Here is a 56,166-nt window from a genome sequence, read left to right as displayed (position 1 = left end):
GAGTTCACGCTGGATATGTTCTGGTGGGATTTCTGCCAGCTTACGGCTGCCACCCAACGCGTGGTTGAGCAGACGACGCCCAAGGCTGACGGAGTCATCACGCTTGAGGTTCTTCAGCAGCTGGCGGATTTTGGCGCGGGCTTTGGAGCTCACAACAAAGTTCAGCCAGGCCGCGTTTGGACGTGCGCCCGGAGCGGTGATGATTTCGACTGTCTGACCGCTGGCGAGCGGTTGAGACAGCGGATAAGGTTGTCTGTCTACGCGCGCGCCTACGCAGGCGTGGCCGATATCGGTATGCACGGCATACGCGAAGTCGACCGGGGTCGCGCCCGCAGGCAGTTCGACAATACGCCCTTCAGGCGTGAAAACGTAAATCTCATCCGGGAAGAGATCGGATTTTACGCTCTCGATAAATTCAAACGAGCTACCCGCACTCTGCTGCAGCTCCAGCAGGCTCTGCATCCAGCGCTGGGCGCGGATTTGTGCCGTGGTGCTGCTTTCACCACCGTGTTCTTTATAGGCCCAGTGTGCGGCGACACCCATCTCCGCCATCTGGTCCATGTCTTCGGTGCGGATCTGCACTTCAACAGGGACGCCGTGCGGGCCGATCATCGAGGTATGCAAAGATTGATAGCCGTTCGCTTTTGGAATGGCGATGTAATCTTTCATGCGTCCTGGACGCGGCTTATAGAGGCTGTGCATCTGCCCCAACACGCGATAGCAGGTGTCGGCGTCGTGGACGATCACGCGAAACGCGTAGATATCCATGATTGAGTGAAAACGCTGCTCTTTGAGCACCATTTTGCAGTAGATGGAGTACAGGTGTTTTTCGCGACCGCTTACGCGGCAGGGAATGCCTGCTTCCTGTAAACGCCCTTCAATTTCCGAGAGGATCTTTTGAATCATCTCTTTACGGTTACCGCGGGCGGCTTTCACCACCTCTTTAATGACGCGATAGCGGTTCGGGTACAACGCTTCAAAACCCAGCTCTTCCAGCTCGGTTTTAATGTGATGGATACCTAAACGGTGCGCCAGCGGACTGTAGATTTCGAGGGTTTCACGGGCAATGCGGCGACGTTTGTCCGGGCGGAGTGAGCCCAGCGTGCGCATGTTGTGGGTACGGTCAGCGAGTTTGATGAGAATGACGCGGATATCCTGCACCATTGCCATAATCATCTTGCGAAAGTTTTCGGCTTGCGCCTCTTTCTTGTCGCGGAAATTCAGCTTATCAAGCTTGGACACCCCTTCCACCAGTTCGGCAACGCTTTTGCCAAACAGCTGTTCCATATCCTGGTAAGTGGCAGGGGTATCTTCGATCACGTCGTGCAGCAGAGCAGCCATCAGCGTTTCATAGTCGAGTTTCATCTCGGCCAGAATACAGGCCACCGCTACCGGGTGCGTGATATAGGGTTCACCGCTTGAACGTGTCTGGCCCTCGTGAGCGTCACGTGCAACGAGATAAGCCTGCTGAAGACGCTTAATCTGGTCTTCAGGCAGGTAGGTTTGAATCAGTTGATTCAGGCTTTCAAACAGATACAAGGGCGACCCGCAGGTTTAATTAACGACGACCTTCAGCAATGGCGGTAACGGCCTGCAGTTCTGCGGCTTCCTGCTCTTGCTGCTCCTGGCGCTCACGTACGTCGAGGATCTGGTTGTTGATCAGACCTTCTTCGATTTCGCGAAGTGCAATTACGGTGGTTTTATCGTTTTCTTCCGGTACCAGCGGATCTTTACCGCCTACCTGCATCTGACGAGCGCGACGCGCGGCGACCAGCACCAGGTCAAAACGGTTACCAATTTTCTCTACAGCGTCCTGAACAGTTACGCGTGCCATACTTAAAATGCTCCACAGGTGAAGAAATGACTGGGCATAATACTGAAAGTGGGTTCAGTCTGCCAACAGTTTGGTGATTAATGCGTCATGTCGCTGCTTCTGGCGGCTCATACGCAGACGTTCTGCGCGAAGGATGGTTTTGAGATCGCTCAGTGCGGCATCAAAATCATCATTCACAATAAGGTAATCATATTCGGCGTAATGGCTCATTTCTGCAACTGCCTGCTCCATACGCTTTGCAATGACCTCTTCGCTGTCCTGACCGCGGCCACGCAGGCGGCGATCCAGCTCATCTTTCGACGGCGGTAAAATAAAGATACTGCGCGAATCAGGCATTTTCTTGCGAATTTGCTGTGCGCCCTGCCAGTCGATATCCAGGAACACATTCACGCCGGTTGCCAGAACCTGCTCAATGGTTTCACGCGAGGTGCCGTAGTAGTTACCGAAAACTTCTGCGTGTTCAAGAAACGCATCTCTGCCGATCATCGCTTTAAATTCGTCGTGATCGACAAAGAAATAGTGTTCGCCGTGCACTTCACCAGGACGCGGTTTACGCGTGGTGTGTGAAACTGAAACCTGTGTGTCGTACAACGGTTGGGTTTTTAACAGTGCCTGAATAAGGCTGGATTTACCCGCGCCACTAGGGGCAGAAACAATATAAAGCGTGCCTTGAGCCATGAGAGTCTTTTGTATGTGTTAACGAAGAAGTCCTACATACGGGCTTATTATACACGTCGCCGCTGTGTGACGTAGCCTTTGTCACACTTTTTCCCCTGGATTATTACATTTTGCGTGTCGTTTTCAGGTTTTATCTGTGTTTTGCAGCAACATAAACAAACCCTGGATGGCGCCTCGCAAAGCGCAATGTTGCTGTTAGCGTTGTTTTAGACGTCGGGTTATACCTCCTGCAACGCAAAGGAGGGGTAGCAATGTGGCGATGGATAAGCGGATTCATGCTGTTGTGGAGCGGTTATGGTACGGCGGTGTGTCCGGTGTGGTCTCAGGCAAAAGCGGAAACAGAGATTGCGACGCTAAGCGCGCAAATCAAACGCTGGGATGACGCCTACTGGCAGCAGGGTATCAGCGAAGTGAACGATGAGGTATATGACCAGCTCAACGGGCGGTTAAAGCAGTGGCAGCACTGTTTTGGACATGAATCATCAGACGCAGCGATCCCCGCCCTTACTGGAACTATCAAACACCCTGTCGCCCATACGGGGGTTCATAAAGTAGCCAGTAAAGAGGAGCTTCGCCAGTGGATGCATACCCGGCGTAATCTCTGGATGCAGCCCAAAGTTGACGGCGTTGCGGTAACGCTGGTGTATCGGGGTGGAACGTTGGCTCAGGCCATTAGCCGTGGCGATGGGTTAAAAGGTGAAGACTGGACATCGCAGGTGCGTTCAATACCGTCGGTACCACAACACCTTTCCGGCGCGTTGGCGAACAGCGTGTTACAGGGGGAGCTTTTTTGGCAGCGTGAAAACCACATTCAGCAGCTGATGGGCGGAATGAATGCACGCGCAAAAGTCTCAGGTGCGATGATGCGCCAGCAGGATAACGCGTTTTTGAGAGAGGTTGGGGTATTCATCTGGGCCTGGCCAGACGGGCCAAAAGAGATGAAAACCGCACTGGCGGAACTCTCTGACGCGGGTTTTACCCTGACGGCGCGCTATACCTTGCCCGTAGAGCATATTGAGGCCGTCGAAAAGCAGCGCTCAGCGTGGCACACCGCAGCATTACCCTTTGCCACGGACGGCATTGTGGTTCGCTCGGCGGATGAACTGGCGGGTGAAAACTGGCTGCCTGGAGATGGCAGTTGGGTAGTGGCATGGAAATATCTTCCTGTCGCGCAGGTTGTTGAAGTGCGGGATATTCAGTTCAGTGTGGGCCGAACGGGGAAAATTGCCGTTGTGGCGGCGCTGGAGCCAGTACGGCTGGATGATAAACAGGTGCAGCGGGTTAGCCTGGGATCCGTTGGCCGCTGGCAAAGGCTGGATATCGCGCCGGGCGATCAGATCCAGTTAAGCCTGGCCGGGCAGGGGATCCCCCGATTCGACAAAGTCGTCTGGCGAGGGACTGACCGGCAAAAACCAGAACCTCCAGTCCCGCAGTACCATTTTCTCAGCTGTTTTTACGCTTCACCGGAATGTATGGAGCAGTTCTTTGCCCGGTTGACGTGGCTCAGTTCGAAGCAGGGGCTGGATATTGCCGGTTTAGGCGAGTCAGGCTGGCGAACGCTCTGGCAGGCGCATCGCTTTGAACATATTTTCTCATGGCTGTTGTTAACCCAGTCGCAGCTGCAAACCACGCCGGGGTTTTCGGCTGGACGAGGACTGGCACTCTGGCATCAGTTTAATCTGGTGCGCGAGCGGCCTTTTATTCGTTGGATCATGGCGATGGGTGTTCCGATGGCTCAGGCGACCCTGAAAGCCGCCGGCGAGCTATCATGGCAGACCATGCGCCAGCGTAGTGCTCTGGACTGGCAGACCTTGCCGGGAACGGGAGAAGAGAAAGCGCGGCAAATCGTTAACTGGCTGCATGCGCCGGAGGTTGATGTGCTGGCAAAGTGGCTTGCTGAACAGCACATCAAGGGATTCTGAAATTAGTGAGCGCTGTGTTTGTAGTGAAACACCGGCAATCCGAGCTTCAGTCGCAACGCCAGCATGCGGGCCGTAAAGCCAAACAGCAGCGTGGAGATGACCACCACATCATGGTTCGAAACATAATGCTGCAGGGCGACATAGAGCACCGCTGCCGCGAAGGAGATGCCGGCATACAGCTCCTTTTGAAAGACCAGGGGAATGCGTTTGCAGAACATATCCCGCAGGACGCCCCCAAATACCCCGGTCACCACGGCAGCAATGGTGGCGATAACCGGTCCTTCTCCCATATCGAGCGCGATTTGTGCGCCGATGATTGAAAAGACGATCAGGCCCAGCGCATCAAGCACCAGGAACAGGCGGCGCAGATGGGGCATAACGGGTGCCACGATGGTGGTTAATACGGCAGCCGTAGCTACGATAATCACATACTCAGGGTGTTTAACCCAGCCGAGCGGGTAGTGGCCAAGCAGAATATCGCGCACGGAACCGCCGCCCAGCGCGGTCGCTGTGGCAATAATGATCACGCCGAAGGTATCCATTCGGCGACGACCGGCTGCAAGCGCGCCAGTCATGGCTTCTGCAGTGATGCCAATGAGATAAAGAATATGAAGCAGCATATAACCTCCGGTGTGAAGCCGGGAAGGTTAACGTTTTGTGCGCACGATCACGATTGAGATTTTCTAAGGTGATCCGGTTTGCCATATAAATATTTATCAACTCATGTTGGACAAGGTTGATCAATGGCGGTAAGGGAAGAAAGGGGATACAAAAATGGATTAGAAATAGTAATGGGTGGCGTCAACCGACGTCACCCGAAAGGCATTACTCGATATTCTGGATCTGTTTGTTGAGTGATGCGCTTGAATGCCTGATAAAAGAGTTTTTTTAGTTAATAGACTTTATTTTGTGTACACCCTTGGGTACACAAAAAAGAGAAGTGCTAATTTTTACGTGTAAGAAAATCATGGCTTGCAAGAGATGTAACCCTGCCGCTTATGTCTTCGTGCATGTGGGAAAGCTAAGCGAATGCGGCCCGATTTAACCAAAGGAACAAGTTGCTTCTCACGTAGGTTTTGAGGAGTTCTGGCCATTAGTTTTGAAATGACACTAAGTGGCATGTAGTGACCTTCGCATAACGTGAGGATCATCTCGTCCATCACCTCATTTGAAAGCCTTTTTTTCTCCCTCGCTAACGCTGAAGCTTCTTCCAGCTGCTGCCTCAATAGAGGGGAAAGATAATCAAGGTTATCAATATAAGGATGTGGGAGTTTTGCAGTAATAAACCTGCCATACGCATCTCTGCTGTGATCATCACTGGAGTGCAATTCGTTATCCGTTATCATTTCATCGTTATCCGTGATCAAATGAGTGCTATCCGTGATGATTTGCTCTCCAGACAGGGTAGGTATGTTTGTTGATAACGGATTCACTCCAAAGACTTCTTCTGGAGATGGTAAGTCTTGTCCCGGCAATGTGTAAGATTTATTCCTTCTTTCACCATGAGCAACTAAAAAACCGCTGCTAACCAAGCGGGGAAGGGCTAGAGTTACTTCACGTGAATGTAGGCTAGTCAGTTGGCAGGCGCGTTCATGATCAACCCATTTTTCAACTGCTGCAGTTATCACAATGCTGCGCTCTAGCTCGCTTAAATGGTCTACCCTGTCTCCAAACGTGGTATGGAGGAGATTAGCTATCTCTTCAGAAACAAGGTTTCCGATAGACAATTCCAAGAGAGTTTGTTCTGGTTCTGTCTTCTCGTACAGGCGCGGCATGCGCCAATTTGCCCATTTCCATCCACTAAAAATCTTTGGTATTCCTGATCCTGATCGCTCTCCGGCACCGATAATCAAAAACATTTGGTGCATAAGTCTGTTGCGGCAGTCACTTTCGTAGCCTTTTATCGCTTGTTCAGGCGGTACTCGCATAAGCCCAGGGTTACGAAAACCAAACAAGTCAGGCCTTTTCACAACCATGATCGAGAGTCGACCTGTGTAATCGGCATGCACTAGGGTATTTACTAACGCTTCACGTAAAGCTGTGTGAATTTGAGTATCGTCTTGCCGAATACCTTCCTTGAGTTCGAAAGGCACCTTTAGATCCGCGATAAGTTTCCGGTAGGTTCGTCTGTAGAAGTCAAAGATGTTTCCTGACCACGTACCATCTGGGCATAATCTGTCGACCCAACGCCGTTCCGTCCGTGCCTCTGGCCGTTCTTGGTAGTCTACAAAGTAGTTAGGGGCAACGTCTTGTATCGCTTCCCAAGTCCCAAACATTAAAATACCTGCCAGCGTCATACCCTCCAGCCCTGTTTGACGGTCTTTTCTATACCCCCCAATGCTTCGAAGAAAGGCAAAATTATCAAGCTCCAGGGCAGGATGGGTTGGGTTAGATGCGGAAAGGATATTCCTATAGGCAAGTAAGCTCTCTAAATTAATATCGTTCATGTCGAAATTTTGAACGATACGGTTATCCCTACTTTCTTCAACTTGTTCAGCCATCATTCTGCGAACTTGTTCTTCTGTGCAACGATGATCACCATCATGTACTCGGAACCAAGTCTCTGACATTGGCTGATTATTAAGATAAACAGGTTTTTGTTCACGCCTCGCTATTGGTATTTCAATCACGAGTACCTCTTTACCTTCAAGGGCAACTGTCTGTACAGATTGATCAGTGAGGAGATTTACGTTTACTTTCCTGTTGTTACCAGCCAGATCAAAAAGTTGTTTTTTTACGGTGTTGATATCATTGATTCCAGCAACGAAAAACTCGCCTCGTTTTTCCCTTATCCCCAGAACAACATAACCGCCGCGACAGTTTGCCATGGCGCTGTAAGTCGGCCAGAAATCATCAGGCAATTTGCCTTGCCCATCCTTGCCCTGAGCTAACTTGAACTCAAGTTCTGCAGATTCGGAGAGTGATCGTAAGTCGGTAAGATCAGAAATCAGGAACACCGTTCCTCCATGGAAAACCTATGGGTATATTGTTCATATCTTACCCTGGTTTAAGTGATAAGAAAGGGCATGAAAGTTCAACAGCTAACAAATTATCAAATTAACTGTATGTTTAATCAGTGTTTTCTATATGAAAGGGCGTTATCCGTGATGTAATCCATTATCCGTGATCATAAATGGATAACCGTTATGTTCAGAGTCTAACGTAGGGGGTAGTCAACAATGGGAAGCAGAGCATAAGGCCTACAGGTCGGTTTAAACTTTCCATTTTTTGGGCCAAAAACCTTAACAAAGCTTAACATGCCAGCTTTACACTTTTGACCTTATCCTTTCTGTACATTTTGAGCAGCCTAAAGCCCCATGAAATCAGTAATGGCGGTGCTTTAGCTGGGGTTTACACTTTCCATTTTTTTGCGCAAAAACCCTGGCATTTCTAAGCATCGCAGGTTGACACTTTTTGCCCAAAATTACGGAATTTTTGATAAAAATCGAAGCTCTTCATAGCGATAACCCAGTAACCACAAGGCCTGTGGGCTGGTTTACACTTTTCATTTTTTTTGCCCTAAAACCTTAGCATTTCTTAGCATACCAACTTGACACTTTTCTCCTGAAAGCCGTCCTTGACCTTAATAATTCTGTATATTTTCGGCTCGTATTTTGTCTGGAGGCCGCGATAGCAAGAGTCAGAGGGCAGGTTTACACTTTGGGTGGGCTTTTTGATTGAGGCGGTTCAAAGTTAAAACCTTTCCCCCTGGGCAATGGCTTACAGCGTACATTTCAACACTAACTTTCATCCTCCCCCATGTGTTCGCGGGAGCGCTTTAAACGAGCCTCATCTGTTTCAGTCGGCGTACACAATGCCTTAAGCCCCTTCACTGACCAACGGTCCCACTCCGGATCTATATGGTCTCCTTTCCCGCGTAATTTCATCCTCAGGCAATCTGCCAGGATAAAATCTTGTATGAAGGCTGTAGCATTGCCCAGCTGGTGGAAGCCGTGGAAATAGTGCTCGCAATCGTCGGGTTCGTGATAAAGCCTGACAACCTCTTCTCCGTCTTCATCACTAAGGTACTCAATATCGTATGTAATTAACTGGGCAGCAGCTTCTAGCAGCTGTTTCGCTTCTTCCTGGCTTTGCGCCGCTGGGAACTTATCCTGACTGGTATGAATCCATTCAATCACCTGTGAGGCCGACAGGACCAGGTAGTCCTTGCCCTCAGAATCCTCGTTGCCATGCTGCATTTGTTCAGTAGCTTCAACGTCAATCTTGTTACCGGACATCACTACTTCACCCTTAGCTACCCAGTCATAAACTGTCTGGCGGCTAACCCCACAATGACGGGCATAAGCTGTTTTTGTTAAAAGCATTTCATAATCTCCCTTCTTTGAGATAAGTTAATAAAAAACGTAATGATGAGTGATTAGTTATGGATCCGTTATTATCTCAAATATTAGTTAGTGGTGCTGGAGAAGCTGTTAAAGTAATGACTGAAAAACTCCTTTCTTCCAACTGGTTGAGAGGAACTGAGGAGAGTATAGGAATCGTAGAACAGCTTGACCATCCTGAAATACGATCAAAGTATATTGAGAAACACGTTTCTAATGCTCTCCGCATGCGAACACTTCACCAGCGTGAGCATGATATTTTGCTCGATGAAATATACTTCCCCCTGACAATAACAAACATTGCAAATGATGATAATATAACTATAAACGATGACTGTATTATATCGCATTCCCGCATAGTAAACATCATTGGTATTGCAGGACAAGGTAAAAGTACCATATTAAGAAAGCTATTCCAAAATGAAATAAACTCTGGCAACAGAATACCCTTCTTCCTCGAACTTAGAAGGATAGAAAAGGGAACAATTTTAGAGTTCTTCAAGCTTACTATTGAATCACTTGGGATTGACATTAATCGTAAAGAAAATCATGTAGAGCTTTTGCTTCAGTCGGGTAAAATTGTTTTGATGCTTGATGGCTTTGACGAGGTTAAAGCCAGTTCAAGACTTGAAGTTTTATCTCAAATAAAAGAATTAAACGTCAGGTATAACTGTCCAGTTATAGTTACCAGTCGGCCTGAAACTGAAATATGCAGAGAAACATCTATTAGCAACCTTATGGTGAAAGAATTAGATGAAGCAAGCCAACTCGGCATATTAAAAGTTCTTTCCAATGAAACAGAATATAATGAAATATCTAGTGTAATTAGCGACAACGCTCAACTTAAAGAAACTCTTAAAACTCCAATCCTTATCAACCTTTTATATGTATGCTACCCGTACTGGGATGAATTACCAAGTAACGTTGTAGAGTTTTATAATAAGCTTTATATAACACTATACTTGAAGCATGACAGAATGAAGTCATGGGCCAGAGAACGAAAATCATCCTTAAATACCGATGATTCTCTTTGGTGTTTTTCTGCTCTATGTTACTTTTCCATGAAAGATGAAGTATTTGAGTTCGATACGAAAACATTAACTAAATATGCGAGAAAAGCACTGAACGCGGCAAGCATTGATACAAGAGAGTGTGAGTGTTTTGTCGATGACATAATTAACATTACTTGTTTAATACAGCAAGATGGTCTTGACCGCTTTGTTTACTTACACAAGTCAGTGCAGGAGTACCATGCTGCCTATACTATCAGCAACCTTCCAAAAGAAATAAAACTCAAGTTTTATGAATCAATTTCAGAAAGCTTAACATCAAATGACAAATTTGATAATGTGCTGAACTTCCTACATTACATTGATAAAGATACGTTCCAGGAACAAATTTCAATAAAATTATTTGAAAAGCTAGGTTTGGCAGACATAGCAAACTCTGACCTTGAAACTGTATGTGAACTTATATTACAGAAAGCGAGGAACATGAATATATATGCCGAACCTACTAAAAATAACCAATTAGCCTGGCAAGAGGTGGATGTAATATCTCACGAGTTTGGGCTCGATGTGTTATACATTATGACTGGTGGCCCTCGATTCTACAGTGAGTCTGTTGATGACCCAATACTTGAAGCAGCGAATATTGATTTCGACAAAGCAAAAATTGAAAGATATCAATATTCAATTGTTACCACCCCGATTGCTAAAAAATTAAACTTGAAAAGATACAAGGTAAATCTTGCAAGTTTTATTTTAGAGCATGATTTACTTGATGAAGTTGCATGCAGATTAAAAAGAAGGGCAGAAGACTATTACCATTCGGTATATACACCATTAATCAAGGCCACGCAAAAAAAGAAGAAGGCACTGTATAAAGAATTTGAAATAAAGCGCGAATTCTAAATTATTGCCTTTATTATTTTGAAAGGTAGGCTAAAACAAGCGTTCTATTTAGCCTATCTTTTTTTAAATTAACGTTCAATGAGTTGCAAAAAACATTGTTATTTTACATGGAATAGATAATTTTTTTTGATTCAATTATTTAAATGCATATAAATTCATAGCAAGAGAATCATCATATTTATAACCTAAATTTTGTCAGTCTTGTTCATATTCAATGCCTGATTAATGTCCTCAGACTGTTCCTGCTTGATGCGCCTCACCAGGCCGTCGGCATCCACGCCACCAGCGGTTATAGTGTAGTGGTTTGTCTGATTGATGGTTCCCTCTGTATGGCTGCTGGTGGATGTGACAACAGCAGCACCGTAGCTAAGCTACCGTTCAGGAGAACTGTTGCTTTTCAGGTACTATTTGCTAATTTCTTTAAAAACTTTGGGAGTCTATAGAATGAGCTCAGAAAGACGCATATCGCCTCTCAATCCCCGCCTTAACCGTTTTATTCAAGAAACACAGAGCGAACTCTTCCAACTAATCGACAAATGGCGTTTTCTTAAGTCGGGTTATAGGCTGGTAATTCCTCGCCCGAACAAAACAGATATCTGCTACGAAGGAGTGGCATTTTCCGGCTCAGTTAGAGATGCTTTCTGGAATGACTTTATTGATCCCTACATCAAGTTACGAAGCCTGGCGCTTATCGAGAAAACACGAGAACTCGCAGTAGAATGCAATTTACCCACAGATGATGCCCTTAATGATATTGGCGATATGCTCTGCGGGATGGTTATCAGGATTTATGACAGAATGGCGGAGACAGACCGCATACTGCGGGGGGATGGGATGACTTTCCCTCCCAAAATCGACGTATCCCGTCACATTCAATTTATGCAGGAAGTGATCATTAGCGAGGTGAGTGTAGAAAAAATGAAAACTGATAAGCCAGGTTCAAAATACGAGTTCAACTTCCACGGTGCTAACAGCCCTGTGCAGATTGGTGATGGCAATACACAGTCCCAGACCATCAATATGACTATCCACCAGCTTGTGGAAGAGATTGCTAAAAGTGGTGATACAGAAGCTAAATCAAAACTCATTGCACTCTTGCAGAACCCTGTAGTGAAAACACTTTTGGGGGCTGCAGCAGAAATACTGTTGTCCCAACTACTGAAATAAAAAAACACGTATAGATATACAAAAAACAGTTGCCTCAGTTGCCTCATTGCCTCAAAAAACACAACGCATTGAATTTAAATAACTTAATTTTTGAAGTTGAGGCAACTCAGGGTCTATTTGAGGCAACTCACGCTGAAATCCGGTTGCCTCAGCCCGCCAGTTGCCTCAAACCACCTAACATTTGCCTCAAATCGGGTAATAATTGCCTCAGAGTCGCCTCAAAAACCTAACTAAAAATGCATACATATTAATTAGATAGAAAAAATAAAAAGCATTGAGGCAACTGAGGCAACCAAAAATCACCTCGTTACTGAGTTTTTTCTTCACCCAGCTCAGGGGCAAACAACAGAACGTAGGTCCACGGTTGTGCATTATTGAGATGCTTTAACCGCGGCGTTTTAACCTGCCACCCTTTCCCGTGGGCAGGCTTTTTCAGCATCCCTGACTCACTGAGAATTCTCGCGACTGTGTCCTTATTAAAGCCCTTGGCCACTTCATTCTTGAATGGCGCTGGCAGGACATAAAACAGAACCGGTTCGTCAAAGTCAGCCCCTTTATCCCTGTAGCCATACAGTTCGTGAATCGGCAGATCACGCGGATCATAATCCAGCGGAGCAAAACGGCTCATACCGTACGCGTTGAGAAAGGCTTCGCACTGTTCAATGACCTGCTGGTATTCCTTGTTTCCGGTACCGAACTCGCGCACCCAGGCATTAAAGCTGTGCTGTATGGCATCACGGCTGGTCTGTGTGTCCCATCCGGTTATCACTCTCCCTAGCACCAGCGCCGCCTCAAGAATCGCAAACCGCGCCCCTACACGGTGAACCTGTTCCCCATAGTCGGCAGGAATAAGACTGCGCCAGCGAGCCTCTGCCGCCCGCACAGCGTCTTTCGCTTCCTGCTGGTGGTTAGCCAACCATTTCACCCATTCACGCCCTGCAGCGCCGTGCTGGTGCTGCCAGGCATCCTTCAGCGCGTCGGCGTGCTGCTTCCCGTTCTGGTATTCCTGAAAATGAATGGCCTTGCTGAGAGGAATGTTCAGAAGGCGAACCAGCTGGCCCGCTTTGGCTTTGCGCCCAGCTCCGGCTATGAAGGTTTCTAAATCCACCTCCCCCGTACTGACAGCGACCGTTCGCCAGCGCTTCAATTCACGGTTTCCCCCTTCCTTTGCGCCCTGCAGCTTGCCCGTGCCGTTAAACAGGGCGTAGGCCGACTTATAGACCTCCACAGGGTCAGCACCCTGCCCGATTTCATCCAGAGGCATTAGAGCGTCATTGTGGGCCGTTGCTTCGTTTGCCAGCCCCAGCGCCGTCCCGTACCACGTCAGGCGCAACAGGTCAGGATTTCCGTACAGGCTGGCGGCAACGTTGGCGGTCGTGGTTTTACCTGCACTCGACTGCTCGTAGAAATGCAGCCCGAACCCGTCAGCCTCCACCAGCCCGATTAGCGGCGCAGCAAGCGCTGCAGCGATACCCGTCATCATTGAGTAATTCCCCGCAGCTAAACGCCCCACGCTTTCACGCCAGCCTTCTGCAGAGCCTTTTACCATGTAGCCGGCTGCAGCAGAACTGCGGCCGTTGAACAGGACTGGGGCTGCAGGTGTACCGATGATTTCCCCGTCAGGCATGATGTATGCGCCATGCTGCCAGCCTGTGGCGTGTGATACCTGCCAGACCTTACCGTTACCGGAACGCTGCAGCCAGTCGGCCAGGGTGGCGCGGAGGCCTGTTTTGGTGGTCACGTTAACCCCGCCCGCTTTCAGCTTGCGCCAGCCCTCCCGCTCACCGATATCAGCCAGGGGAATGGCCTGTGTGGTTTCAGTTGATGCGCCCTGCGCCAGCCAGCGCAATATCAGGAAACGCTCGGTACCATCCGTACCAATGCCGATCACATCAAGCGGGGAGCACAGCCAGCTCTCGCGGTTGATCACCTCGCCTGAGTCACGGTCCTGTTTTGGCTCTACCCAGAAAACACCATCGGCACGGCTTTCCACGTGCGGCCTGAGTGCATCATCCCCATAGTCCTGACTTTTGCGGGTGGTCTTTATCGCGGGAACCGCTGATTTTTTTTCTTCGGCAGCTGCCTTCAGTTGGGGAAGCTGCGCCGTCCAGCTTTCCAGCAGTTCGTAGCTCTCAGAATAAAAACGGGCTTCCTGCACACCAGCGATCGCAAGCTGGGTGGCAATTGCGGTGATCGTTGACTGCTTCAGTTCCCCCGCCCTATAAACTCGGGCGAAACGCCGCCCCTGATCGACAATGCGAAGGTTATCCAGCTCGTCTAATTGCGAGGTACCCAGCGTGACGGGGGGAACGGTGTCATGAGCAGGGTTATTTTCCTGCCAGGCCTTTGCATGCACCCAGGCATCTGCGCCAGCAAAAATAATCGCCTCCGTGAATTTATCTTTTGGCAGATTTTTTAAATTCGGTGCGTTTTTCATTTTCGCTTCCCCCTTTCCTGAATAATTTCCCGTACAACCCTGATCCTTTCTGCGCCCGTAACGCTCATGACTCTGCTTAAATCACTGCTTTGCGCTGGTGGGGCTTTGGCAACCAGCCGAAAGTCACGCCTCAGCCTTTCCGGGGAGCAGATACACGGGGAGGAGTAACCCTCCCGGTAATAAATCACCCTGTTCCGGGCATATTCAGAAACGGTAACGACAGAGCCATGTTTGTCTTTCCATTTATCGCCAGGTCTGATCTCAGGCTGAGTTTTGCCCCCGGAACTGAATCCGGATTTAATTTTCTTCATGGTGTTACTCGCTTACGGCTGCAGGGGGAATAACGGTAAAACCAGCCAGGCGCGCGGTTTCAATAAATCCCTCAAGGGTTGCCAGGTGTTCTTCTGGACGGGCTACCTGCTCACGGATAATTTCGCCGTTCTCGAACGTCACCAGCACACGACCACTGAATTTCTCAGCCTGAACATATTTAGTTGCGAGCATAATGCACCTCCACCAGCTTGGTACGGGCCATGAAAATGATCACGCAGCCTGAAGGAGTTAGCTCCCGAGCTTCTCGCTCAGTGGAAGCATCCACAGACAGGATTTCACGGGTAGAGAGGCCAAGCGCCAGAAAGCGCCATGTAAATTTAGGGTGAGTTTGGGTACACTGCGGCACAGCCATAGCGTTATCTCCGTTAACGTTGTGGTCAGAGGCCCGGTTAGTGTTCCTAGCACTGCCGGGCTTCGTACTTGCAAGGTGAATCGCACCTTCGCTTTTTAAACTACCCTTAAGTGAATCGCACCTCAAGACTTTTATTGTTATTTTTTTTGCGTATACTGAATCGCACCTATCCCGTGGAGATCCAGTAATGGCAACAGGTTCAGTTAACAACAAATCACAACAACTTAATGCGAGATTCCCGCATGATGTTGTCACTGAATTAGAAAACAGCCTTGAGTCTGGTGAAACAAAAGCACAATTCATTGTTACCGCAGTGAAGGGTGAAATTAAGCGCAGACAGCGCCGCAAGAAAGCAGATACGTCAGAAGATTGATCCGCTTGGTACCCAAGGGCGAGGCCGCGAACCTCGCCCTTTTTATTTGGCTGGTGGGCCTCATCCACCATAGAGAACGTGACCACTCTTTGCCCTTGATACTCCACCAGCGGCATACGGCTATTTTGTACAGTGATGAAATTACGCATCGCTCGCCCCCTCCAGAAAATCAGGCTGATACTTGCGCCATAACTCTGCTTCTTCGCTTTCCAGAGCCTGTTTTACCTCCTTGCAACGTTGCAACTTGTACCCGCGTTTACTGGCCTCCTGCTGGTACGCCGCCATACGCTTGCTAAAATCGTTCAGGAACGCAAACGGCACACCATAGGAGCCAGTTTTACGGATCGAAGGTATTACCTCACCGAATACCCACTCGCTGAATCGGAAAGCCGCCGAGCCCTCTGTCGAGGCCTTTCGGCTTCGGGCAATCAATTTGTAGAAACCAGATTCAGAAACGGCAATCATCCGCTGAATGCCTCCAAGGGTAGGTATTGAATACTCCCCCTTTTCATGTACGCCCAGACGGCGCAAAGGTACCAGATGATCGGCGATTTCCAGTGCCGCACAAATATCCTTAATAATGAACCAGGGTTCGCCATTGCTCTTAACAATGCGGACTTTTACACCCTCAAAGTTGATTACTGAAATATCATCAGGGCTGATTTTGGGCTGAGTTTGGCCCTGACCAGAAAGGTCATATTTTTTCTTTGTCACTTTTTACTCCGCTAAAATTTTGCTATCGCACCAACGAACAGATACCTGACTGCTGTGCCTAAAAAAAATACCATGTCTCAACATAACGGGTTGATTAATCAAAATCAGATGCATTCCTGCTGAAACCGCAGTCTGCAGCCGATTCAGCTTTTATGGCCCCAGAGTAGTTTTCTAAGACCCGCATGAAACCTGGATCCATATTGATTATTGATAATCAGTTATACCCGTTGTTTGCCCCGTATCGTCATTGAGTCCGTTTTAGTTGATAACTTTTCCGGTACAACAACAATTCGTTCTCACAAGTATTGTTTCCCACTAGGCGGAATGGCGACGTTCCTCCAGCCAGCGATTGATCTCCACTGCGTCAAATGCAGTGATTTTCTCACCCAGCTTTGTTGGCTTCGGTAAAGTGCCGTTGCGTACCTTGCGATCCAGAGTAGAAAGGCTCATACCCAGCATTTCTGCCAGACGGTAGCGGCGGATGTAGCCGGTTGTTGGAATTGCGGATTGTGCGGAAGGTTGATTTCTCATATATCCCGTTACCTCTTTCTGATGGCTGATGGTTCGTAACGGGATAATTAAATCAGAGAAATTTAAATCAGTCGGGATTTTAAAGGTTAAAATCCGGATATCAGGATAGGATCCCAATCCTAACACTAACGGGCTCCTTCTTCTTTTAACCATCGCGCAAGTGTCTTAGGATCAGCATCAAGGGGGGCATCACTTAGTAGTTTACTAACAGCTCTGTGTAATTGTGTCTCACTATATGCCCGTTGCTTTTCTTGGGTTATGCCAAGCAAAGCCAAAAGGGTCTTTAATGGCGTATCAGGGTTCACACCGTTCAGAATCATTAGCTGTTGTATTAAAGCTTCTTTTTTAGGAGCCTTTCTTTTGTTTTTGATTGATTCTTCAATTTTGTTTAAGTCTTTAATTGGACGAGTTTTATCTCCAGTTACAATACTATCCATAACTCTACCTTTATTAGTGTAAATATATTCTATCTGTTTCCTAGATATGTATAAATCATTCTTTGTCAATGTGATTATATCTGGCAAGTTTTCTTCAATGAATAAATCCTCATTTTCCCCTCCAAAAAAATCAAGCTCTTTGATATCAGATGCCGAAAGATGAAAATCAGGTTCTTCTTCCCTATCTGAAGCATGAATGGCTAAGTCAAGGAATTCAAAAGTTACGGAATGGTGGTTTGCTAACTTCTCATAAATATTATCATTCATATTTCTCACAAAGAAACACCATAAACCCTCGGCATGACCATAAATTAAACCCTCATCATTTCGCTGTATATCATATGCAAGGGTTGCATTGTCTAAAGTGTATATTAGATCAGATGTATTGGGGTCCGCCATAATCACACTCGGTGTAAAATTTGATGATTTTGAGAAGCTAATGCTAGGTTGCAAGAGGCCTTTTCTGTTTAACTGTTTATTAAGCCAAGTAAGATATGAGTCATTAGTATTATATGTTTCAATGACCGCCGGCATCCAGTCTATTTTTAAGCACAATTGAATTGCGTTGATCTCTGCCCAATGTAGTAAATCATTAATATGACATCCAAGTAATTCTGCAGAACGTTCAAGTTTGCAATATTCTATTGCTGGGATATTTTTATCAGCCCATATATTTTTTTTCATTGTTTCATTCATTACGTTACCTTTAACTCATTCTTGAAGGAGTGTCAGAACTAAGCGGTATGCCTCTCTATGCCTTCCCCTAAGTCCAAAACTATTTTCATGTAGTCAGTCTTTTAATTAATGTCTGTTGCATTCTTCAATAGGTGTCTAACTCCAATAGTAAATTTGCCCAAAGAGACAATGCTGCTTTACGCTCTTGAAAATACTGGTGACGGTTATAAATACCTTCTACGCCTCTTATGCGGTGGTTTAGGCATCTTTCAGCCACGAGTGGATCGATACCTAGTGCGGCTAAATGAGTTCGCGCTGTACGTCGAAAATCATGAATTGTAAAGTTGGGAATGTCTGACATTTCAGCACGTACCTTTGCCAGCGCAACGGGGAGGGTGCTTTCTTGGATGTGGGGGATCATTCTGTGTTGCATTTTCCGCGCAGGTAAGACCCAAACACTGTTACATGAGAAGGTATGAAGTTCGCGTAACCATTCAACTGCTGGCTGGGGGAGTGGTATATCTATAGCATCGCCGTTTTTGCTACGCTCTTCAGGCAAGTGCCAGATAGCGCTATCTAAATCAAACTCCTCCCAGCGGGCGGCGCAAAGCTCCATTTTGCGGACACAGAGAGTAAGTAACAGCTTAAAGGTAAGTTCGTTCTGACGGCTAAAACCTTTTGCCACACGCATAGCTTGGAAGAACCGTATAAGTTCAGCGCGGCTTAACCAGCGATCACGGGCAATTTCCTTTCCACCAGCATCGGAAACTTCAAATGCAGAACAGGGATTTACCTCGAGGTGCATACGTTTAATGCCATAGTCGAAAATACGGCGTGTCCAACGAAGTACATCTGTTGCGATGGTGGGGGCTCCGCGATCAACAATACCTTTCAGCATATTGTCGATATGACGAGGCTTGACCTCTTCCACTTTCATATGACCGATGCATGGATTTATATCCTTGTCGATGCGTCTACGAAGAATATCAGGGTGTTTCCAACGTGGAAGGATTTGTCGTTGGAAGTATTCGGCTGCAAGATCAGAAACGCGTAGGGCATTTTTCTCCGCCTCAATCTTCGCCAGCGCTTCAGCTTTACGTTTCTGCTTCTCTGCTGCTACGTCATAACCCAACGCGATACGAGCAGATAACTCTTTTGCTACCTCTCTGGCTTTGGAAAGGGACAGGTCGGCATAAGAGCCAATGAGCATGGCACGAGATCTCCCAGCAAGCTTGTAGCGGAACCGCCATGTTGGAGTTTTATCTACTTCTCTGAACCTCAAATACAGGCCATTACCGTCCGAACGGCCTTCAAATCGCTCTCCCGACTTTATCCATGCGCGGATCTGCATGTCTGTAAGCTTTGGCATTGGTCATATATCCGAACTTGAAATTGAGGTGTACCCAAAGTGGAATTTTTTATCTGCAAAAGGTACACCCTTGGGTACACCATTAACTTGCGCTTCCGTGATTCTTTATGATAGCTCATGATAACAAAAAAGCCCGCTAGAGTGCGGGCTTGGCAGGTTGTTGATTTTTGATAGATGTCAATAAAACCTTACTCTATGTTCTGGATCTGCTCGCGCATCTGCTCAATCAGCACCTTGAGCTCAATGGCGGAATTCGTCACCTCGGCATTGATCGATTTAGACGCCAGGGTATTCGACTCGCGGTTGAACTCCTGCATCATAAAGTCGAGGCGTCGCCCAACGGCTTCTTTCTTCTTCAGAATGTTGTAGGTCTCTTTAACGTGCGCTTCCAGACGATCCAACTCTTCGGCCACGTCAACGCGCTGCGCCATCAGCACCAGCTCTTGTTCCAGACGGTTGTTTTCCAGCTGAACTTCCGCTTCTTCCAGTTTGGCAACCAGACGCTCGCGCTGCCACTGCAGCACTTCCGGCATATGGGTACGCACTTTTGCCACTTCGGCGCTGACGCCTTCAAGGCGCTGTTCAATCATCGCTTTCAGCGCCTGGCCTTCGGTTTCGCGAGCAACGATAAAGTCATCCAGCGTGCTGTCGAGGGCGGCAAGGATTTCAGCGGCAATGGCATCCAGATCCTGCTCTCCGGCAGCCATGACGCCGGGCCAGCGCAGAATATCAACCGGATTAATTTCGCCTTCGTCGCTTTGCATTTTGACCCAGTTCGCCGCATTGACGAGCTGTTTTGCCAGTTTTTCGTTAAGGATTAACTCGCCCTGCGCGCTGGCATCCGGCTCAAAACGCAGGTTACATTCCACTTTCCCGCGCGTCAGACGCGTACGGATACGCTCACGCACCACAGGCTCAAGGCTGCGGAACTGCTCCGGCATACGGAAATAGGTTTCCAGATAGCGCTGGTTTACCGAACGCATTTCCCAGGTAGCGCTACCCCAGCTACCCTTGATTTCACGCCGGGCGTAGGCGGTCATACTGCGGATCATAGATATTCCCGTTTTTAAAGGAGAGATGGGGGGATTATAGCTTTCAGGGGCTTCTCAGGATAGGAATAAGCGTCCTTTATCCGTATAATGCGCAGCCACATTCGTTTCAAGCCGGAGAATTCATCATGCGTCCAGCAGGTCGTAGCGCCAATCAGGTGCGTCCCGTCACCCTGACCCGTAACTATACAAAACACGCTGAAGGCTCCGTTCTGGTTGAGTTTGGTGACACCAAAGTGCTGTGCACGGCTTCCATTGAAGAAGGCGTTCCGCGCTTCCTGAAAGGTCAGGGCCAGGGCTGGATCACGGCTGAATACGGCATGCTGCCGCGTGCAACGCATACCCGTAATGCCCGTGAAGCGGCAAAGGGTAAGCAGGGCGGCCGTACCATGGAAATTCAGCGCCTCATCGCGCGTGCGCTGCGCGCCGCTGTTGATCTGAAAACGCTGGGCGAATTCACCATTACCCTGGACTGTGACGTCATTCAGGCTGACGGTGGCACGCGTACCGCATCGATTACCGGTGCCTGTGTGGCGCTGGCGGATGCCCTGAATAAACTGGTTGCGGCCGGTAAGCTGAAAACAAACCCAATGAAAGGGATGGTTGCCGCAGTGTCCGTCGGTATCGTTAACGGTGAAGCGCTTTGCGATCTGGAATACGTAGAAGACTCCGCCGCCGAAACTGACATGAACGTGGTGATGACCGAAGACGGACGTATCATTGAGGTGCAGGGCACCGCAGAAGGCGAACCGTTTACCCACGAAGAACTTCTCACCTTGCTGGCTCTGGCCCGAGGGGGGATTGAATCTATCGTAACGACGCAGAAAGCGGCGTTAGAAAATTGATTTTAAAGGCGACTGATGAGTCGCCTTTTTTTTGCCTGTAAGACAGAAAAGACAAAGGAGCGAATCCATGAAACCGTATCAGCGCCAGTTTATTGAGTTTGCGCTTAACAAGCAGGTCCTCAAGTTTGGCGAGTTTACGCTGAAATCCGGGCGCAAGAGTCCCTATTTCTTCAACGCCGGGCTGTTTAATACCGGGCGCGATCTGGCGCTGTTAGGCCGTTTTTATGCCGAAGCGCTGGTGGATTCAGGGATTGATTTCGACCTGCTGTTTGGCCCTGCCTATAAAGGCATTCCGATTGCGACGACCACCGCTGTGGCGCTGGCAGAGCACCATGACCGCGACGTACCGTACTGCTTTAACCGTAAAGAGGCTAAAACGCACGGTGAAGGCGGAAACCTGGTTGGCAGCGCACTGCAGGGCCGTGTGATGCTGGTGGACGATGTGATCACCGCAGGTACCGCCATTCGCGAATCCATGGAGATTATCCAGGCCAACGGTGCGACGCTGGCTGGCGTGTTGATTTCTCTGGACCGCCAGGAACGGGGACGCGGTGAAATCTCGGCCATTCAGGAAGTTGAACGTGATTACAGCTGCAAAGTGACGTCAATCATCAATCTGAAAGACCTGATTGCGTATCTGGAAGAGAAGCCAGAGATGGCGGATCATCTGGCTGCGGTGCGGGCATATCGCGAAGAGTTTGGCGTGTAACGGAATCGCCCGGTGGCGCGTCGCTTGCCGGGCCTGCGCAATTTGTGGGCCGGATAAGGCGTAGCCGCCATCCGGCAACGACGTTACTGCAACTGCGCCGCCACTAACGGCCAACGGGCGTCGAAATCGTCCGTTGGGCTGTATTTGAACTCACTGCGTACAAAACGAGAGAGCATCCCTTCGCAAAACGCCAGGATCTGGCTTGCCAGCAGCGTTTCATCCGTGTTGTAACCTTCGCCTTCACGCATTTTCTTCTCGCGCAGTACCTGGCGCAGCTGCGCTTCAATACGCTCGAAAAGCTGGTTAATGCGACCCTGCAGTCTGTCCTGCTCAAACATCAGCGCATGGCCAGTCAGAATACGGGTCAGGCCCGGGTTACGTTCGCCAAAGCCCAGAATCAACTGCACAATCAGACGCAGACGCGCGGTGGTGTCTTTTTCGTCTTTCAGAATCAGGTTGATGCGCGTGATCAGACTGTCTTCGATAAACTCGATCAGGCTGTCGAACATCCGGGTTTTGCTCGGAAAATGACGGTACAGCGCCGCCTCAGACACGCCTACCGAGGCGGCCAGTTTTGCGGTGGTGATGCGTTGACTGCCATCGCTGGATTCAAGCATCAGAGCCAGAGATTGAAGTATTTCTTCGCGACGGTTCCTTTTCGCGGTTTGTTTTTCTGCCATGTTGCAAAATACCCCTGAAAATAAGCACTTGTCAGGCTGGCATCCACACAGCGACCGCAAACTGACGTTTGCGGTTTGTTATGACATTATGGCGCTGTGAGATGCGTGTCTGTCGGGCGGTTATTTGCGCCCGGAATGGCCGAAGCCGCCTTCGCCACGGTCGGTGGCATCAAAGTCTGCCACCAGGTTAAATTCTGCCTGCACTACCGGTACAAAGACCATCTGCGCGATACGCTCACCCGGTTCAATGGTGAAGCTGTCCTGACCCCGGTTCCAGACGGAGACCATCAGCTGGCCCTGGTAGTCAGAGTCGATCAGGCCGACCAGGTTACCCAGCACGACGCCATGCTTATGACCCAGACCAGAACGCGGCAGGATCACCGCTGCCAGTGAAGGGTCAGCAATGTGAATCGCCAGACCCGTTGGGATCAGGGTGGTCGCACCCGGAGCCAGTTCTACGGCGTCATCGAGACAGGCGCGCAGGTCAAGACCGGCAGAGCCGGAGGTGGCATAGGTTGGCAGCGGGAATTGCTCGCCAACACGCGGGTCCAGAATCTTAACGTCGATTTTTTTCATCATAACGGGTAACGATCTCGTCCAGTAATTGTTGGCCCAGGAGTTCCTTGCGCTCAAGCGGTAAGATTTTATCTCCATCCTGCCAGAAAAGGTGCAGTGCGTTGCTGTCGCTGTTAAATCCTTGCGTGGCCAGCGATACGTCATTCGCGCAAATCAAATCGAGGTTTTTGCGGGTACGTTTTTGCCGGGCATATTCTTCCACATTATTTGTTTCTGCGGCAAACCCAACAACGTAAGGTCGATGGGTTTTCAGCGCGGCGACACCAGCAACGATATCCGGGTTTTTCACCATTTTTAGTGTTAATTCATCGCCTTGCTTTTTGATTTTGGCATCGGAAATGGTCTCTGCGCGGTAGTCCGCGACGGCAGCACAACCGATAAAAATCTGCTGGTTTTGCGCATGGGCCTGTACCGCGGCTTCCATTTCCAGCGCGGTGGTGACGTCAATACGTTGCACAAAGGGCGGTGTAGGCAATGAGACCGGGCCACTGACCAGCGTGACATTCGCGCCGCGTTTTGCCGCTGCGGCAGCAATCGCAAAGCCCATTTTACCGGAGCTGTGGTTGGTAATGTAGCGTACCGGATCCAGCGGCTCACGCGTTGGGCCCGCAGTAATCATGATGTTGAGATGTTGCAGGTCGTTGACAGGCGAAAAATGGGCCGCGGCCAGATCGACGATAGTCAATGGATCAAGCATACGACCTGGACCGACATCGCCACAGGCCTGGCTCCCGCTGTCCGGGCCCCAGATCAGCAGGCCGCGAGTGGCCAGCGTCTCCAGATTATGCTGGGTCGCGGCATTACGATACATCTGCTGATTCATGGCCGGCACAACGGCAACAGGGGCGGGGGTGGCCAGACAAATGGTCGACACCAGATCGTTTGCCATCCCGGCGGCGACGCGGGCAATCAAATCGGCCGTGGCGGGGGCAAGGATAACCAGGTCTGCCCATTTCCCAAGCTCAATATGGCCCATCGCGGCTTCTGCGGCAGGGTCAAGCAGGCTGTCAGATACCGGGTATCCTGAAACGGCCTGCAGGCTCAAAGGAGTGATAAAGGCTTTTCCACCTTCGGTTATCGCGACCCGTACGTCGGCCCCGCGCTCGCGCAGACGACGCACCAGTTCCGGCGCTTTATAGGCTGCAATGCCGCCGCTTACGCCAAGAACGATTTTTTTACCGGCCAGGCTCATCATGATTCTTTCCTGTTGGGTTTCACCAGAGAGCGGGCATTTTATCACAATCCCAAAAACGGGGTGATCTTGTCCTTCGGTCACTTTGCGAGGCGTTACGCAAGAACGAGACATGAGTGTCAGGCATCTGATTGGCCTGTGGCAATATCGGCAAAAACAGGGAGAAAAAGCATGGAAGAAGAGGACGAACTGCTGTTGCCGCGAGAAAAAATGCTGCGCTATGGCGTCACCTTACTAAAAGATGATGAACTGCTGGCGCTTTTTTTGCGCACCGGTACGCCGGGCAAAACGGTCTTTACGCTGGCAAAAGATCTGATAGGCCATTTTGGCTCACTGTACGGTCTGATGACGGCGGAACTGGCGGAGTTTGCGCATGTGGAGGGCATCGGTGTGGCGAAATATGCCCAGCTTAAGGGGATTGCCGAACTGGCCCGCCGTTTCCAGTGTGTTCGCATGCAGGAGGAAGACCCGATACTGACCCCTGCGATGACGCGTGAGTTTCTGCAAAGCCAGTTAACCGATATTGAACGCGAGATCTTTATGGTGATCTTTCTCGACAACCGGAACCGGGTGCTCAAGCATAGCCATCTTTTCTCGGGCACGCTCAGCCATGTAGAGGTTCATCCGCGTGAAATTGTGCGGGAAGCAATAAAATTGAATGCAGCCGGCGTGATACTCGCGCATAATCACCCCTCTGGCTGTGCAGAACCAAGCAGAGCTGACAAAGAGATCACCGACCGCATTGTCAAATGCTGTCAATTCATGGACATTCGTGTGCTGGACCATCTGATAATTGGCCGCGGAGAGTACCTTTCTTTTGCAGAACATGGCTGGATTTAGGCTATTTCTCGCGATCCATCGGGATCTTTGTCTGTTCGGGACTTGAGCACACCGCCGAGTCAGCGTATACTACGCCACCTTTGAGAATCTCGGGTTTGGCATTTGGGCCTGGCAATCGAGAGTTCAATAGAACTATGCGATGACCGGGCTGTAAAGCCTGACGAGGCGCCGATACCCCATACGAAGCTCGAGCTAATTTGATTTTTGGAGAATAGACATGTCCCGAGTCTGCCAAGTTACTGGCAAGCGTCCGGTGACCGGTAACAACCGTTCCCACGCACTGAACGCGACTAAACGCCGTTTCCTGCCGAACCTGCACTCTCACCGTTTCTGGGTTGAGAGCGAGAAGCGTTTTGTCACCCTGCGCGTATCTGCTAAAGGTATGCGTGTAATTGATAAGAAAGGCATCGATACAGTTCTGTCCGAACTGCGTGCCCGTGGCGAAAAGTACTAAGTACTTAAAGAGGAAATAAATCATGGCTAAAGGTATTCGCGAGAAAATCAAGCTGGTTTCTTCTGCTGGTACAGGTCACTTCTACACCACCACGAAGAACAAACGTACTAAGCCGGAAAAACTGGAACTGAAAAAATTCGATCCAGTTGTACGCCAGCACGTACTGTACAAAGAAGCTAAAATCAAATAATTTTAGTCTCCTTGTATTGAAAAACCCCGCAACTGCGGGGTTTTTTGCATTCTGCATCTTACTACGGAGGAATCATGCCTGAATTACCTGAGGTGGAGACCAGCCGCCGCGGTATTGAGCCGCATCTGGTCGGCGCGACCATTCTTCATGCTACCGTGCGTAACGGCCGCCTCCGTTGGCCGGTTTCTGATGAGATCCATGCGTTAAGCGATAAACCGATCCTCAGCGTCCAGCGCCGCGCGAAGTATCTGCTGCTGGAGCTGCCCGATGGCTGGATTATCATTCATCTTGGCATGTCCGGCAGCCTGCGGATCCTCACTGAAGAGCTGCCTGCGGAAAAGCACGACCACGTCGATCTGGTGATGAGTAACGGCAAAGTACTGCGTTATACCGATCCCCGCCGCTTTGGCGCATGGTTGTGGGCCAAAGAACTGGAAGGACATAGCGTACTGGCACATCTGGGGCCTGAGCCGCTTTCAGAAGCGTTTAACGCGGAATACCTGAAAGCGAAGTGTGCGAAAAAGAAAACCCCGATTAAACCCTGGCTGATGGATAACAAGCTGGTGGTCGGCGTGGGGAATATCTATGCCAGCGAATCGCTGTTTGCAGCCGGGATCCATCCCGATCGGCTGGCCTCTTCGCTGTCGGCGCAGGAGTGTGAGCTGCTGGTGCGGGTGATTAAAGCGGTACTGCTTCGCTCAATTGAACAGGGGGGAACGACGCTGAAGGACTTCCTGCAAAGCGACGGTAAACCGGGTTATTTTGCTCAGGAGCTGCAGGTGTATGGCCGCAAAGGCGAGCCGTGTAGGGTGTGTGGAACGCCGATCATCGCAACAAAGCATGCCCAGCGCGCCACATTCTATTGCCGTCAGTGCCAGAAATAGCGCTACTTTAGCTTGTCCATCAACGCCTGGTGGACGTTAACCGGCAGGAAATGGGTAACGTCCCCGTGATGACGTGCCACCTCTTTCACCAGCGTGGAAGAGATAAACGACCATTCCTTGGATGGCATCAGAAATACGCTTTCCAGCTCCGGCATCAAATGACGGTTCATGTGCGCCAGCTGCATCTCATACTCGAAGTCTGCCACCGCGCGTAAGCCACGGATCAGAATCGTCGCCTGCTGAGCGCGGGCAAAGTTGGCCATCAGATCGCTGAAGCCCACCACCTCCACGTTCGGCAGGTGCGCAATGGCCGCGGTGGCAAGCGCGACGCGCTCGTTCAGGTCAAACATCGGTTTTTTGCTTGGGCTGGCAGCAATTGCCAGAATCACCTTGTCGAACATGCACGCCGCACGGGTGATGATATCAAGATGACCATTGGTGATCGGATCAAAGGTACCCGGATAAATCGCTTTTGTGCTCATGGCTCACGTTTTCTCTGAGTAGCCGCGGCTGAGCGCCCACAGCTCGGTGTATTTGTTGAAAGTATACTGGGCATTTACCACGGCCAGTAACCAGCCCTGTTTACCGTCCAGCACGCCGCCACGCAGCAGCAGCGTTTTCAGAAATGCCCCCAGCGTGTGGGTGAAGATACCGGTCAGCGTGGCTTTCTTGCCACGCTGATGGCGCTCCTGCGCCCATGCGGTGGCGTAGTTGAGCTGTTTTCGCTGGAAGCTGGCGAAATCCCGACAGGTCAGGTGCAAAAGATCGCCCGTCAGGGGAACGACTGCCGCGTTGTCGCAGGCCAGGGACTCATGGACCAGATTATCGTTGTACTGATACCGCTCGCGCTCGTAGAGACGCGTCACCCGGTCAGGATACCAGCCGCTATGACGCATAAAACGGCCGAGGAAGTAGTTGCGACGCGCAATGCTGTAGACCGTGCCCGGCGTTGGTGCGGCGAGCACCGCCTGAATGGCCTGACGCAGTTCCGGCGTGATGCGCTCGTCAGTGTCGAGCATCAGTACGTAATCACCGGTGGCATAGCCCTGCGCGCGCTGGCGCTGGATGCCATAACCTTGCCAGTCGGTGTGCGTATAGACGTTTGCTCCTGCTGCGCGGGCAACCTCCACCGTGTTGTCTTCACTGCCGGAGTCGAGCAGGACAATTTCGTCAGCCCAGGCAACGGACGCCAGGCAATCCGGAAGCAGGTCGGCGGCGTTTTTGGCGATCAGAACGACCGACAGGCGCGTTGACATTAGTGGCTCCGTTGCGGCAGATAAGGTTGCAGAAGCTGCAGCAGACGGGTGAGGGCACCCTGGTTCTGATGCAGTACTTCGACAGCATGACGACCGTACCACAGGCGGTAATCTTCGTCGGTCAGCAGGGTCGAGACCTCTTTGACCACCGAATCCGCATCGGTCACGGTAATTAACCCTTCGGCTTGCTGCAATTTCGCACAGATATCTTTGAAGTTAAAGGTATGTGGGCCCATCAGCACGGGAATGGCATGGGCCGCTGGCTCCAGCGGGTTATGACCGCCACGCTCCACCAGGCTGCCGCCAACAAAGGCCAGGTCAGCGATGCCATACAGCAGCATCAGTTCGCCCATGGTATCGCCAATGACCACCTGGGTGCTGCTGGAGGGGATCTCACCGCTGCTGCGCAGGGTGAAGCTGAAGCCACCTTTTTGCACCATTTCGCGGGCGTCTTTAAAACGCTCAGGATGGCGAGGCACCAGAATCAGCAGTAAATCGGGGAATTTCTCAAGCAGCTTACGGTGTGCCTGCAGGATGATCGTTTCTTCACCCTCATGGGTGCTGGTCGCAATCCAGACCTGGCGACGCGGTGCCCACTGGCGACGCAGCGTTATGGCACGGGCGGCGAGTTCAGGCGTGACAGAGATATCGAATTTCAGGCTGCCGGTCACCGCCAGCTGGTTGCGTTTCAGACCCAGCGCAATAAAACGCGCTGCGTCTTCTTCGTTTTGCGCAGCAATCAGTGTGATCTTGCTCAGCAGCCGGCGCATAAATTTCCCCAGCTTGCCGTAGCCTTTTGCCGAACGCTCTGACAGACGAGCGTTAGCGATCACCAGGGGGATTTTACGGGCATGCAGGGCGGAAATCATATTCGGCCACAGCTCGGTTTCCATCACGATCACCAGTTTAGGGCGAACGGTTTCCAGGAAACGGTTCATGGCGCAGGGGAGATCGTAAGGCAGATAGACATGATGGACATCTTTACCGAAGGCGGACATCACGCGCTCAGAGCCGGTCGGCGTCATGGTGGTAACGGTGATCGGCAGTGACGGGTAGCGGTGACGCAGGGCGCGAACCAGCGGGATCGCTGCCAGCGTTTCGCCAACAGAAACGGAATGCAGCAAAATACCGTCCGGGGCAACTTTATTGCGGCAGAAGCCATAGCGTTCAGCCCAGCGTTTTCGATACGCAGGCGCTTTACGGCTACGAAGCAGCAGTCTCAGCCACACCAGTGGTTGAATGATGTAGAGCAGGGCGGTATACAACAATTCCAAGCGATTATCCGTCTTTTTAGTTTCGGCGGGCAAATTCTAAGCATTTGGGCCAGGTAAAGCTATCTCTTATGCCAGATAGCGCTTCAAACGGAAGTAACGACGGCCCAGTCGCCAGCGCAGTCGTGGACTTTTTGCACTTTTCCAGATGAGTTTCCAGATCCCTTTCTCGAAAAACTCTTTGATAATAAATGCTTTTTTCTGTTCATCTTTCATATTGTCGAAAGTATGAATAATTCCCAGCCCTTCTTTGGCAATTTGCCAGTGGCATGCAGGGATCCCTTTCACTTTATCAGGGTAGCGCTGGTTGATGGCATCGAGCATCTGCAGGATTTTCATGTAGTGACGCGCCGAACGAATGAGCGTGTCATCATTGTCCGGCATATGTGAAACGGACGCCGAATGAATGTAATAGTCGTAGTAACGTTCACTGGTGTACTGCACCCGCTCCGCCGCCAGCAGCACTTCGGTGGTCCACGGAATATCCTGATGGCGCAGCCCCGGTTCAAAGTGAAAACCGTGCTCGCGAATAAAGTCATGACGATAGATGTTCAGCCAGGTCACGTGCAGGAACTTACGGGAGTCGAGCGCCATTTTGAGCCATGCAGGGCCGGACATGACGCCCGTTGATGCCAGTTTGTCTTCAGGGAAAATAGGGCGTGAAGGCTTCTTATTATTTTCCCAGACGTAGTTGCCGTTACAGGTAGCGACATCAAGACGTTGCGTGACCGCCATATCAAGCAGGTGCTGATACATGCCGGGTTTGAAGACATCATCAATATCAGGAAACGAGAGATATTGGCCCGTCGCGACGGCCAGACCGGTATTACGCGCGATGGATACACCCTGGTTTTGCTGTTCAATAACCTGCATCTGCGGCAGTTTTTCGCGCCAGTTTTCAACGATCTGCATCGAACGATCAGTGGAGCCGTCATTGACGATGATGACTTCCATACTGTCGATGCGTTGATTCACAAGGCAGGTAAAGAACTGATCCAGGAAAGCTTCACCGTTATAAACGGCTACCACCACGCTTAATAATGGCGCTGAATTTTGCATAAGAAACCTGATTATTTTTGATTGTCGACCAAAGCAATGTATTGCTGGCAAATGGCATTGATACCGAACGAAGCAATAGTTGCGCGATCAACGACCGGTGGAGAGCTGTAAATATCCGCCAGCGTTTTTGCCAGTGACTCGTCATTCAACTCTGCCAGACCGCGGGATAAGGCTCCCGTAAGGATTTCGGCAGGGCCACCGGGACAATTTGTACTGACAGGTGGCGTCTGGCAGATAATGGACTCAACCAGCACATTACCAAAACCTTCGCAGTCAGAACTTAACACTAAAAGGCGTGCCCCTTTTATCCAGGGATAAGGATTGGATTCAAACGGGCGGAAAACCGTTTTGTCTTCGATACCTAACTCGCGGGCAAGCTGCTTAAGCTTTTGAATTTTTACCTCAGAGCCATTGCCCATCATGACCAGCGTGGTGTCGAGCTGGCTCAGCGCGAACGCCCGTAACAGGCGGTCATGACGTTTGTGTTCATGGAAGCGTCCAACATGAATAATGTAATCCTTTCCCTGCATTTCAAAGGGGGCGTCCGCCAGACGCTGGATTTCAGGAATATCAAAAGGATTATGGATTACCGCCGTGCGCCGGAGATTCAGGGCCAGCGTCTGGGAAAGATCTTTCAACACCGCGCCTGAGACAGCCACCACGTTGCGGTTTTCGTAGGTATGGCGAATTTTAGTGTGTTTAAACCAGCGTGAAAGCCCGCGGCGATGACGAAGGTAGGAGAACGAGAACATGCCATGCACGCAGAACCAGACTTTATCCCGTTCCAGCGCACGGCAGTGCGCCACGATGCGGTCAGTTTTGTGCAGATGGGAGAACACCACATCAAATTTACCGCTGCGTTCTGCCCGCTCGATAGCCTGATCCAGCAGTCTGGCGCGGCGTGGGATCTCCGTTAGCTTCCGCCACGGTTTTTTGCAGGTATCCTGAACAACCTGATAATCGATGCCTTCCGGAATGGCGTAGTCGCACACTTTCCGCAGTGAGAACAGGGAGACCTGGTGTCCCATCTCTGTTAATCCGCTGGAGAGTGTAAGAACCGTTTTTTCAGCTCCTCCACCGGGTAAACCATCAATAATCATTAGGATGCGCATTTTTAATCCAGTAATTTTTGATAAAGCGAAATAAGCTGACTTGACAGTTTTTCGGGGGTGGCGTCTTTTACTCGTTCACGTGCCGCCCGTCCCATATTGTTATTTTTTTCCAGCGAAGGGGTGGCCGCAACCGCCTCCTTCAATGTGCTGATATCAAGTGCGTCACAGTAAAATCCGTTCTGGCCTTGCTGAATAAATTCTGCCCCACCGCAACTCTCTGATGTAATGACCGGCAAACCGCAGGCCATCGCTTCAAGAATGACGTTAGGGAAAGGATCATACAGCGTTGGTAGCAGTAAACCATCAGATAGCTGATAAAATGGCAGCGTCTCTTTTTGCATCCCCAGAAAACGGATCTGCCCCTCGCAGCCCAATGAACGGGCGAGGTCGCGATAGCGACGTTCTGCTTTATCCTGCCCAACCACAATCAGCCACGCCGCGGTTCCTGCGACGGCACGTATAGCGCTGGCCAATCCTTTTCGTTCAAATCCTGACCCTACGAAGCAGAATATGACGGCATCGGTTGGCAAGCCAAACTGCTGACGCAGTGCAATACGCTGTGCCTCTTCTGCCGGAACGAAGCGGGTGGAATCGATTGAATTATAAATCACATGTATTTTTTTTGCGTCAATATCAAAGTCTTCAACGATTTCGCGTTTGATCATCTCCGCATTACAGATAACCGCTTTCAACTCCGGTGCCTGGTACATTTCACGTTCGGCATTCATTACGTAACGATGATAGCGGTCATGCATAAGCATTTGCGCGCGCCAGGCGGGCAGAATGCGCGCGCGCTGCAACAGCCAGCGGCGGTGTACGCCATCGCCGGCACGATAAATGTCGCAGCCCGGTATACGCTCGTGGCTTTGCACAATATCAAATTGTTGCTGCTGCCAGAGGGCGCGTGCGGCATGCGCAAACCCGCGTTCGCGGCTGATGCGGCCCCATTTACGCGGATCGCAAATATGAATATGCCAGTCGTCCTGTTTCTCACCCTGCCACTCGCGCGTGATGACGTTGAGCTCGAGATTTTGGTTGCTCAGCGCGGTAAGGGCGCGAGACACGAAGCGTTCTGCCCCGCCATCCGGGCGATACTTTTGGCGAACAATCGCCAGGCGATGGTGTTTCATGACAGATATCTCCTTGCGGCGGAGACGACAGCATCAACGGGAATGGCGTCGAGATAGCGTTCTTTTGTTTTGGTATCAATGGCGTCTGGATCGGGCAGTGGGCCGTAATCACCTGCCCAGATGACTTCCCCATTAACCTGCCAGGGTGACCAGAAGGTGAGTTTTGATGGGCCAAACAATGCCACACAGGGGGTCTGAAGCGCAGCGGCCATATGCATCGGAACGGAGTCAACGCCAATGAACAGAGACGCATGATCGATAAGCGAAGCCAGTTGACGCAACGTGAGCTGCCCTGCCAGCGAGACGACTCCCGTCGCTGGCGAGGCGGCGAGAATGCGATCGATCATCGCCAGCTCTTTTTTATCCGGCCCGGCGGTGAGTACGACAGTGTGACCATCCTGCCGCAGCACTGTGATAGTTTGCGCCATTTTGCCTTCGTCCCAGCATTTAAAGAACCAGCGCGACGTAGGCTGAATCACGATGTAGTTGTCTCCCACACCGTTTTGCATCAGCTTTTGGTGAGCCGCGTGCCAGTCTTCAGCACGGTAGGCCATGGTCACGGCAGGTTGAGCGGTGACCGGTAATGGCGACAGAATAGAGAGGTTCTGTTCGACAGTATGCAGCGCGTTGTGCCCAGCCACAGAGACCAAATCGCTATGGCAAAACCGCCAGAATGCGTTGTTGCGCTTGTGAAAAGCGAACCCGAGTCGTACCGGTGCGCCGGTGAAACGGGTAACGATAGCGCTGCGCCACTGATCGGCAAGATTAATCACCAGGTGATAATGTTGTTTCCTTAACGAACAGAGCAACTGCCACTCTTTTTGCAGATGTTTCAGCGTGCCCAGCTGCTTCCATTTACGGTCGATCCCGTAAACAGTACCGATCGCCGGGTGTGCGGCGAGCATATCGCGGGTTTCTTCATACAACAGCACATCAATCTGTGCCTGCGGCCATTTTTGACGTAACGAATCAATGACGGGAGTGGTCAACAACATGTCGCCATGATGGCGGAGTTTGATAAGTAAAATGCGCAAATCAGGCGTGTCAGGTAAGTTATTCATCATCATCTTATTGGCGTTGTACTGTTGGCAATTCTAATAGACCTGATAGCGACTTGCACTCTTTCTCCATAATCTCAGGAAATTCCCTGGAAGGGTTTACTCATGCTTCGGAGAGTGCGTAACATAGCGCTAACTTTCCTGTCTTGCGGACTCATTATGAAAAAACCAGCGTTTATCATCACGATTGATACTGAAGGCGATAATCTCTGGCAAAATCACCGCGTCATTAAAACAGAGAATGCGCGCTATCTGGCGCGGTTCCAGACGCTTTGTGAGCGTTTCGGTTTTAAACCCGTATGGCTGACAAATTATGAGATGGCCCTTGAGCCCGTTTTCATTGAGTTCGCCAGAGACGTGATCGCCCGCGGTCAGGGTGAAGTCGGGATGCACCTTCATGCCTGGAATAGCCCTCCTGAACACGATCTCACGGGAGATGACTGGCGCTGGCAGCCGTATTTGATTGAATTTTCAGATGAGGTGATGCGCGAGAAAGTGTTGTTCATGACCCGTCTGCTGGAAGAGACCTTCCAGACCAAAATGTTAAGCCATCGCGCCGGGCGCTGGGCATTTGATAGCCGTTACGCCAGACTGTTGATTGAACTGGGCTACCAGGTTGATTGCTCTGTTACACCGCGCGTGAACTGGCGCAACGCGAAAGGCGCCCCGCAGGGGAATGGCGGAACCAATTATCAGCACTTTCCAGACCATGCCTACTTTATTGATACAGACGATATCTCACGAGCGGGCAATAGCCCCTTACTCGAAGTGCCGATGAGCATCCAGTATAAGCATCCGGCCTGGCTGAACACCGTCAAACAGGGCTACGATCGCCTGCGCGGTAAATATCGTTCACCGTCCGTAAACTGGTTGAGACCGTCCGGTGGTAATGCGTCGCAGATGATTCAGGTCGCACAGCAATGCCTGTCACAGGGACATGACTACGTGGAGTTTATGCTGCATTCCTCGGAATTTATGCCGGGTGGAAGTCCTACGTTTAAAGACGAGGCGGCGATTGAAGGGTTGTATCAGGATCTGGAAGTGCTCTTTAGCTGGTTATCCGACAAGACGGTAGGGATGACGTTGGCGGAATTTTATCAGATCAAGAAAAATTAATGCCCGCATCGCGGGCATTATGATTATTATCGCTTTGTTTGCGAAAACGAGGTGCTTAATGCAAAAAGTGTCATGAAGAAAATTAAGGCTTCTGAACTCAATAATATGACGTCTGTAAGACCATAAAGTATTAAAAGAAGCATGGTCGTCAGGAGCAGGCCATTTCTCTTTTTAAACGCATAAATGGTCATTGATGAATAGAAAAAGAATAATATCGCCAGCCCCGGTAGCCCCTGCAAAGAATATTTTTCAATAAATTCATTGTGCAGATGCACTTTTATATACTTGAGTGAAGCGGCGAGATGCGAATGTCCATTCGTGATATAACGTTGCGTCCATAATGCACGATCTTCCATAGACTGACCTAAAGGGTGTGCCAGACCATTCTGGATACCAACTGTCCACATGGAAAAACGTGCTCCGAGTGATGTACTATCATGCCCTTCTTGATATTTCTCAACTTCGATTTGAGTTTGTTTTATCTTCGGAGAAATCAATGGCTTGTAGCTAACGATTATAATGCCTGCAACAATACATATGAAAATCATTGATGATTTAAGATGAATTCTTCTGAAATGGTAAAGCGTAAGTACAATTGCCAAAAGTAAATACAATCCCATTGCAGCACGTGTACCCGTCAAAAGAATGACAAAATAAGATATTAAGATGGTGAAACCTGCGGTAATATACAACTTTATGTTTTTCTGAAGATAGAGGCTATATACAAAAGCTAGTGACAGTACAGAATAAACATAGGCCGATACAGTCGCACGATTAATGGCCATCTCAACACGTCCCATACCTTGTGATGCCTGCCATAATCCATAACCTGTTGCGAGTACGAATCCCGCGCCTGCGGCAAATAAGAAATACTTATTGAAATCGGTTTGATTGACGTAATGTTTAAACCGATCGAGATAAAAAATAAGAATACTTGCAAGAATCAATTTTTTACTTGCACCGAGATAATCACTATAAGTATTCAGTCCTTCGCTATGATATTCGTACACCATATACCAGCCAAGGTTAAGCAATCCAATCAATAAAATTGGAAGCGCAATAGAAAACGGTCGTAGTGTAATTTTTTTATATTCGAAAACTAAACCGATAATACTAGCATAAATCGCAATATAGAAAAACTCTCGTTGTTTACCTGAACTAAGCAACGTTAACATTAACGAAATGAGACTCAAAATTAGCGTCAATTGATAGAGTCGCAGTTTTATTTTTTCCATAATGCCTCAATAACCCTTTTTTTATAGCTGAAGCGAACATCGCTGGATAAGAAAAATGAGAGAGAATAAAGTGCTTTTACCCGTTGTTTAACAAGCTGGGAATGCTGGTCGGTCAGATGTTGCCGATGATTACTGTAAATATCAAACCAATGACAATTAACGAGATGTTGAAATAATAGAGGAAGCGTTTTTTCCATCTGCAATGTGCATTCAACAAGCGTCTTGATTTTAGAAGCGTCGAGATTGCTCGACAAACTGCCGCTACGCTTGATGTAATAATAGTGCCCGTGACGCTGATAGACTATTTTATTCGACTGCATCAGCATGCCAGGGAATACCGCGAAATCCTCATAACATACCATCGAAGGGATCGGGTTACTTTCGTACAGCTTACGATGAATGAATTGACCGATGAGATGTGCCTGAAAATCTTTATGCTGCAGGAAACGTTTTATAGCCTCCTGTTGCGACAACGCAACAGGAGAGAATCCTTGCCAGTCGGCGGTGATTTTTTTGATATCGCGAATTTCCAGCAGACGCGTCAGCAGCATATCAGGACGCTCTGTTTTGAGGAACGCTACGGCGTCCCTGATGCTACCCGGTTTCAATCGGTCATCACTGTCGAGCATCGTAATATAGTCCCCTGACGCCAGCGAGAATGCGCTGTTTCGAACAAGACCTATGTTACGGAACTCAACGTAACGGGAGTGCGCATTTGGAAATGTTGGCAACCACTTCTCAATAATTTCCTGTGTGGAATCATCAGAACTATCATTAAAGATAATGACCTCAACATCACCACTCGCACCAGCAATGGCACTGTCCAGGCTTTCTAATGTTGCGTGAAGCGTATCTTCGGCGTTATGCGCGGCAATTATGATGCTTAGAAAAGCCATAAAAAATTAGTTTCCCTGGGCATCAAAGATATATGTGGTTGCGGTGGCTTTTGGTAACGCGCAAATGAAATGTTTAAGTTTGTGAAGTGATTCGTCTGTTACAGCGAAGAGTTCTTCCCGATCCTGTGAGAAATAATAACGTGTTTCAAAGACATAAGAGCATATGTTCTCATCATTACCAATCAGCATCACATTTCCAAGTGGACGTTGCTCATAGTGGCAGCAGGGGCCAAATAGCAATACCACTGGTACACCGACTGCATCAGCGATATAGACATTGCCGGAATCAGACGCGATATAACAATCCATTTTCGAAATTGCCCACGGAAGCTCTTCAAGAGAGATTTTGCCGATGAGATTCACTAAATTGGGAATGTCACCGTAAGCGCGGGTGATATCGTCCAGCCACGACTGTTCATCAGGGGCACCAAACACATAAAACTCGCAGGGCAGGTCGGCGAGATGGTCAATAATTCGCTTCCAGATGACCGGCGGCACCGTTTTGGCTTTATTACCTGCGGCAATGCTGATGCCGATGCGGATCACATCAGGTTTGTCGAGAATTGCCGGGTAGGTTGCTGGTTTGAACAGCGGCTTTGTGGCGTGCTTAGGAGAGTCCTGCCACGTCAACGAACGGTCGGCCAGCTTCAGGTAATTGGTCACTGATAGCGTTTTTTTGCCGTGCTCAACGGTACCGTCGGCGGTGAGATAGAAAATCCCGTGATACCATCTGCGGGTGTAAATGCTTAAAAATTGTTTGTTTTTGGCATTACAGACGGCGGCAAAAAAGAGATTTACGCTGTTGGGCTGCAGAAGATAGACATTGTCGTAACGGTTCATGATTCGGCAGGCAAAGCTAAGCTTACGCCACAGACTACGCTTATGCTGCTCGATAAAAAAAATCTCTTCAATCGTTTCGTCATGCTTTGCCAGCGCACCCACGCTGCGACTGATGAGCACATCGCTTTTTTGCAGGTATGCCAGAAGAGGCGTAGCATTAACAAAATCACCGATTTTGGCTGTCTGAATGACCAGGTTCTTACCTGTGTCTTTGCGAAACAGCTTCCGGATAAGCTTTACCGGAAGGAGTAAAATCAGCAGAAATACGTAACTCATGCGTTAGATATCCCTGTCGGAAAGCCAGTGGCTGCCCTGTAAAAATGAAAAAATAGCATCTGCGCTAATGTCCTTCGTTTGCTGAGTCGGGCTGACCATTTGATGCTGGTTTTTACCGTAACCCCCAATCAAACCAGGATCGGTCGGACCAAAAATCGTGATGTTTGGACGATCCAGCGCCGCGGTTAGATGACTTAAACCCGTATCAACGGAAACAACGGCTTTAGCTCCGGCCAGCTCAGCAGCCACTTGCGCCAGCGTGAGTTTAGGTAAAACCTCTACGTGCGAAAAACCAGCGGCCAGGCGTTCTGCACGCTGCCGCTCATGTTCAGCGCCCCACGGCAGTTTAATATGGATGCCGCAAGGTTGCATTAGTTCAATGAGCCTTCGCCAGTGCGTTTCCGGCCAGTGCTTATCATCACGCGTTGTGGCATGCAGGAAGACCAGCCAGGGCTGTGCAGATGTATCTGCATCGCGCAGAAAATGCTGCGAAATTGCGTAATCACCCTGGGTTTCCGGCTTTGCATAACCGAGGCTTTTTGCGAACAGCTCGCGGGTGCGTTCCACCGCGTGCTGCTGTTTTGCAATATGGTGTCGACGATTATAGAACAGGCTGGCCAGCGGTTCGCGGGCGGTTTGCCAGTCCATGCCGTGCTTAACGCCGTGTGCCAGGCGCGTCACCAGCGCGGCGCTTTTGACCAGCCCCTGCGCATCGATGATCGCATCGTAACGCTGCGCCTGCACCGCATCGCGAAAGGCTTTGCGCTCGGCTTTAATCGGTGTGGAAAACCACGCTTTGCGCCAGCGGCGGATGGCCACCGGGATCACGCGGTCGACCGCTTCGTGCCAGGTAGGGATCTGCGCGAAACCCTCTTCCACCACCCAGTCAAAACGAATGCCTGGAATGGCCCGCATGGCGTCCGTCAGCGACGGAAGCGTATGCAGCACATCACCCATCGAAGAGGTTTTAACGATCAGTACCCGCATTCGTTATCCTTCTTCGCTCAGCAGCAGTTCGTTGAGTTCTTCGAGAACGCGCTGCGGCGTGATGTCGATCAGGCTCTGGTGATAACCTTCCGCGGCATCGCCTTTACGCACCTTATGGTAACCCGTGATCAGACGAATAACGCGCGCCTTATTTGAGAGCGGCGGCGTGAAGTCCGGGCTACTTGGACCGTACAACGCAACCAGCGGGCGGTTGAGCGCGGCGGCGACGTGCATCAGCCCGGAGTCGTTGGTGACTACGGCTTTGCAGGCAGCAAGCAGGATAACCGCCTGCTCAAGCTGGGTTTCCCCGGCCAGGTTGCGGCACCAGGCCTGCTGTTCTGTGCTGAGGGCAGCGAGGATTTCGTTCCCTGCCTCATGGTCTTTTGCCGAGCCGAACAGGACGACCTGGTAGCCTTCATCAATCAGCTGTTTTGCCAGTTCGGCGTAGTGATAGTGCGGCCAGCGTTTTGCCGGGCCGAATTCGGCACCCGGGCAAAAGCCAATCATCGGACGTTCAGAGGAAAGACCAAACGCGTTACAGGTCTGGGATTTTTCACCCTCGCTGACCTGCAGTTGCGGCCATAGCAGCGGCTGCGGCAGGTCTTTTGCACTGCGCATCACGCCCTTGTCGTAGGCCAGCGCCACGTAGCGCTCCACCATCAGTGGCCAGGCCTCTTTATCCAGCACGCGAGCGTCGTTCAGCAGACCGTAGCGCATCTCACCGCGCCACCCGGTACGGTGTGGTACGCCGGCGAAGAAGGGCACAAGCGCGGATTTAAACGAGTTGGGTAACACGTAAGCGCGGTCATAACGCTTCTCACGCAGACTGTGGCCGAGTTTACGACGTTCGCCAATTTCCAGCGTCCCGTGGCCGAGTGGCATCGGAATGGCCTCATTCACTTCGGGCATACGCGACAACAACGGACGGCACCATGCGGGTGCCATCACGTCGATTATCGCCTGGGGATAACGCGCCTTGAGCGTGCGATAGAGACTTTGCGACATCATCATGTCGCCCACCCATGACGGGCCGATCACCAGAATTCTCATACTTACGCGTCGCGGTTCAGCCAGGCCATATATTCCGTTACGCCTTCGGCAACGGTCTTGAACGGCTTGTCATAACCCGCTGCGCGCAGGTTAGTCAGATCGGCCTGGGTGAATGCCTGGTAGCGGCCTTTCAGCTTGTCCGGGAAAGGAATGTACTCAATGCTGCCTTTCTTGTGATACGCCAGGGTTGCGTCAGCCACGGCCTGGAAGGATTCCGCGCGGCCAGTACCAAGGTTGAAAATACCGGATACCCCATTTTCCCAGAACCACAGGTTCACGGCGGCAACGTCGCCTACGTAGACGAAGTCACGCTTAAAGCCGTCGCTGCCTTCGAACAGTTTTGGACTTTCGCCGTTATTCAACTGGGTGTTCAGGTGGAACGCCACGCTCGCCATGCTGCCTTTGTGGCCTTCGCGCGGTCCGTAGACGTTAAAGTAACGGAAGCCGACAATCTGGGAGTTCGCTTCTGGCAGCACCTGACGCACATACTCGTCGAAAAGGAACTTGGAGTAACCGTAGACGTTCAACGGCTGCTCATATTCGCGGGATTCAATGAAATCAGAGGTACGTCCGCCGTAGGTGGCCGCTGAAGAGGCATACAGGAACGGAATTTCACGCTCCAGACAGTAGTGAAGCAGCTCTTTAGAGTACTGATAGTTGTTGTCCATCATGTACTTGCCGTCCCACTCGGTGGTGGAAGAGCATGCCCCTTCGTGGAAGATGGCTTCGATCTCGCCGAACTCTTCACCTGCCATAATCTGGATAAGGAAGTCTTCTTTATCCATGTAGTCCGCGATGTTCAGATCCACCAGGTTGACGAACTTGGTGCCGTCTTTCAGGTTGTCAACCACCAGGATGTCGGTGATGCCTTTGTCATTGAGAGCCTTAACAATATTGCTGCCGATAAAGCCCGCGCCGCCGGTAACGATGATCATAACTGTAACCTTTGAAGTGTGGAGTCCGGGGACAATCCCGGACGCTAATGGTTCTATCATATCATTAGTATGGCTGCCCTTCAGCCATTCACCGACATAGCGCAAGGGTACACGTGATTTATGCTGCAAAAACGAGAAGAGATAATGTGTCATCTCGTCATGAACTATAGGTTTGGGTAATATGTGCCGAAATTTGCCGAGTCTGGAGAATTGCAATGCGTGGTGATTTTTACAAACAGTTAAACAGCGACCTTGAGACCGCGCGTGCGGAAGGGTTGTTTAAAGAAGAGCGTATTATCACGTCTGCTCAGCAGGCGGACATCACCGTTGCCGATGGCAGCCATGTGATCAACTTTTGCGCGAACAACTACTTAGGTCTTGCGAATCACCCTGAGCTGATTGCTGCGGCGAAAAGCGGTATGGACACCCACGGTTTTGGTATGGCCTCCGTACGTTTTATCTGCGGTACGCAGGACAGCCACAAGCAGCTTGAGAAAAAGCTGGCGAACTTCTTAGGGATGGAAGACGCGATTCTGTACTCCTCCTGCTTCGACGCCAACGGCGGTCTGTTTGAGACGCTGCTGGGCGCAGAAGATGCCATTATCTCCGATGCCCTGAACCACGCTTCCATCATTGATGGTGTGCGCCTGTGTAAAGCGAAGCGCTTCCGCTATGCCAACAATGACATGGTTGAGCTGGAAGCACGCCTGAAAGAGGCGCGTGAAGCGGGGGCTCGCCATGTGCTCATCGCCACCGACGGCGTGTTCTCTATGGACGGCGTGATCGCCAACCTGAAGGGCGTGTGTGACCTGGCAGATAAATACGATGCGCTGGTGATGGTCGATGACTCGCACGCGGTCGGTTTTGTGGGTGAAAACGGTCGTGGCTCACATGAATACTGCGACGTGATGGGCCGCGTGGATATCATCACCGGTACGCTGGGCAAAGCACTGGGCGGTGCGTCCGGTGGCTATACCGCTGCGCGTAAAGAGGTGGTGGAGTGGCTGCGCCAGCGATCCCGCCCGTACCTGTTCTCCAACTCCCTCGCACCGGCGATTGTTGCCGCTTCCATCAAAGTGCTGGAGATGGTGGAGTCCGGCGCTGAGCTGCGCGACCGCCTGTGGTCCAACGCGCGTCTGTTCCGCGAGAAAATGAGCGCGGCAGGGTTTACCCTGGCCGGTGCCGATCACGCGATTATCCCGGTGATGCTGGGTGATGCTGTCGTGGCGCAGAACTTTGCCCGTGAGCTGCAGAAAGAAGGCATTTACGTGACCGGGTTCTTCTTCCCGGTCGTACCAAAAGGCCAGGCGCGTATCCGCACCCAGATGTCTGCGGCGCATTCGCCTGAACAAATTGAACGTGCGGTGGAAGCCTTTACCCGCATCGGCAAACAGCTGGGCGTAATTGCCTGAGGACGTGTGATGAAAGCGTTATCCAAACTGAAAGCGGAAGAAGGGATTTGGATGACCGACGTGCCGGAGCCGGAAGTCGGTCATAACGATCTGCTGATCAAAATTCGTAAAACCGCTATTTGCGGCACTGACGTTCATATCTACAACTGGGACCAGTGGTCGCAAAAAACCATTCCGGTACCCATGGTTGTCGGCCATGAATATGTCGGCGAAGTGGTGGGCATCGGTCAGGAAGTCAAAGGTTTCAAAATTGGCGACCGCGTCTCGGGTGAAGGTCATATTACCTGCGGTCACTGCCGTAACTGCCGCGGTGGGCGTACGCACCTGTGCCGTAATACCATTGGCGTAGGTGTGAATCGTCCGGGCTGCTTCGCGGAATATCTGGTGATCCCGGCTTTCAACGCGTTCAAAATCCCGGACAATATCTCTGACGATCTGGCCTCCATCTTTGATCCATTCGGCAACGCGGTACACACGGCGCTCTCTTTCGACCTGGTTGGCGAAGATGTGCTGGTCTCCGGCGCGGGCCCTATCGGGATTATGGCCGCTGCGGTGGCGAAGCACGTGGGTGCGCGTAACGTCGTGATCACCGACGTGAACGAATACCGTCTGTCGCTGGCACGTAAAATGGGCGTTACCCGCGCGGTGGACGTCTCTAAGGAGAGCCTGACCGACGTGATGGAAGAGCTGGGCATGACTGAAGGCTTCGATGTTGGTCTGGAGATGTCCGGTGCGCCACCGGCGTTCCGCACCATGCTGGATACCATGAACCACGGCGGTCGTATTGCGATGCTGGGTATTCCGCCGTCAGATATGTCTATCGACTGGAATAAAGTGATCTTCAAGGGGCTGTTCATTAAAGGCATCTATGGCCGTGAGATGTTCGAAACCTGGTATAAGATGGCGGCATTAATTCAGTCTGGTCTGGATCTGTCCCCGATTATTACACATCGTTTCTCGATTGATGATTTCCAGAAAGGCTTTGATGCGATGCGTTCAGGTCAATCCGGGAAAGTTATTCTGAGCTGGGATTAAATCCACCAGCTGGCACCCGTATCAACGGGTGCCAGTGCTATTTTTGGTAGTTTGACTTTTCGGATTTTTCTTGTTACTTTTCAATTAATTACCACTCTTTCTTCTCCGCGCTTTTATTAAGAATAATTACGTCAGGAAGACACTGTCAGGCTCGTCAAAATATTATGTCTACACACCTTTCGCTGAAGTTAGTTGATACAACTTCACGGTTTACTTCTTTTTTAAATCTGGTCATTTCTCTTTTAATATTTATTACTATAAATATTTTACACACCCGATATAATTTAGTCATTAACAGAACATTTGTTTTCCTGTTGATGTTGTTGATGCTGAAGTGTATAGACAATAAATTAATTCGCAATGTGCTGGCGATTGTACTTCTCATTCCAGTTGCGGCAGATATTTCTCTCCAGCTATACGCATGGAGAAATTTCGATTCCGCATTCAGTTATGGGTTTGCAATGAGCATAATTCACGCCACACCGGATGAAGCAAGTTCAATGCTCAGCCTGTACTGGCGCGAATGTATTATTTTTATCACACTCTCTGCTTTTTTTATTTACACCGCAAATATGGGCGCATGGCCTGTTGCACCACGTTTTCGTCGCTGGCCTGCCATTGTGCTTGGTATAACGTTGTTGGCTTTCTATGGTCAGGCTTTACAGCATCAGCTACGGAAAAGTAGCGTCGAAAGTCTGGCGCAGCGCGTGGTTCAGGCGACGCCAGTCAGTACGGCAAAAGTATTTATGCAGGCTATGGAAGATAACGCAGTCATTGCCAATATCGGTAACAATATTCCCGATTACAGGCTCACGTTTTCGGATACCGGTATTGAGAACTATGTGCTGGTCATCGGTGAGTCTGAGCGAGCGGCGAATATGGGGATCTATGGTTATCAACGAGATACAACGCCAGAGCTGGAAAAACAGAAATCGCAACTTTTACTGTTCCGTAACGCTGTAGCGCCAGCACCGGTCACGATTATGGCCGTACCGTTGGCCATGACCGCTGATAAAGTGAATATTCGCGATCCGAAAAATTATGGTGATAATGTTATAAATATTGCCAATAAAGCGGGCTATGACACTTATTGGTTTAGTCATCAGGGTAAAGGTGGGGCGCATAACAACGTCATCACCGGAATTGCCATGAATACGAAACAGCATGAATGGCTCGAAGGCGGTTACGATGAAGATCTGCTGCCTTTGCTGCAGAATGCATTAAAAGCCCCAGGCAAAAAAGTGATCGTCTTGCATTTCTATGGCAGTCATGAACCTTCCTGTACGCGCTTTCCGGCAAACCAGGCGGTTTTACAGGGTGATAATGAGGCTGATGACTGTTATGACAACTCTGTGCGGTATACAGACACATTGATGGGCAAGATGTTTAGCATGCTGGAAAATTCGCGTTCTTCGGTCATGTATTTTTCCGATCATGGTTTGATTCGTGATCCGCAGCGCGCTGTCGTTTACTCTCATGGGAATGTGCATCCGCCCCGAGAGGCTCTGCATATCCCTGTGTTTATCTGGTATGGGCAACAGGTTGATCAAGATAAGCAATACACCGGTGACTATAATACTGTCTGGTCTGCTGATGATGTGAACACGCTTGCTGAACTGTGGTTGGGGATCCATCGCCAGGGCCAACCTGTCCAGTCAGTACAATCCTGGCTTGCCGGTTATGATAAGAATGTCTCAGTACTGGATACTACAGGCAAGACCTATTACTGGAGCAAGTTACATTAATCCGGACGCGTTAAATGAATGATATTGGTTGTATCCTCTGTCAATAACCGGAACGCAAAGCAATAAAAAGGGGCCTGTGGCCCCTTTAGTTACTGGTTCTTTTTCTCTTCATCCGTAAGGTACCGCACTTTTCGGGTGTAGTCCTGCCCTTTGAACAGCAGCTTGCTATCTGCTGAAGCAAGATACTTCTGCCATTCGGAAAGAGGGAAACCACCGTGCGCGCCAATCACTTCTTTCGGCACAACGGCTTCCTGTCCGCCGATTTTCTTGGATACCGGCCAGTTCATCCAGTCACCCAGGTTAACGGTTTTTATATCTAACATGTCCAGCAACGCAGCGAGCGGCAGCTGATCGGTAGGCGGCTGCGTGTCATCCATCAGCTCCCAGGTATCCTGGAAGAGCGTCAGCCACAGCGGACAAATTCGTCGCCATGTTTTTTTGGTCGCGGCCAGGAAGGCACCGTTGACGTGGTCAACCAAATAGGGTCGCACCGTCTCTTTATAATATGCGGGGACCTTTTGCACTGGCGCACCGTCCAGTTTGGCAATCATTTTACCCTGACGGAAGCTTGAGTAGATGTGCATATCTTCCATCTTAATCTCAGGCATCTTCAGCAGGTTTAAGTCAGAATCAATCATCAGAATGCCTTCGCCACGCGCCTGTAACGGCGCGTTCAGCTTCACCAGACGGCTGAGATAGATTTGCTTATAGCGATAATCTTCTTCACGAATCGGAAGCGAGAGCGTCACTACGCGGGTTTTTGGCGGGAGCTGACCGAAAGCAGATTCCGGTTGATCGCTGACAATGACGATTTCACTGACATCGGTGGCGTAACGTTCTGCAAAAGTGGCAGAGAGCAAAGCCTCTTCAACAAAATCCGCTCCGGTGCACGGGATCACGATGGAATCTACCGCTATATGCTCTTTCGTGACAGGGAGGGCCTTGTAAGGAATATTGTGCCGCCCGGTGATATGACGATAGCGAGCGTTAAGAAATTTAAACATATTTATCTCGTTTGATTATTGCGCGCCAAGCACGGCTTCGACACCGCTGACATATTTTTCAATGGCATAGGTATGACAGACGTTTTGGTATGCAGCCGCGGCAAGTCGAGCTCGCAGATCTGCATCCGTCCAGATATTGTCCAAATGCTGTGCCAGCTGTGAAACATCACTCCAGGGGAACAGCAACCCGGTCGACTCATGATCAATGAGCTCAGCGGTGCCGGTCACCTGAGATCCAATAACGGGAATAGTAAGCAGCATCGCTTCCAGCATTACGCGAGGAAGTCCTTCACTTTTTGAGGCGAGAATAAACGCGTCAAACGTGGCGAGGTAATCGAAAGGGGTATTCTGAAAACCAGTGAAGATCACATTGTCTGCAATACCCAGCTTATTGGCCTGTACGGATAATGCATTGCGCTCGGCACCTTCACCAACCAGCACCATTTTCCACTTAGCTTCAGGGTGCTTCTGACTGAACTTCGCCAGCGCTTCAAGCGTATGGTGGTTAGCTTTACGTGGGATCAATGAGCCAATACTGCCAAACACAAAGGTATCGTTATCGATACCCAGGCGGTGTCGCATCGCGACGCGATCCGGTAAAGGCTGGTGGATGTCGATGGCATTGTTAACGGTCGTACAAAGTTCGGGCCGGATACCATGCTGCAGCAATACCTGCTCAACACCCTGCGAGACCGCGATGATTTTTGTGGCATGGGCGTTGACCAGTTTCACCAGCGGTGGGGTCAGAACGGGTTCAATACGGCAGTGCTGAATTAACCGCACCTGCAGTTTTGCCGCCACGAGATAACCTTCCTCGTTCGAGCCAGGTTGGTTATTCATATAGAGCGTATCGAAACCACCTTGCTTAAAAAGGGTTTCGATTTTGCTGACATTAGGTCTGATACGCCACAGGGTATCGACATGTCGCGTAAACGCTTTACGTGCATTGCGCGAGAAAAACAGCACACCACGTCCTGCTTCTTTCAGCAATTTTGCCCATGCCGGTTGCTTACGTTGAGGGATGACGATCAGCGGGATCCCAATACTGTTCAGCACCTGGCCTATTGTTTGACCTTCAGCTCGAGAGTAATCGCTGTAAAAACAACAGGTAATGTCGAATTTGTCGCGATTAATTCGCTTCAGGAGCTCAAGCATACTGTTGGTACCTCCACCCCACTCTTTACCCGTGTCCAGGAGGAGAATTTTACGTTTTTGCGGCATGACTGCATCCGTGTGCTACTCTTCATCTAACCGTATTATAAAGAATCTGTTGAAATAAAATAGATTTTTCTATTTTAGAATTTTTTCTATAAGATAAATTATCAAACATATTATTTTAAAAGTGTGATTTAAGACTTTAATCGCCTCTTCTCATTTAGATAGTATTAACGAAACAACGTATGCTGTTATTGAGAGAGTGAGAAATGTTTAAAATAACGGTCTGCTTATTAACATTTAACTCCGAGAGATTGTTGCACGACGTTATACCGCCTCTTTTAATAATAGCGGATGAAGTCATCATTGTGGATTCCGGAAGTACGGATAATACAGTATATATTTGTCAGAGTTATGGGTTGTCGCCCGTATTCAAAAAATATGGCTGGCATGGTGAGCAGATGAACTACGCCGTGTCATTAGCGAGCAACGACTGGGTCCTGTGCATCGATAGTGATGAAATTCTCGATCCAGACACGGTGAATACTATTTTAAAATTAAAAACGGATGGCGAACCCGAACCGGGGATGGCGTGGAGAATATGCCGTCACTGGTTTGTTTTGGGCGAAAAAGTCCGAACGATATATCCGGTCTCTTCTCCTGATTACCCGGTACGGCTTTTTAACCGGAAGCAGGCACGTTTTAATAACAGACCCGTAGACGATCAGGTCGAAGGTTTTCTCCATTCTGAACGTATTCCCGGTTACGTCAGACATGATACGTTTCATACACTGCATGAACTTTTTAACAAATTAAATGGTTATACAACCCGACTGGTGCAATACCAGACGATACGCCCCTCTATTGGCCGAGGTGTTATCAGTGCCATCGGCGCCTTTTTCAAATGGTATCTGTTTAGTGGTGCCTGGCGTCAGGGCAGAGTGGGTGTAGCAACAGGGTTGTATGCCACTGCGTACAGTTTTTTGAAGTATTTCAAAGCCTGGTATCAATATCAGGAAAGAAAAGAGCCCGTTACAAAAGAGCAAACGGACTCTCATATTACAGAATAAGCGTTAGCCGATCAGGCTTTTTTACCCCAGCCCTGCCACTGATGTTGAAAATATTGCACCAGCGTACTCTGGCTCACGCTTTCACCAATCACAGAGAAGAACCGGGTCGCATAAACCGGTTCAGGGGGATGTTTCGGTACACATCGTTTCACACCGCGGAACGGACTTCGCGGTTCAGACGACGCGGGTTTCCCCTGATTTGGCGTCGACGTATCAACCTGTGGTTCGTTCAGAAGATCGCTCGGACGCACCAGCGTGATATCCGAAGGCAAGGTTGGCAGCATTTGCTGCAGGACGCGAACGGTAGACGGGTGAGGGTGGCCAATGGCAATCGCCGAGCCATTGCGGCGGGCCAGCTGTACGGCGCGATTAAACTGCATGCGAATGTCTGCTTCGTTCTGCGTATCGTCAAGGAACACCTTGCGCTTGATCACCTTCACACCTGTTCCCTGCGCGGCACGCATCGCCTGACTGTTGCCGATGGTCATGCTGTCGAGGAAATAGAGGTTGTAACGCTCCAGCGCCTGCATCACTTTGAGCATCCCGTACAGGCTGGATGTCATCGCGCTACCCATATGGTTGTTTAACCCCACGGCATACGGCACTTTATTGTATGCGTCGCGGATGATGCGATCGATCTCATCGCTGCTCATCTCCGGGCGCAGGGTATCTTTTTCCAGCGGTTGTTTGCTGATGGGGGCCATCGGCAGATGGATCAAAACCTGATGGCCGCTGTTATGGGCCTTGGTCGCCATCTCACGTGCGTGTGGCGCATTGGGGAGGACGGCGACAGAAATGGCCGCCGGCATCGCCAGCACCTGATTTTCGTAGTGAGGACGATAACCGAAGTCATCAATCACAATGGCGAGTTTACCGGCGTATACCGGTGCAGCCAGCGCCAGTGCGCTGGCGACGGAGAGAACAATTCGACGAAATTGAAGCAAAACTTATCTTCCCAACCACGGCTGTGGATTGACCGCCTGACCCTGGCGACGAATTTCGAAATAGAGTGACGGGCGGCCCTGACCGCCACTACTGCCCACAAGGGCGATGGGTTGACCCGCGCGCACCTGAGTGCCAACGCTGACCAGTGCGCTCTGGTTGTAGCCGTAGAGGCTCATGTCGCCTTTACCGTGCTCAACCACCACCACAAGCCCGTAACCCTGCAGCCAGTCGGCCAGGATCACGCGGCCATCGGCGATGGCTTTCACTTCGCTACCTTCAGACGCACCGATAACTATCCCTTTCCAACGTAGTTCACCCTGCAGCTGTTCGCCATAACGATGCAGAATTGAACCGCGAACGGGCCAGTAAGCCTGACCACGAGGGGAGCCCAGGCCACCGGTTCGTGACATCAGCGAGCGTTCGCTTTCGCTTGGTTTATAGGTCGTGCCTTTACGGGAGGCTTCCTGCTGCTTATCGCGCACGGCCTGCGCCTCGCGCGCCTCTTTTTCGGCGCGCGCTTTTGCTGCCGCTTCCGCACGGGCGATGCTGTTACGCAGCTTCGATTCGTTGGCGCGCATTTCGCTCAGCTGGCTCTGACCCGCCTGAATGGAGGACTCGAGGCCGGAAAGGGTTTTCTTACGCTCGTTGCGGGCCTGTTCGAGCTTCGCCTGCTGGGCCTGCTGTTCGTAGAGCAGCGTCTGCTGCTGGCTCTGCTTCTCTTCCAGTTCGGCTTTTTGCGTGGTGACCTCTTCGCGCGTCTGTTTCAGCTGCGCGATAGTCTCCTGGCGCGCCTGGTTCAGATAGCCAAAGTAAGCCTGCAGGCGCTGCCCGCGCTGGCTCTCTTCGCCGCTGAGGATCAACTGAAGGCCGGTGTGTTCACCCTGGCGGAATGCGGCATCAAGTTGCGCCGCAAGGTTACGTTCCTGCGCATCGCGCTGACGTTCCAGTTTGGCAATCGACGCGTTCATTTCGTCGATCTGTTTATTCAACTGGGAAAGGGTGTTTTGTGTTTCGCGGAGCTTGCGTGCGGCGGCGGAGATCGCCTCTTCCTGCTGCTTAAGCTGAGCAAGCAGCGACGCGCGTTGCTGTTGTTGCTGACGTACCGCACGCTCTTTGGCGGCGATATCAGCCTGAATGGATTTCAGCTGGTCGCGATCATCCGCGTGGGCGGATGCGGCGCACAGCAATACGCCAGCGCTGAGTGCGCTGGCGTAAAACAGAGGTCTGACTGATAACCTAAGCGGCTTCACGACCCATGTGATTGAAAAAATCGCCTTTCCCCTCATGGGGAGCGATTATTCCACGATGAACAGCGGCTTACCAGTCATCTCTTCAGGGATCGGCATACCCATCAGCGACAACATGGTTGGCGCGATGTCAGAAAGCTTGCCGCCTTCTACTGCTTTCAGGGCTTTATCACCTACATAAATCAGCGGAACCGGCAGGTTGGTGTGGGCCGTATGCGCCTGGCCTGTTGCCGGGTCGCGCATCTGTTCTGCGTTACCGTGGTCAGCGGTAATCAACAGTTGGCCGCCAACGGATTCAACGGCTTTGGCAACCTGCTCAACGCAGTGGTCCAGCGCTTCAACCGCTTTAATCGCCGCTTCCATCACCCCGGTATGACCCACCATGTCACCGTTCGGGTAGTTACAGATGATGGTGTCGTATTTGCCGCTAACGATTGCCGCAACCAGTTTTTCGGTCAGTTCCGCAGAGCTCATCTCTGGCTGCAGGTCATAGGTAGCGACTTTTGGTGAATTAATCAGAATGCGATCTTCGCCTTTGAACGGCTCTTCAACACCGCCGTTGAAGAAGAAGGTGACGTGGGCATATTTCTCGGTTTCGGAGATACGCAACTGCGTCTTATCGTTTTTCGCCATCCACTCACCGAAGGTATTGGCCAGTGAAGCCGGTGGGTAAGCGCATGGGGCGTTGATGTCAGCGGCGTACTCGGTCAGCTGGATGAAGTTGATATTCACCGCTTTCTTACGGGTAAAACCGTCGAAATCGCTGTTGACGAATGCACGGGTGATTTCACGCGCACGGTCAGCACGGAAGTTCATGAAGATCAGCGCGTCGCCATCTTCCATGGCGGCATCAGCCTGGCCTTCTGCGCGAATAACGGTCGCTTTCACGAATTCGTCGTTTTCATCGCGTGCATACGCGGCTTCAAGGCCTTCAACGGCAGTCGCGAACTGGAACTCACCTTTAGCCAGCGTCATCAGATCATAGGCCTGTTCCACACGATCCCAGCGATTATCACGATCCATGGCGTAGTAGCGGCCAATGATAGATGCCACGCGGCCTTTGCCCAGGGCGGCAAATTTCTCTTCGAAGGCTTTGAGCGAACCTTTAGCGCTGCGCGGTGGCGTATCGCGGCCATCCAGGAACGCGTGCAGGTAGATTTTTTCCGCACCGCGCTCAGCGGCCAGTTCAACCATCGCCATAATGTGATCTTCATGGCTATGAACGCCGCCGGCAGAGAGCAGACCCATGATATGAACGGCTTTGCCTGCGGCAACGGCTTTATCCACCGCATCACACAGCACAGGGTTGGCGAAGAAGGTACGTTCTTTGATTTCAACATCCAGACGCGTCAGATCCTGATAGACGATACGCCCGGCGCCCAGGTTGACGTGACCCACTTCAGAGTTACCCATCTGACGGTCCGGCAGACCCACTTCCAGGCCGGATGCATCAATCAGGGTGTGGGGACGTTTCGCCCACAGCGCATCCATAACCGGGGTTTTAGCGTTGAAAATGGCGTTATCCTGTTGGTCTTCACGGTAGCCATAGCCATCCAGAATCACCAGTACCATAGGTTTTTTAGAAACCGACATTGCGACAACCTCATGCTCAAGAGTCAAAATTTGCGTAATTTTACTACAGCTGAATCGATCAAATAGCCGCAGAAGATCAAAGAAAGGGCAGGGGCAAGATGCTTCTCCGACCATTTTGAGGCATTTTTTTAGGTGGCATGCCGCAGAAAATGGATTAGCTTAGGGTCGCTGGCTGTATTTGCCACAACGCACAGGTATACTCCTGTCCTGGTTTTTTTTATCACTAAGTCGGGAGTAGTTACCCTCCATGCAAGAAATTATGCAATTCGTTAGCCGCCATCCGGTTCTGAGCATCGCGTGGATTGGCCTGCTGGCCGCTGTGCTGTTCACCACATTTAAGGGCCTGACGTCTAAGATTAAGGTTATCACCCGTGGTGAAGCGACGCGTCTGATTAACAAAGAAGATGCCGTCGTGGTCGATCTGCGTCAGCGTGACGATTTCCGCAAAGGGCACATTGCAGGCGCTATTAACCTGCTGCCAGCTGAAATCAAAGCGAACAACGTGGGCGAGCTTGAGAAGCATAAAGCCCAGCCGATTATCGTTGTTGACGGTACCGGCATGCAGGCGCAGGAATCTGCCAGCCTGCTGCATAAAGCAGGCTTCGAAAACGTATCTGTGCTGAAAGAAGGCATTTCCGGCTGGAGCGGAGAAAACCTTCCTTTGGTGCGCGGTAAATAAGGAGTTCAGTGATGGCCAATATCGAGATCTACACCAAAGCGACCTGCCCGTTCTGTCACCGTGCGAAAGCGCTGCTGAACAGCAAAGGCGTAACGTTCCAGGAACTGCCGATCGATGGTGACGCGATTAAACGCGAAGAGATGATTCAACGTAGTGGTCGCACGACGGTTCCGCAGATTTTTATTGATGCGCAGCACATTGGCGGCTGTGATGACTTGTATGCGCTCGACGCCCGTGGTGGACTCGATCCCCTGCTGAGCTAAGAGACTTTAGGACAATTAAAAAGGGTTTTTCCATGTCAGAACAAAACAACACCGAAATGACTTTCCAGATCCAGCGTATCTACACCAAGGATGTCTCTTTCGAAGCGCCAAATGCGCCACACGTTTTCCAGAAAGATTGGCAGCCAGAGGTTAAACTTGATCTGGATACCGCATCAACCCAGCTGGCTGATGACGTGTATGAAGTCGTACTGCGTGTGACCGTAACCGCCTCTCTGGGCGAAGAAACTGCATTCCTGTGTGAAGTACAGCAGGGCGGTATCTTTTCCATCGGCGGTATTGAAGGCAACCAGATGGCGCATTGCCTGGGTGCATACTGCCCGAACATCCTGTTCCCGTATGCGCGTGAATGCATCACCAGCCTGGTTTCTCGCGGTACATTCCCGCAACTGAACCTTGCGCCAGTTAACTTTGATGCGCTGTTCATGAACTATCTGCAGCAGCAGGCTGGCGAAGGTGCTGAACAACATCAGGATGCCTGATGAGCACTGTTAATGCGTCAATGACTGTGATCGGTGCCGGCTCTTACGGCACCGCTCTTGCCATCACGCTGGCAAGAAATGGTCACGAGGTGGTCCTGTGGGGCCACGACCCAAAACACATCGCAACGCTGCAGCACGACCGCTGCAACGTGGCGTTCCTTCCTGACGTTCCGTTCCCTGACTCCCTGCACCTGGAAAGCGACCTTGCGACCGCGCTGGCGGCCAGCCGCAATATTCTGATTGTGGTGCCGAGCCATGTGTTTGGCGACGTGCTACAACAGATCAAGCCGCTGATGCGCCCGGATGCACGCATTGTGTGGGCGACGAAAGGGCTGGAAGCCGAAACCGGTCGTCTTCTGCAGGACGTTGCCCGCGAAGTGCTGGGCGAGGAGATCCCGCTGGCGGTTATCTCCGGTCCAACCTTTGCCAAAGAGCTGGCCGCAGGCCTGCCGACGGCGATCTCGCTGGCCTCCACGGATCCTGTCTTTGCGGACGATCTTCAGCACCTGCTGCACTGCGGCAAGAGTTTCCGCGTCTACAGCAACCCCGATTTTATCGGCGTGCAACTGGGCGGCGCGGTGAAGAACGTGATCGCAATAGGCGCAGGGATGTCCGATGGCATCGGCTTTGGCGCCAATGCACGTACTGCGCTGATCACCCGTGGGTTAACCGAGATGTCCCGTCTCGGGGCGGCACTGGGTGCCGATCCGGCCACCTTTATGGGGATGGCGGGTTTAGGCGATCTGGTGCTGACCTGTACCGACAATCAGTCCCGTAACCGCCGCTTTGGCATGATGCTCGGTCAGGGCATGGATGTAAAAGGCGCGCAGGAGAAGATTGGTCAGGTGGTTGAAGGCTACCGCAATACCAAAGAAGTCCGCGAATTGGCGCACCGTTTTGGTGTCGAAATGCCAATAACCGAGGAAATTTATCAGGTATTGTATTGCGGAAAAAATGCGCGCGAGGCAGCATTGACCTTATTAGGTCGTGCGCGCAAGGACGAGCGCAGCAGTAACTAGTCGGAACCATTGTCACCTGAATGACCCAGCCAGCGCAGAACTGGCTGGTCATTATACTATCGTCTGGAGTAAGCAATGCCGTGTGAAGAACTGGATATCGTCTGGAATAATATTAAAGCCGAAGCCCGGGCGTTGGCCGACTGTGAGCCGATGCTGGCCAGTTTCTACCATGCAACGTTACTCAAGCACGAAAATCTCGGTAGTGCCCTGAGCTATATGCTCGCCAACAAGCTGGCGTCTTCAATCATGCCCGCCATCGCCATTCGTGAAGTGGTGGAAGAGGCTTACGCCGCAGACCCGGAAATGATTGCCTCTGCCGCCTGTGATATTCAGGCCGTGCGCACGCGTGACCCGGCGGTTGACAAATATTCTACGCCGCTGCTGTACCTGAAGGGTTTCCATGCCTTACAGGCGTACCGCATCGGTCACTGGTTATGGAAGGAAGGCCGCCGCGCGCTGGCTATTTTCCTGCAAAACCAGGTTTCTGTGACCTTCCAGGTTGATATTCACCCGGCGGCCAAAATTGGCCGGGGGATCATGCTCGACCATGCCACCGGGATTGTTGTCGGTGAGACGGCGGTCATTGAAGATGACGTGTCGATCCTGCAGTCGGTTACCCTGGGCGGTACCGGCAAAACCAGCGGCGATCGCCATCCGAAAATTCGTGAAGGGGTAATGATTGGCGCGGGTGCCAAAATCCTCGGCAATATCGAAGTGGGCCGCGGCGCGAAAATCGGCGCGGGCTCTGTGGTGCTGCAGCCCGTGCCGCCGCACACCACCGCCGCTGGCGTACCGGCGCGCATCGTCGGTAAGCCAGACAGTGATAAACCGTCCATGGATATGGATCAGCACTTCAACGGCATTCACCATACGTTTGAGTATGGTGACGGCATTTAACTTCTGAGAATGGCGCCCGGATACCCCAGCTGGCGCCAGGCTTCATACACCACCACGGACACCGCGTTCGACAGGTTCATGCTGCGGCTGTCCGGCATCATCGGAATACGGATTTTCTGCTCAGCGGGCAGGGCGTCCAGAATCGTGGCCGGCAGGCCGCGGGTTTCCGGGCCAAACATCAGATAGTCACCGGCCTGATAGCTCGCGGCGCTATGCGCGGGCGTGCCTTTGGTCGTCAGGGCAAACATGCGCTCTGGCTTTTCGCTTTCCAGAAACGCGGCGTAATCATGATGGCGAACCACGGCGGTAAATTCGTGATAATCCAGCCCCGCGCGGCGCAGGCGTTTGTCATCCCACGTAAAGCCCATCGGCTCGATAATATGCAGGCGAAACCCGGTGTTGGCGCACAGGCGGATAATGTTGCCGGTATTAGGCGGAATTTCTGGTTCGAATAAAACGATGTTAAGCATGCTGCCCCCTTAATTGCGGGGGCAGCATAGCAGAAATGACGGGCACTACGCGACGCCGGGTTCCTGTGGGCGGCAGCGCAGCATTTTATAGACGGTGGCTCCCGCAGCCACCAGCGCGGGCAGGCTGAGGATCATCAATATACTGTCTGCTTGCCACTGCATGGAGAGAAGCTGCGCGCTGGTCATGGTACCCGCCACGCCACCAAAACGGCCAATTCCCTGCATCCATGCGATACCCGTCGCACGGCACTCGGTAGGGTAAAAGGTGGCGGCCAGGGTTTGCATTCCTGATTGCGCGCCGTTCATGGCGATCCCCATCAGGAAGATCAGCCCGCCAAACAGGGCGATGTGATTATGCTCCATGCCGAGCAACAGGATGAGCGCCATGGTCAGAATAAACCCGCCTGCCACCAC

At 50.9% G+C, this 56,166-nt stretch carries 58 protein-coding genes (2 of these 58 cut by a window edge); 20 read left to right on the top strand and 38 right to left on the bottom strand.

The window, feature by feature from the left end:
* The 3 genes in view from spoT to gmk are tightly spaced (at most 54 nt apart) and all read right to left on the bottom strand, a layout consistent with a single transcriptional unit that may run on beyond the window.
* Positions 1-1,539: the 5' portion of a bifunctional GTP diphosphokinase/guanosine-3',5'-bis pyrophosphate 3'-pyrophosphohydrolase gene (spoT, locus tag ACTJJI_RS16700; RefSeq protein ID WP_013094882.1), read on the bottom strand. Its footprint begins 576 nt before the window's first position; only the first 1,539 of its 2,115 coding nucleotides appear in the window; it begins with the start codon at positions 1,537-1,539; its stop codon lies beyond the left edge, outside the window.
* Positions 1,540-1,558: 19 nt separating this feature from the next.
* On the bottom strand, positions 1,559-1,834 hold the full coding sequence (gene rpoZ / locus ACTJJI_RS16695) for a DNA-directed RNA polymerase subunit omega (RefSeq protein WP_000135058.1): 276 nt from the start codon (positions 1,832-1,834) through the stop codon (positions 1,559-1,561).
* A gap of 54 nt (positions 1,835-1,888) precedes the next feature.
* Positions 1,889-2,512, bottom strand: a complete 624-nt coding sequence (gene gmk, locus ACTJJI_RS16690) for a guanylate kinase (protein ID WP_013094883.1) — start codon at positions 2,510-2,512, stop codon at positions 1,889-1,891.
* Between the two features lie 251 nt (positions 2,513-2,763).
* Between gmk and ligB the strand changes: the two genes are divergently transcribed.
* The gene (ligB, locus tag ACTJJI_RS16685) at positions 2,764-4,434 is read left to right on the top strand and encodes an NAD-dependent DNA ligase LigB (RefSeq protein ID WP_440654893.1); all 1,671 of its coding nucleotides are present in this window, start codon (positions 2,764-2,766) and stop codon (positions 4,432-4,434) included.
* Positions 4,435-4,436: 2 nt separating this feature from the next.
* Here the strand turns inward: ligB and ACTJJI_RS16680 are convergent, their stop codons facing one another.
* The 3 genes from ACTJJI_RS16680 to ACTJJI_RS16670 all read right to left on the bottom strand — a co-directional run bounded on the left by ACTJJI_RS16680 (position 4,437) and on the right by ACTJJI_RS16670 (position 8,759).
* Positions 4,437-5,054: a trimeric intracellular cation channel family protein gene (locus tag ACTJJI_RS16680; protein WP_063411343.1), complete on the bottom strand. Its 618-nt coding sequence runs from the start codon at positions 5,052-5,054 to the stop codon at positions 4,437-4,439.
* Positions 5,055-5,399: 345 nt separating this feature from the next.
* A complete protein-coding gene (locus ACTJJI_RS16675) occupies positions 5,400-7,391 on the bottom strand; it encodes an RNA-binding domain-containing protein (protein ID WP_440654891.1) in 1,992 nt (663 codons plus the stop codon).
* A 783-nt stretch (positions 7,392-8,174) separates the two neighbouring features.
* The gene (locus ACTJJI_RS16670) at positions 8,175-8,759 is read right to left on the bottom strand and encodes a hypothetical protein (protein WP_440654889.1); all 585 of its coding nucleotides are present in this window, start codon (positions 8,757-8,759) and stop codon (positions 8,175-8,177) included.
* A gap of 59 nt (positions 8,760-8,818) precedes the next feature.
* On the opposite strand from ACTJJI_RS16670, the gene ACTJJI_RS16665 reads away from it, so the two are divergent.
* Both ACTJJI_RS16665 and ACTJJI_RS16660 read left to right on the top strand, forming a co-directional pair.
* A complete protein-coding gene (locus ACTJJI_RS16665; protein ID WP_440654887.1) occupies positions 8,819-10,690 on the top strand; it encodes an NACHT domain-containing protein in 1,872 nt (623 codons plus the stop codon).
* Positions 10,691-11,134: 444 nt separating this feature from the next.
* Positions 11,135-11,857 (top strand): hypothetical protein, encoded by a 723-nt coding sequence (locus ACTJJI_RS16660; protein ID WP_440654885.1) that lies wholly within the window; start codon positions 11,135-11,137, stop codon positions 11,855-11,857.
* A 307-nt stretch (positions 11,858-12,164) separates the two neighbouring features.
* On the opposite strand, the gene ACTJJI_RS16655 is transcribed toward ACTJJI_RS16660, so the two are convergent.
* Genes ACTJJI_RS16655 through ACTJJI_RS16640 form a run of 4 tightly spaced genes read right to left on the bottom strand, consistent with a single transcriptional unit; the run spans position 12,165 to position 14,979 of the window.
* The gene (locus tag ACTJJI_RS16655) at positions 12,165-14,294 is read right to left on the bottom strand and encodes a DUF927 domain-containing protein (protein ID WP_440654883.1); all 2,130 of its coding nucleotides are present in this window, start codon (positions 14,292-14,294) and stop codon (positions 12,165-12,167) included.
* Positions 14,291-14,605, bottom strand: a complete 315-nt coding sequence (locus ACTJJI_RS16650; RefSeq protein WP_440654881.1) for a DUF4222 domain-containing protein — start codon at positions 14,603-14,605, stop codon at positions 14,291-14,293. The genes ACTJJI_RS16655 and ACTJJI_RS16650 overlap by 4 nt, the downstream gene beginning before the upstream one ends.
* A gap of 4 nt (positions 14,606-14,609) precedes the next feature.
* Positions 14,610-14,798 (bottom strand): hypothetical protein, encoded by a 189-nt coding sequence (locus ACTJJI_RS16645; protein ID WP_440654879.1) that lies wholly within the window; start codon positions 14,796-14,798, stop codon positions 14,610-14,612.
* On the bottom strand, positions 14,785-14,979 hold the full coding sequence (locus ACTJJI_RS16640; RefSeq protein WP_440654877.1) for a host cell division inhibitor Icd-like protein: 195 nt from the start codon (positions 14,977-14,979) through the stop codon (positions 14,785-14,787). Before ACTJJI_RS16640 ends, ACTJJI_RS16645 begins: the two co-directional genes overlap by 14 nt.
* A gap of 187 nt (positions 14,980-15,166) precedes the next feature.
* On the opposite strand from ACTJJI_RS16640, the gene ACTJJI_RS16635 reads away from it, so the two are divergent.
* Entirely contained in the window at positions 15,167-15,352 is a 186-nt protein-coding gene (locus ACTJJI_RS16635) for a YlcI/YnfO family protein (protein WP_440654875.1), read from the top strand.
* Between the two features lie 141 nt (positions 15,353-15,493).
* On the opposite strand, the gene ACTJJI_RS16630 is transcribed toward ACTJJI_RS16635, so the two are convergent.
* The 5 genes from ACTJJI_RS16630 to ACTJJI_RS16610 all read right to left on the bottom strand — a co-directional run bounded on the left by ACTJJI_RS16630 (position 15,494) and on the right by ACTJJI_RS16610 (position 20,130).
* Positions 15,494-16,066, bottom strand: coding sequence for a BRO-N domain-containing protein (locus ACTJJI_RS16630; protein ID WP_440654873.1), 573 nt, complete (start codon positions 16,064-16,066; stop codon positions 15,494-15,496).
* A 315-nt stretch (positions 16,067-16,381) separates the two neighbouring features.
* Positions 16,382-16,597 carry a helix-turn-helix transcriptional regulator gene (locus tag ACTJJI_RS16625; RefSeq protein WP_440654989.1) on the bottom strand — a complete coding sequence of 72 codons (216 nt, stop codon included), beginning with the start codon at positions 16,595-16,597 and terminating at the stop codon, positions 16,382-16,384.
* A 125-nt stretch (positions 16,598-16,722) separates the two neighbouring features.
* Positions 16,723-17,730 (bottom strand): hypothetical protein, encoded by a 1,008-nt coding sequence (locus tag ACTJJI_RS16620; protein ID WP_154682517.1) that lies wholly within the window; start codon positions 17,728-17,730, stop codon positions 16,723-16,725.
* Positions 17,731-17,854: 124 nt separating this feature from the next.
* Positions 17,855-19,078 (bottom strand): tyrosine-type recombinase/integrase, encoded by a 1,224-nt coding sequence (locus tag ACTJJI_RS16615; protein ID WP_154682516.1) that lies wholly within the window; start codon positions 19,076-19,078, stop codon positions 17,855-17,857.
* Between the two features lie 188 nt (positions 19,079-19,266).
* On the bottom strand, positions 19,267-20,130 hold the full coding sequence (locus ACTJJI_RS16610; RefSeq protein WP_014830145.1) for a YicC/YloC family endoribonuclease: 864 nt from the start codon (positions 20,128-20,130) through the stop codon (positions 19,267-19,269).
* A gap of 125 nt (positions 20,131-20,255) precedes the next feature.
* Here ACTJJI_RS16610 and rph point away from each other — a divergent pair, with 125 nt between their 5' ends.
* Together rph and pyrE are read left to right on the top strand one after the other, a co-directional pair.
* Positions 20,256-20,972 (top strand): ribonuclease PH, encoded by a 717-nt coding sequence (rph, locus tag ACTJJI_RS16605; protein WP_013094888.1) that lies wholly within the window; start codon positions 20,256-20,258, stop codon positions 20,970-20,972.
* A gap of 67 nt (positions 20,973-21,039) precedes the next feature.
* A complete protein-coding gene (pyrE, locus tag ACTJJI_RS16600) occupies positions 21,040-21,681 on the top strand; it encodes an orotate phosphoribosyltransferase (protein ID WP_014830146.1) in 642 nt (213 codons plus the stop codon).
* 83 nt (positions 21,682-21,764) lie between these two features.
* Here pyrE and slmA read toward each other — a convergent pair whose 3' ends face one another.
* The 3 genes from slmA to coaBC all read right to left on the bottom strand — a co-directional run bounded on the left by slmA (position 21,765) and on the right by coaBC (position 24,129).
* On the bottom strand, positions 21,765-22,361 hold the full coding sequence (gene slmA, locus ACTJJI_RS16595; RefSeq protein WP_014830147.1) for a nucleoid occlusion factor SlmA: 597 nt from the start codon (positions 22,359-22,361) through the stop codon (positions 21,765-21,767).
* Positions 22,362-22,481: 120 nt separating this feature from the next.
* On the bottom strand, positions 22,482-22,940 hold the full coding sequence (gene dut / locus ACTJJI_RS16590) for a dUTP diphosphatase (protein ID WP_015570042.1): 459 nt from the start codon (positions 22,938-22,940) through the stop codon (positions 22,482-22,484).
* Positions 22,918-24,129 carry a bifunctional phosphopantothenoylcysteine decarboxylase/phosphopantothenate--cysteine ligase CoaBC gene (coaBC, locus tag ACTJJI_RS16585; protein ID WP_014830148.1) on the bottom strand — a complete coding sequence of 404 codons (1,212 nt, stop codon included), beginning with the start codon at positions 24,127-24,129 and terminating at the stop codon, positions 22,918-22,920. Before coaBC ends, dut begins: the two co-directional genes overlap by 23 nt.
* A gap of 171 nt (positions 24,130-24,300) precedes the next feature.
* Between coaBC and radC the strand changes: the two genes are divergently transcribed.
* The 4 genes from radC (at position 24,301) to mutM (ending at position 26,497) form a co-directional block, all read left to right on the top strand.
* Complete coding sequence (gene radC / locus ACTJJI_RS16580) at positions 24,301-24,969, top strand: RadC family protein (protein WP_014830149.1); 669 nt, start codon at positions 24,301-24,303, stop codon at positions 24,967-24,969.
* A gap of 217 nt (positions 24,970-25,186) precedes the next feature.
* Entirely contained in the window at positions 25,187-25,423 is a 237-nt protein-coding gene (rpmB, locus tag ACTJJI_RS16575) for a 50S ribosomal protein L28 (protein WP_002436699.1), read from the top strand.
* Between the two features lie 22 nt (positions 25,424-25,445).
* Entirely contained in the window at positions 25,446-25,613 is a 168-nt protein-coding gene (rpmG, locus tag ACTJJI_RS16570) for a 50S ribosomal protein L33 (protein WP_003024094.1), read from the top strand.
* A gap of 74 nt (positions 25,614-25,687) precedes the next feature.
* Positions 25,688-26,497, top strand: a complete 810-nt coding sequence (gene mutM, locus ACTJJI_RS16565; RefSeq protein ID WP_014830150.1) for a bifunctional DNA-formamidopyrimidine glycosylase/DNA-(apurinic or apyrimidinic site) lyase — start codon at positions 25,688-25,690, stop codon at positions 26,495-26,497.
* Between the two features lie 2 nt (positions 26,498-26,499).
* On the opposite strand, the gene coaD is transcribed toward mutM, so the two are convergent.
* The 7 genes from coaD to rfaQ all read right to left on the bottom strand — a co-directional run bounded on the left by coaD (position 26,500) and on the right by rfaQ (position 33,392).
* Positions 26,500-26,979: a pantetheine-phosphate adenylyltransferase gene (gene coaD, locus ACTJJI_RS16560; protein WP_047360573.1), complete on the bottom strand. Its 480-nt coding sequence runs from the start codon at positions 26,977-26,979 to the stop codon at positions 26,500-26,502.
* Between the two features lie 3 nt (positions 26,980-26,982).
* Positions 26,983-27,753, bottom strand: coding sequence for a glycosyltransferase family 2 protein (locus ACTJJI_RS16555; protein ID WP_046888949.1), 771 nt, complete (start codon positions 27,751-27,753; stop codon positions 26,983-26,985).
* Entirely contained in the window at positions 27,753-29,027 is a 1,275-nt protein-coding gene (waaA, locus tag ACTJJI_RS16550; protein WP_014830153.1) for a lipid IV(A) 3-deoxy-D-manno-octulosonic acid transferase, read from the bottom strand. Before waaA ends, ACTJJI_RS16555 begins: the two co-directional genes overlap by 1 nt.
* 66 nt (positions 29,028-29,093) lie before the next feature.
* Complete coding sequence (locus tag ACTJJI_RS16545; protein WP_014830154.1) at positions 29,094-30,083, bottom strand: glycosyltransferase; 990 nt, start codon at positions 30,081-30,083, stop codon at positions 29,094-29,096.
* A gap of 11 nt (positions 30,084-30,094) precedes the next feature.
* The gene (locus tag ACTJJI_RS16540) at positions 30,095-31,195 is read right to left on the bottom strand and encodes a glycosyltransferase (RefSeq protein WP_043951543.1); all 1,101 of its coding nucleotides are present in this window, start codon (positions 31,193-31,195) and stop codon (positions 30,095-30,097) included.
* Between the two features lie 2 nt (positions 31,196-31,197).
* Positions 31,198-32,325 carry a glycosyltransferase family 4 protein gene (locus ACTJJI_RS16535; RefSeq protein ID WP_014830156.1) on the bottom strand — a complete coding sequence of 376 codons (1,128 nt, stop codon included), beginning with the start codon at positions 32,323-32,325 and terminating at the stop codon, positions 31,198-31,200.
* The gene (gene rfaQ / locus ACTJJI_RS16530; RefSeq protein WP_440654866.1) at positions 32,322-33,392 is read right to left on the bottom strand and encodes a putative lipopolysaccharide heptosyltransferase III; all 1,071 of its coding nucleotides are present in this window, start codon (positions 33,390-33,392) and stop codon (positions 32,322-32,324) included. The genes ACTJJI_RS16535 and rfaQ overlap by 4 nt, the downstream gene beginning before the upstream one ends.
* A 150-nt stretch (positions 33,393-33,542) precedes the next feature.
* Between rfaQ and ACTJJI_RS16525 the strand changes: the two genes are divergently transcribed.
* Positions 33,543-34,499: a polysaccharide deacetylase family protein gene (locus tag ACTJJI_RS16525; protein WP_440654864.1), complete on the top strand. Its 957-nt coding sequence runs from the start codon at positions 33,543-33,545 to the stop codon at positions 34,497-34,499.
* Between the two features lie 26 nt (positions 34,500-34,525).
* Here ACTJJI_RS16525 and ACTJJI_RS16520 read toward each other — a convergent pair whose 3' ends face one another.
* From ACTJJI_RS16520 to rfaD, 6 genes are read right to left on the bottom strand one after another with little or no spacing between them, the layout of a single operon-like run.
* Positions 34,526-35,734: an O-antigen ligase family protein gene (locus ACTJJI_RS16520; protein ID WP_440654862.1), complete on the bottom strand. Its 1,209-nt coding sequence runs from the start codon at positions 35,732-35,734 to the stop codon at positions 34,526-34,528.
* Positions 35,722-36,630, bottom strand: coding sequence for a glycosyltransferase family 2 protein (locus ACTJJI_RS16515; protein ID WP_440654860.1), 909 nt, complete (start codon positions 36,628-36,630; stop codon positions 35,722-35,724). Before ACTJJI_RS16515 ends, ACTJJI_RS16520 begins: the two co-directional genes overlap by 13 nt.
* Before the next feature lie 6 nt (positions 36,631-36,636).
* Positions 36,637-37,746, bottom strand: coding sequence for a glycosyltransferase family 9 protein (locus ACTJJI_RS16510; RefSeq protein WP_083021623.1), 1,110 nt, complete (start codon positions 37,744-37,746; stop codon positions 36,637-36,639).
* Between the two features lie 3 nt (positions 37,747-37,749).
* Positions 37,750-38,733, bottom strand: coding sequence for a lipopolysaccharide heptosyltransferase RfaC (gene rfaC, locus ACTJJI_RS16505; protein WP_014830162.1), 984 nt, complete (start codon positions 38,731-38,733; stop codon positions 37,750-37,752).
* A gap of 3 nt (positions 38,734-38,736) precedes the next feature.
* Positions 38,737-39,783, bottom strand: coding sequence for an ADP-heptose--LPS heptosyltransferase RfaF (gene rfaF / locus ACTJJI_RS16500; protein ID WP_096928352.1), 1,047 nt, complete (start codon positions 39,781-39,783; stop codon positions 38,737-38,739).
* 2 nt (positions 39,784-39,785) lie between these two features.
* Complete coding sequence (gene rfaD, locus ACTJJI_RS16495; protein WP_013094908.1) at positions 39,786-40,718, bottom strand: ADP-glyceromanno-heptose 6-epimerase; 933 nt, start codon at positions 40,716-40,718, stop codon at positions 39,786-39,788.
* A gap of 215 nt (positions 40,719-40,933) precedes the next feature.
* Between rfaD and kbl the strand changes: the two genes are divergently transcribed.
* From kbl to ACTJJI_RS16480, 3 genes are all read left to right on the top strand, one after another.
* Positions 40,934-42,130 (top strand): glycine C-acetyltransferase, encoded by a 1,197-nt coding sequence (gene kbl / locus ACTJJI_RS16490; RefSeq protein WP_013094909.1) that lies wholly within the window; start codon positions 40,934-40,936, stop codon positions 42,128-42,130.
* Between the two features lie 9 nt (positions 42,131-42,139).
* Complete coding sequence (gene tdh, locus ACTJJI_RS16485) at positions 42,140-43,165, top strand: L-threonine 3-dehydrogenase (protein WP_014830164.1); 1,026 nt, start codon at positions 42,140-42,142, stop codon at positions 43,163-43,165.
* A gap of 164 nt (positions 43,166-43,329) precedes the next feature.
* Complete coding sequence (locus ACTJJI_RS16480) at positions 43,330-44,910, top strand: phosphoethanolamine transferase (protein ID WP_440654856.1); 1,581 nt, start codon at positions 43,330-43,332, stop codon at positions 44,908-44,910.
* An 89-nt stretch (positions 44,911-44,999) separates the two neighbouring features.
* On the opposite strand, the gene ACTJJI_RS16475 is transcribed toward ACTJJI_RS16480, so the two are convergent.
* Both ACTJJI_RS16475 and ACTJJI_RS16470 read right to left on the bottom strand, forming a co-directional pair.
* Positions 45,000-45,914: a hypothetical protein gene (locus ACTJJI_RS16475; protein ID WP_050859965.1), complete on the bottom strand. Its 915-nt coding sequence runs from the start codon at positions 45,912-45,914 to the stop codon at positions 45,000-45,002.
* Positions 45,915-45,929: 15 nt separating this feature from the next.
* On the bottom strand, positions 45,930-47,135 hold the full coding sequence (locus tag ACTJJI_RS16470) for a glycosyltransferase (protein WP_440654854.1): 1,206 nt from the start codon (positions 47,133-47,135) through the stop codon (positions 45,930-45,932).
* A gap of 203 nt (positions 47,136-47,338) precedes the next feature.
* Here ACTJJI_RS16470 and ACTJJI_RS16465 point away from each other — a divergent pair, with 203 nt between their 5' ends.
* Entirely contained in the window at positions 47,339-48,139 is an 801-nt protein-coding gene (locus tag ACTJJI_RS16465; protein WP_050859963.1) for a glycosyltransferase family 2 protein, read from the top strand.
* A gap of 11 nt (positions 48,140-48,150) precedes the next feature.
* On the opposite strand, the gene ACTJJI_RS16460 is transcribed toward ACTJJI_RS16465, so the two are convergent.
* From ACTJJI_RS16460 to gpmM, 3 genes are read right to left on the bottom strand one after another with little or no spacing between them, the layout of a single operon-like run.
* Complete coding sequence (locus ACTJJI_RS16460) at positions 48,151-49,083, bottom strand: divergent polysaccharide deacetylase family protein (protein ID WP_050859962.1); 933 nt, start codon at positions 49,081-49,083, stop codon at positions 48,151-48,153.
* 3 nt (positions 49,084-49,086) lie between these two features.
* Positions 49,087-50,346, bottom strand: a complete 1,260-nt coding sequence (gene envC / locus ACTJJI_RS16455) for a murein hydrolase activator EnvC (protein WP_028028031.1) — start codon at positions 50,344-50,346, stop codon at positions 49,087-49,089.
* Between the two features lie 33 nt (positions 50,347-50,379).
* Positions 50,380-51,924, bottom strand: a complete 1,545-nt coding sequence (gene gpmM / locus ACTJJI_RS16450; protein WP_203461748.1) for a 2,3-bisphosphoglycerate-independent phosphoglycerate mutase — start codon at positions 51,922-51,924, stop codon at positions 50,380-50,382.
* A gap of 247 nt (positions 51,925-52,171) precedes the next feature.
* Here gpmM and ACTJJI_RS16445 point away from each other — a divergent pair, with 247 nt between their 5' ends.
* The 5 genes from ACTJJI_RS16445 (at position 52,172) to cysE (ending at position 55,282) form a co-directional block, all read left to right on the top strand.
* The gene (locus ACTJJI_RS16445) at positions 52,172-52,603 is read left to right on the top strand and encodes a rhodanese-like domain-containing protein (protein ID WP_013094920.1); all 432 of its coding nucleotides are present in this window, start codon (positions 52,172-52,174) and stop codon (positions 52,601-52,603) included.
* Positions 52,604-52,614: 11 nt separating this feature from the next.
* Complete coding sequence (grxC, locus tag ACTJJI_RS16440; RefSeq protein WP_010426371.1) at positions 52,615-52,866, top strand: glutaredoxin 3; 252 nt, start codon at positions 52,615-52,617, stop codon at positions 52,864-52,866.
* A gap of 32 nt (positions 52,867-52,898) precedes the next feature.
* Complete coding sequence (gene secB, locus ACTJJI_RS16435; RefSeq protein ID WP_003860835.1) at positions 52,899-53,366, top strand: protein-export chaperone SecB; 468 nt, start codon at positions 52,899-52,901, stop codon at positions 53,364-53,366.
* A complete protein-coding gene (gene gpsA, locus ACTJJI_RS16430) occupies positions 53,366-54,385 on the top strand; it encodes an NAD(P)H-dependent glycerol-3-phosphate dehydrogenase (RefSeq protein WP_047360581.1) in 1,020 nt (339 codons plus the stop codon). Before secB ends, gpsA begins: the two co-directional genes overlap by 1 nt.
* Before the next feature lie 75 nt (positions 54,386-54,460).
* Positions 54,461-55,282 (top strand): serine O-acetyltransferase, encoded by an 822-nt coding sequence (cysE, locus tag ACTJJI_RS16425; RefSeq protein WP_013094922.1) that lies wholly within the window; start codon positions 54,461-54,463, stop codon positions 55,280-55,282.
* Here cysE and trmL read toward each other — a convergent pair.
* Both trmL and ACTJJI_RS16415 read right to left on the bottom strand, forming a co-directional pair.
* A complete protein-coding gene (gene trmL / locus ACTJJI_RS16420; RefSeq protein WP_440654848.1) occupies positions 55,279-55,752 on the bottom strand; it encodes a tRNA (uridine(34)/cytosine(34)/5-carboxymethylaminomethyluridine(34)-2'-O)-methyltransferase TrmL in 474 nt (157 codons plus the stop codon). The genes cysE and trmL overlap by 4 nt on opposite strands.
* Positions 55,753-55,797: 45 nt before the next feature.
* On the bottom strand, positions 55,798-56,166 hold the 3' end of the coding sequence (locus ACTJJI_RS16415; RefSeq protein WP_440654846.1) for an MFS transporter. Its footprint extends 972 nt past the window's final position; the window shows 369 of its 1,341 coding nt (coding positions 973-1,341); its start codon lies beyond the right edge, outside the window; it ends in the stop codon at positions 55,798-55,800.

It is taken from the genome of Enterobacter sp. 22466 (assembly GCF_052044775.1).
GTDB lineage: Bacteria > Pseudomonadota > Gammaproteobacteria > Enterobacterales > Enterobacteriaceae > Enterobacter > Enterobacter dissolvens.
The sequence above is the reverse complement of the archived record's forward strand: the minus strand, read 5'-3'. Positions and strand labels throughout refer to the sequence as shown.

Bases quoted from the DNA above. Each gene is read 5' to 3' on its own strand.
- ACTJJI_RS16445 (WP_013094920.1), top strand. From the start codon at position 52,172: ATGCAAGAAATTATGCAATTCGTTAGCCGCCATCCGGTTCTGAGCATC.
- coaBC (WP_014830148.1), bottom strand. From the start codon at position 24,129: ATGAGCCTGGCCGGTAAAAAAATCGTTCTTGGCGTAAGCGGCGGCATT.
- cysE (WP_013094922.1), top strand. From the start codon at position 54,461: ATGCCGTGTGAAGAACTGGATATCGTCTGGAATAATATTAAAGCCGAA.
- rfaF (WP_096928352.1), bottom strand. From the start codon at position 39,783: ATGAGAATTCTGGTGATCGGCCCGTCATGGGTGGGCGACATGATGATG.
- ACTJJI_RS16635 (WP_440654875.1), top strand. From the start codon at position 15,167: ATGGCAACAGGTTCAGTTAACAACAAATCACAACAACTTAATGCGAGA.
- tdh (WP_014830164.1), top strand. From the start codon at position 42,140: ATGAAAGCGTTATCCAAACTGAAAGCGGAAGAAGGGATTTGGATGACC.
- ACTJJI_RS16615 (WP_154682516.1), bottom strand. From the start codon at position 19,078: ATGCCAAAGCTTACAGACATGCAGATCCGCGCATGGATAAAGTCGGGA.
- ACTJJI_RS16625 (WP_440654989.1), bottom strand. From the start codon at position 16,597: ATGAGAAATCAACCTTCCGCACAATCCGCAATTCCAACAACCGGCTAC.
- ACTJJI_RS16680 (WP_063411343.1), bottom strand. From the start codon at position 5,054: ATGCTGCTTCATATTCTTTATCTCATTGGCATCACTGCAGAAGCCATG.
- ACTJJI_RS16620 (WP_154682517.1), bottom strand. From the start codon at position 17,730: ATGAATGAAACAATGAAAAAAAATATATGGGCTGATAAAAATATCCCA.
- trmL (WP_440654848.1), bottom strand. From the start codon at position 55,752: ATGCTTAACATCGTTTTATTCGAACCAGAAATTCCGCCTAATACCGGC.
- pyrE (WP_014830146.1), top strand. From the start codon at position 21,040: ATGAAACCGTATCAGCGCCAGTTTATTGAGTTTGCGCTTAACAAGCAG.
- ACTJJI_RS16520 (WP_440654862.1), bottom strand. From the start codon at position 35,734: ATGGAAAAAATAAAACTGCGACTCTATCAATTGACGCTAATTTTGAGT.
- ACTJJI_RS16650 (WP_440654881.1), bottom strand. From the start codon at position 14,605: ATGAAGAAAATTAAATCCGGATTCAGTTCCGGGGGCAAAACTCAGCCT.
- rfaQ (WP_440654866.1), bottom strand. From the start codon at position 33,392: ATGATGATGAATAACTTACCTGACACGCCTGATTTGCGCATTTTACTT.
- ACTJJI_RS16545 (WP_014830154.1), bottom strand. From the start codon at position 30,083: ATGCAAAATTCAGCGCCATTATTAAGCGTGGTGGTAGCCGTTTATAAC.
- ACTJJI_RS16535 (WP_014830156.1), bottom strand. From the start codon at position 32,325: ATGAAACACCATCGCCTGGCGATTGTTCGCCAAAAGTATCGCCCGGAT.
- ACTJJI_RS16660 (WP_440654885.1), top strand. From the start codon at position 11,135: ATGAGCTCAGAAAGACGCATATCGCCTCTCAATCCCCGCCTTAACCGT.
- rfaD (WP_013094908.1), bottom strand. From the start codon at position 40,718: ATGATCATCGTTACCGGCGGCGCGGGCTTTATCGGCAGCAATATTGTT.
- dut (WP_015570042.1), bottom strand. From the start codon at position 22,940: ATGATGAAAAAAATCGACGTTAAGATTCTGGACCCGCGTGTTGGCGAG.
- ACTJJI_RS16645 (WP_440654879.1), bottom strand. From the start codon at position 14,798: ATGCTCGCAACTAAATATGTTCAGGCTGAGAAATTCAGTGGTCGTGTG.
- ACTJJI_RS16640 (WP_440654877.1), bottom strand. From the start codon at position 14,979: ATGGCTGTGCCGCAGTGTACCCAAACTCACCCTAAATTTACATGGCGC.
- ligB (WP_440654893.1), top strand. From the start codon at position 2,764: ATGTGGCGATGGATAAGCGGATTCATGCTGTTGTGGAGCGGTTATGGT.
- rfaC (WP_014830162.1), bottom strand. From the start codon at position 38,733: ATGCGGGTACTGATCGTTAAAACCTCTTCGATGGGTGATGTGCTGCAT.
- ACTJJI_RS16670 (WP_440654889.1), bottom strand. From the start codon at position 8,759: ATGCTTTTAACAAAAACAGCTTATGCCCGTCATTGTGGGGTTAGCCGC.
- ACTJJI_RS16665 (WP_440654887.1), top strand. From the start codon at position 8,819: ATGGATCCGTTATTATCTCAAATATTAGTTAGTGGTGCTGGAGAAGCT.
- gpmM (WP_203461748.1), bottom strand. From the start codon at position 51,924: ATGTCGGTTTCTAAAAAACCTATGGTACTGGTGATTCTGGATGGCTAT.
- ACTJJI_RS16540 (WP_043951543.1), bottom strand. From the start codon at position 31,195: ATGCGCATCCTAATGATTATTGATGGTTTACCCGGTGGAGGAGCTGAA.
- rpmG (WP_003024094.1), top strand. From the start codon at position 25,446: ATGGCTAAAGGTATTCGCGAGAAAATCAAGCTGGTTTCTTCTGCTGGT.
- mutM (WP_014830150.1), top strand. From the start codon at position 25,688: ATGCCTGAATTACCTGAGGTGGAGACCAGCCGCCGCGGTATTGAGCCG.
- gpsA (WP_047360581.1), top strand. From the start codon at position 53,366: ATGAGCACTGTTAATGCGTCAATGACTGTGATCGGTGCCGGCTCTTAC.
- rpmB (WP_002436699.1), top strand. From the start codon at position 25,187: ATGTCCCGAGTCTGCCAAGTTACTGGCAAGCGTCCGGTGACCGGTAAC.
- slmA (WP_014830147.1), bottom strand. From the start codon at position 22,361: ATGGCAGAAAAACAAACCGCGAAAAGGAACCGTCGCGAAGAAATACTT.
- secB (WP_003860835.1), top strand. From the start codon at position 52,899: ATGTCAGAACAAAACAACACCGAAATGACTTTCCAGATCCAGCGTATC.
- ACTJJI_RS16655 (WP_440654883.1), bottom strand. From the start codon at position 14,294: ATGAAAAACGCACCGAATTTAAAAAATCTGCCAAAAGATAAATTCACG.
- ACTJJI_RS16510 (WP_083021623.1), bottom strand. From the start codon at position 37,746: ATGAGTTACGTATTTCTGCTGATTTTACTCCTTCCGGTAAAGCTTATC.
- grxC (WP_010426371.1), top strand. From the start codon at position 52,615: ATGGCCAATATCGAGATCTACACCAAAGCGACCTGCCCGTTCTGTCAC.
- rpoZ (WP_000135058.1), bottom strand. From the start codon at position 1,834: ATGGCACGCGTAACTGTTCAGGACGCTGTAGAGAAAATTGGTAACCGT.
- ACTJJI_RS16470 (WP_440654854.1), bottom strand. From the start codon at position 47,135: ATGCCGCAAAAACGTAAAATTCTCCTCCTGGACACGGGTAAAGAGTGG.
- ACTJJI_RS16525 (WP_440654864.1), top strand. From the start codon at position 33,543: ATGAAAAAACCAGCGTTTATCATCACGATTGATACTGAAGGCGATAAT.
- kbl (WP_013094909.1), top strand. From the start codon at position 40,934: ATGCGTGGTGATTTTTACAAACAGTTAAACAGCGACCTTGAGACCGCG.
- ACTJJI_RS16610 (WP_014830145.1), bottom strand. From the start codon at position 20,130: ATGATCCGCAGTATGACCGCCTACGCCCGGCGTGAAATCAAGGGTAGC.
- radC (WP_014830149.1), top strand. From the start codon at position 24,301: ATGGAAGAAGAGGACGAACTGCTGTTGCCGCGAGAAAAAATGCTGCGC.
- gmk (WP_013094883.1), bottom strand. From the start codon at position 2,512: ATGGCTCAAGGCACGCTTTATATTGTTTCTGCCCCTAGTGGCGCGGGT.
- rph (WP_013094888.1), top strand. From the start codon at position 20,256: ATGCGTCCAGCAGGTCGTAGCGCCAATCAGGTGCGTCCCGTCACCCTG.
- ACTJJI_RS16465 (WP_050859963.1), top strand. From the start codon at position 47,339: ATGTTTAAAATAACGGTCTGCTTATTAACATTTAACTCCGAGAGATTG.
- ACTJJI_RS16555 (WP_046888949.1), bottom strand. From the start codon at position 27,753: ATGTCAACGCGCCTGTCGGTCGTTCTGATCGCCAAAAACGCCGCCGAC.
- ACTJJI_RS16515 (WP_440654860.1), bottom strand. From the start codon at position 36,630: ATGGCTTTTCTAAGCATCATAATTGCCGCGCATAACGCCGAAGATACG.
- ACTJJI_RS16475 (WP_050859965.1), bottom strand. From the start codon at position 45,914: ATGTTTAAATTTCTTAACGCTCGCTATCGTCATATCACCGGGCGGCAC.
- ACTJJI_RS16480 (WP_440654856.1), top strand. From the start codon at position 43,330: ATGTCTACACACCTTTCGCTGAAGTTAGTTGATACAACTTCACGGTTT.
- coaD (WP_047360573.1), bottom strand. From the start codon at position 26,979: ATGAGCACAAAAGCGATTTATCCGGGTACCTTTGATCCGATCACCAAT.